At 57.2% G+C, this 57,671-nt stretch carries 48 protein-coding genes, 2 tRNA genes and 2 pseudogenes (2 of these 52 only partly in view); 28 read left to right on the plus strand and 24 right to left on the minus strand.

What is annotated here, in order from left to right; all coding sequences use genetic code 11:
- From tatB to N8E88_RS26210, 6 genes are all read left to right on the plus strand, one after another.
- Nucleotides 1-274, plus strand: the final stretch of a protein-coding gene (gene tatB, locus N8E88_RS26185) for a Sec-independent protein translocase protein TatB (protein WP_262293141.1). 335 nt of this gene lie to the left of the window's left edge; 274 of the gene's 609 nt are visible here — the last part of the coding sequence; its start codon lies beyond the left edge, outside the window; the stop codon is at nucleotides 272-274.
- Between the two features lie 41 nt (nucleotides 275-315).
- The gene (gene tatC, locus N8E88_RS26190) at nucleotides 316-1,095 is read left to right on the plus strand and encodes a twin-arginine translocase subunit TatC (protein WP_410010704.1); all 780 of its coding nucleotides are present in this window, start codon (nucleotides 316-318) and stop codon (nucleotides 1,093-1,095) included.
- A 243-nt stretch (nucleotides 1,096-1,338) separates the two neighbouring features.
- Nucleotides 1,339-2,622 (plus strand): serine--tRNA ligase, encoded by a 1,284-nt coding sequence (gene serS / locus N8E88_RS26195; protein WP_262293143.1) that lies wholly within the window; start codon nucleotides 1,339-1,341, stop codon nucleotides 2,620-2,622.
- A 15-nt stretch (nucleotides 2,623-2,637) separates the two neighbouring features.
- Nucleotides 2,638-3,396: a 5'/3'-nucleotidase SurE gene (gene surE / locus N8E88_RS26200; RefSeq protein WP_262293144.1), complete on the plus strand. Its 759-nt coding sequence runs from the start codon at nucleotides 2,638-2,640 to the stop codon at nucleotides 3,394-3,396.
- Nucleotides 3,393-4,046 carry a protein-L-isoaspartate(D-aspartate) O-methyltransferase gene (locus tag N8E88_RS26205; protein ID WP_262293145.1) on the plus strand — a complete coding sequence of 218 codons (654 nt, stop codon included), beginning with the start codon at nucleotides 3,393-3,395 and terminating at the stop codon, nucleotides 4,044-4,046. Before surE ends, N8E88_RS26205 begins: the two co-directional genes overlap by 4 nt.
- Before the next feature lie 402 nt (nucleotides 4,047-4,448).
- The gene (locus tag N8E88_RS26210; protein ID WP_262293146.1) at nucleotides 4,449-5,798 is read left to right on the plus strand and encodes a LysM peptidoglycan-binding domain-containing M23 family metallopeptidase; all 1,350 of its coding nucleotides are present in this window, start codon (nucleotides 4,449-4,451) and stop codon (nucleotides 5,796-5,798) included.
- Nucleotides 5,799-5,959: 161 nt separating this feature from the next.
- Here N8E88_RS26210 and N8E88_RS26215 read toward each other — a convergent pair whose 3' ends face one another.
- Complete coding sequence (locus N8E88_RS26215) at nucleotides 5,960-6,823, minus strand: ATP-binding protein (protein ID WP_262295633.1); 864 nt, start codon at nucleotides 6,821-6,823, stop codon at nucleotides 5,960-5,962.
- Nucleotides 6,824-6,984: 161 nt separating this feature from the next.
- Here N8E88_RS26215 and yajC point away from each other — a divergent pair, with 161 nt between their 5' ends.
- From yajC to N8E88_RS26235, 4 genes are all read left to right on the plus strand, one after another.
- Entirely contained in the window at nucleotides 6,985-7,326 is a 342-nt protein-coding gene (gene yajC / locus N8E88_RS26220; protein ID WP_112530327.1) for a preprotein translocase subunit YajC, read from the plus strand.
- A 61-nt stretch (nucleotides 7,327-7,387) separates the two neighbouring features.
- On the plus strand, nucleotides 7,388-9,655 hold the full coding sequence (gene secD, locus N8E88_RS26225) for a protein translocase subunit SecD (protein ID WP_262293147.1): 2,268 nt from the start codon (nucleotides 7,388-7,390) through the stop codon (nucleotides 9,653-9,655).
- A gap of 4 nt (nucleotides 9,656-9,659) precedes the next feature.
- A complete protein-coding gene (locus N8E88_RS26230; protein ID WP_262293148.1) occupies nucleotides 9,660-10,049 on the plus strand; it encodes an Mth938-like domain-containing protein in 390 nt (129 codons plus the stop codon).
- A gap of 128 nt (nucleotides 10,050-10,177) precedes the next feature.
- Nucleotides 10,178-11,014 (plus strand): phytoene/squalene synthase family protein, encoded by an 837-nt coding sequence (locus N8E88_RS26235; protein ID WP_262293149.1) that lies wholly within the window; start codon nucleotides 10,178-10,180, stop codon nucleotides 11,012-11,014.
- A gap of 142 nt (nucleotides 11,015-11,156) precedes the next feature.
- On the opposite strand, the gene trmFO is transcribed toward N8E88_RS26235, so the two are convergent.
- From trmFO to N8E88_RS26260, 5 genes are all read right to left on the minus strand, one after another.
- A complete protein-coding gene (trmFO, locus tag N8E88_RS26240) occupies nucleotides 11,157-12,566 on the minus strand; it encodes a methylenetetrahydrofolate--tRNA-(uracil(54)-C(5))-methyltransferase (FADH(2)-oxidizing) TrmFO (protein WP_262293150.1) in 1,410 nt (469 codons plus the stop codon).
- A gap of 85 nt (nucleotides 12,567-12,651) precedes the next feature.
- Nucleotides 12,652-13,599 (minus strand): aldo/keto reductase, encoded by a 948-nt coding sequence (locus tag N8E88_RS26245; protein WP_262293151.1) that lies wholly within the window; start codon nucleotides 13,597-13,599, stop codon nucleotides 12,652-12,654.
- Nucleotides 13,600-13,774: 175 nt separating this feature from the next.
- The gene (locus N8E88_RS26250; RefSeq protein WP_262293152.1) at nucleotides 13,775-14,059 is read right to left on the minus strand and encodes a hypothetical protein; all 285 of its coding nucleotides are present in this window, start codon (nucleotides 14,057-14,059) and stop codon (nucleotides 13,775-13,777) included.
- A 233-nt stretch (nucleotides 14,060-14,292) separates the two neighbouring features.
- Nucleotides 14,293-14,697: a DUF1801 domain-containing protein gene (locus N8E88_RS26255; RefSeq protein ID WP_262293153.1), complete on the minus strand. Its 405-nt coding sequence runs from the start codon at nucleotides 14,695-14,697 to the stop codon at nucleotides 14,293-14,295.
- Between the two features lie 44 nt (nucleotides 14,698-14,741).
- Nucleotides 14,742-15,206, minus strand: a complete 465-nt coding sequence (locus N8E88_RS26260; RefSeq protein ID WP_262293154.1) for a DUF1801 domain-containing protein — start codon at nucleotides 15,204-15,206, stop codon at nucleotides 14,742-14,744.
- A gap of 91 nt (nucleotides 15,207-15,297) precedes the next feature.
- Here N8E88_RS26260 and N8E88_RS26265 point away from each other — a divergent pair, with 91 nt between their 5' ends.
- Entirely contained in the window at nucleotides 15,298-15,852 is a 555-nt protein-coding gene (locus N8E88_RS26265) for a hypothetical protein (RefSeq protein ID WP_262293155.1), read from the plus strand.
- A gap of 425 nt (nucleotides 15,853-16,277) precedes the next feature.
- Here the strand turns inward: N8E88_RS26265 and N8E88_RS26270 are convergent, their stop codons facing one another.
- Nucleotides 16,278-16,424: a DUF1127 domain-containing protein gene (locus N8E88_RS26270; RefSeq protein WP_100001090.1), complete on the minus strand. Its 147-nt coding sequence runs from the start codon at nucleotides 16,422-16,424 to the stop codon at nucleotides 16,278-16,280.
- 253 nt (nucleotides 16,425-16,677) lie between these two features.
- On the opposite strand from N8E88_RS26270, the gene N8E88_RS26275 reads away from it, so the two are divergent.
- The 3 genes from N8E88_RS26275 to N8E88_RS26285 all read left to right on the plus strand — a co-directional run bounded on the left by N8E88_RS26275 (nucleotide 16,678) and on the right by N8E88_RS26285 (nucleotide 18,561).
- Nucleotides 16,678-17,793 carry a DUF2157 domain-containing protein gene (locus tag N8E88_RS26275; protein WP_262293156.1) on the plus strand — a complete coding sequence of 372 codons (1,116 nt, stop codon included), beginning with the start codon at nucleotides 16,678-16,680 and terminating at the stop codon, nucleotides 17,791-17,793.
- A complete protein-coding gene (locus N8E88_RS26280; protein WP_262293157.1) occupies nucleotides 17,790-18,365 on the plus strand; it encodes a GDYXXLXY domain-containing protein in 576 nt (191 codons plus the stop codon). The genes N8E88_RS26275 and N8E88_RS26280 overlap by 4 nt, the downstream gene beginning before the upstream one ends.
- 113 nt (nucleotides 18,366-18,478) lie before the next feature.
- A tRNA-Leu gene (locus N8E88_RS26285) sits at nucleotides 18,479-18,561 on the plus strand.
- 24 nt (nucleotides 18,562-18,585) lie between these two features.
- Here the strand turns inward: N8E88_RS26285 and rfbD are convergent.
- The 4 genes from rfbD to rfbA are packed head-to-tail and all read right to left on the minus strand — an operon-like array spanning nucleotide 18,586 to nucleotide 21,987.
- Nucleotides 18,586-19,473 carry a dTDP-4-dehydrorhamnose reductase gene (gene rfbD / locus N8E88_RS26290; protein WP_262293158.1) on the minus strand — a complete coding sequence of 296 codons (888 nt, stop codon included), beginning with the start codon at nucleotides 19,471-19,473 and terminating at the stop codon, nucleotides 18,586-18,588.
- Nucleotides 19,470-20,540, minus strand: coding sequence for a dTDP-glucose 4,6-dehydratase (gene rfbB / locus N8E88_RS26295; RefSeq protein ID WP_262293159.1), 1,071 nt, complete (start codon nucleotides 20,538-20,540; stop codon nucleotides 19,470-19,472). The genes rfbD and rfbB overlap by 4 nt, the downstream gene beginning before the upstream one ends.
- Before the next feature lie 15 nt (nucleotides 20,541-20,555).
- A complete protein-coding gene (gene rfbC / locus N8E88_RS26300; protein ID WP_262293160.1) occupies nucleotides 20,556-21,110 on the minus strand; it encodes a dTDP-4-dehydrorhamnose 3,5-epimerase in 555 nt (184 codons plus the stop codon).
- A complete protein-coding gene (gene rfbA / locus N8E88_RS26305) occupies nucleotides 21,103-21,987 on the minus strand; it encodes a glucose-1-phosphate thymidylyltransferase RfbA (protein ID WP_262293161.1) in 885 nt (294 codons plus the stop codon). Before rfbA ends, rfbC begins: the two co-directional genes overlap by 8 nt.
- Before the next feature lie 607 nt (nucleotides 21,988-22,594).
- On the opposite strand from rfbA, the gene N8E88_RS26310 reads away from it, so the two are divergent.
- On the plus strand, nucleotides 22,595-24,904 hold the full coding sequence (locus tag N8E88_RS26310) for a glycosyltransferase (protein ID WP_262293162.1): 2,310 nt from the start codon (nucleotides 22,595-22,597) through the stop codon (nucleotides 24,902-24,904).
- 114 nt (nucleotides 24,905-25,018) lie between these two features.
- Here N8E88_RS26310 and N8E88_RS26315 read toward each other — a convergent pair whose 3' ends face one another.
- The 4 genes from N8E88_RS26315 to N8E88_RS26330 form a co-directional block, all read right to left on the minus strand.
- Complete coding sequence (locus N8E88_RS26315; RefSeq protein ID WP_262293163.1) at nucleotides 25,019-26,248, minus strand: HlyD family secretion protein; 1,230 nt, start codon at nucleotides 26,246-26,248, stop codon at nucleotides 25,019-25,021.
- A 3-nt stretch (nucleotides 26,249-26,251) separates the two neighbouring features.
- Entirely contained in the window at nucleotides 26,252-26,674 is a 423-nt protein-coding gene (locus N8E88_RS26320) for a hypothetical protein (RefSeq protein WP_262293164.1), read from the minus strand.
- Between the two features lie 177 nt (nucleotides 26,675-26,851).
- A complete protein-coding gene (locus N8E88_RS26325; protein ID WP_262293165.1) occupies nucleotides 26,852-30,016 on the minus strand; it encodes an efflux RND transporter permease subunit in 3,165 nt (1,054 codons plus the stop codon).
- Complete coding sequence (locus N8E88_RS26330) at nucleotides 30,013-31,194, minus strand: efflux RND transporter periplasmic adaptor subunit (protein ID WP_262293166.1); 1,182 nt, start codon at nucleotides 31,192-31,194, stop codon at nucleotides 30,013-30,015. Before N8E88_RS26330 ends, N8E88_RS26325 begins: the two co-directional genes overlap by 4 nt.
- A 545-nt stretch (nucleotides 31,195-31,739) precedes the next feature.
- Here N8E88_RS26330 and tig point away from each other — a divergent pair.
- Nucleotides 31,740-33,164, plus strand: coding sequence for a trigger factor (gene tig, locus N8E88_RS26335; protein ID WP_262293167.1), 1,425 nt, complete (start codon nucleotides 31,740-31,742; stop codon nucleotides 33,162-33,164).
- A gap of 67 nt (nucleotides 33,165-33,231) precedes the next feature.
- Here tig and N8E88_RS26340 read toward each other — a convergent pair whose 3' ends face one another.
- The 4 genes from N8E88_RS26340 to sfsA form a co-directional block, all read right to left on the minus strand.
- Entirely contained in the window at nucleotides 33,232-33,951 is a 720-nt protein-coding gene (locus N8E88_RS26340; RefSeq protein WP_262293168.1) for a 3-keto-5-aminohexanoate cleavage protein, read from the minus strand.
- Between the two features lie 85 nt (nucleotides 33,952-34,036).
- A complete protein-coding gene (gene radC, locus N8E88_RS26345) occupies nucleotides 34,037-34,840 on the minus strand; it encodes a RadC family protein (RefSeq protein ID WP_315975262.1) in 804 nt (267 codons plus the stop codon).
- Between the two features lie 12 nt (nucleotides 34,841-34,852).
- Nucleotides 34,853-35,683 carry a type I methionyl aminopeptidase gene (gene map / locus N8E88_RS26350; RefSeq protein WP_262293169.1) on the minus strand — a complete coding sequence of 277 codons (831 nt, stop codon included), beginning with the start codon at nucleotides 35,681-35,683 and terminating at the stop codon, nucleotides 34,853-34,855.
- Nucleotides 35,684-35,695: 12 nt separating this feature from the next.
- Complete coding sequence (gene sfsA, locus N8E88_RS26355) at nucleotides 35,696-36,397, minus strand: DNA/RNA nuclease SfsA (RefSeq protein ID WP_262295634.1); 702 nt, start codon at nucleotides 36,395-36,397, stop codon at nucleotides 35,696-35,698.
- Between the two features lie 304 nt (nucleotides 36,398-36,701).
- Between sfsA and N8E88_RS26360 the strand changes: the two genes are divergently transcribed.
- Nucleotides 36,702-36,881 (plus strand): hypothetical protein, encoded by a 180-nt coding sequence (locus N8E88_RS26360; RefSeq protein WP_114429004.1) that lies wholly within the window; start codon nucleotides 36,702-36,704, stop codon nucleotides 36,879-36,881.
- 118 nt (nucleotides 36,882-36,999) lie between these two features.
- On the opposite strand, the gene N8E88_RS26365 is transcribed toward N8E88_RS26360, so the two are convergent.
- The 3 genes from N8E88_RS26365 to phaC form a co-directional block, all read right to left on the minus strand.
- Nucleotides 37,000-37,074: transfer RNA gene (locus tag N8E88_RS26365), tRNA-Glu, on the minus strand.
- A gap of 147 nt (nucleotides 37,075-37,221) precedes the next feature.
- Nucleotides 37,222-38,532: a YcbK family protein gene (locus tag N8E88_RS26370; RefSeq protein WP_262293170.1), complete on the minus strand. Its 1,311-nt coding sequence runs from the start codon at nucleotides 38,530-38,532 to the stop codon at nucleotides 37,222-37,224.
- 249 nt (nucleotides 38,533-38,781) lie between these two features.
- On the minus strand, nucleotides 38,782-40,602 hold the full coding sequence (gene phaC, locus N8E88_RS26375) for a class I poly(R)-hydroxyalkanoic acid synthase (RefSeq protein WP_262293171.1): 1,821 nt from the start codon (nucleotides 40,600-40,602) through the stop codon (nucleotides 38,782-38,784).
- Between the two features lie 118 nt (nucleotides 40,603-40,720).
- Here phaC and N8E88_RS26380 point away from each other — a divergent pair, with 118 nt between their 5' ends.
- From N8E88_RS26380 to N8E88_RS26415, 8 genes and pseudogenes are all read left to right on the plus strand, one after another.
- Nucleotides 40,721-41,080, plus strand: a complete 360-nt coding sequence (locus tag N8E88_RS26380) for a hypothetical protein (RefSeq protein ID WP_262293172.1) — start codon at nucleotides 40,721-40,723, stop codon at nucleotides 41,078-41,080.
- 378 nt (nucleotides 41,081-41,458) lie between these two features.
- Entirely contained in the window at nucleotides 41,459-42,676 is a 1,218-nt protein-coding gene (locus tag N8E88_RS26385; protein WP_262293173.1) for an LL-diaminopimelate aminotransferase, read from the plus strand.
- Nucleotides 42,677-42,892: 216 nt separating this feature from the next.
- A pseudogene (locus tag N8E88_RS26390) lies at nucleotides 42,893-44,210 on the plus strand (homoserine dehydrogenase).
- 177 nt (nucleotides 44,211-44,387) lie between these two features.
- Nucleotides 44,388-45,377 (plus strand): class II fructose-bisphosphatase, encoded by a 990-nt coding sequence (gene glpX / locus N8E88_RS26395; RefSeq protein ID WP_262293174.1) that lies wholly within the window; start codon nucleotides 44,388-44,390, stop codon nucleotides 45,375-45,377.
- 149 nt (nucleotides 45,378-45,526) lie between these two features.
- The gene (locus tag N8E88_RS26400; protein WP_262293175.1) at nucleotides 45,527-46,135 is read left to right on the plus strand and encodes a hypothetical protein; all 609 of its coding nucleotides are present in this window, start codon (nucleotides 45,527-45,529) and stop codon (nucleotides 46,133-46,135) included.
- Nucleotides 46,136-46,211: 76 nt separating this feature from the next.
- Complete coding sequence (gene recJ, locus N8E88_RS26405; protein ID WP_262293176.1) at nucleotides 46,212-48,002, plus strand: single-stranded-DNA-specific exonuclease RecJ; 1,791 nt, start codon at nucleotides 46,212-46,214, stop codon at nucleotides 48,000-48,002.
- A gap of 153 nt (nucleotides 48,003-48,155) precedes the next feature.
- A complete protein-coding gene (locus tag N8E88_RS26410; protein ID WP_262293177.1) occupies nucleotides 48,156-49,400 on the plus strand; it encodes a Y-family DNA polymerase in 1,245 nt (414 codons plus the stop codon).
- Between the two features lie 517 nt (nucleotides 49,401-49,917).
- A complete protein-coding gene (locus N8E88_RS26415; protein WP_262293178.1) occupies nucleotides 49,918-50,121 on the plus strand; it encodes a hypothetical protein in 204 nt (67 codons plus the stop codon).
- 24 nt (nucleotides 50,122-50,145) lie between these two features.
- Here the strand turns inward: N8E88_RS26415 and N8E88_RS26420 are convergent, their stop codons facing one another.
- Together N8E88_RS26420 and N8E88_RS26425 are read right to left on the minus strand one after the other, a co-directional pair.
- Nucleotides 50,146-50,919 carry a bestrophin-like domain gene (locus tag N8E88_RS26420; protein WP_262293179.1) on the minus strand — a complete coding sequence of 258 codons (774 nt, stop codon included), beginning with the start codon at nucleotides 50,917-50,919 and terminating at the stop codon, nucleotides 50,146-50,148.
- Nucleotides 50,920-51,082: 163 nt separating this feature from the next.
- Entirely contained in the window at nucleotides 51,083-51,865 is a 783-nt protein-coding gene (locus tag N8E88_RS26425) for an alpha/beta fold hydrolase (RefSeq protein ID WP_262293180.1), read from the minus strand.
- 329 nt (nucleotides 51,866-52,194) lie between these two features.
- Between N8E88_RS26425 and N8E88_RS26430 the strand changes: the two genes are divergently transcribed.
- The 3 genes and pseudogenes from N8E88_RS26430 to N8E88_RS26440 all read left to right on the plus strand — a co-directional run.
- The gene (locus tag N8E88_RS26430; RefSeq protein WP_262293181.1) at nucleotides 52,195-55,083 is read left to right on the plus strand and encodes an autotransporter family protein; all 2,889 of its coding nucleotides are present in this window, start codon (nucleotides 52,195-52,197) and stop codon (nucleotides 55,081-55,083) included.
- 289 nt (nucleotides 55,084-55,372) lie between these two features.
- Nucleotides 55,373-56,561 (plus strand): annotated as a pseudogene (locus tag N8E88_RS26435) (succinylglutamate desuccinylase/aspartoacylase family protein).
- Between the two features lie 26 nt (nucleotides 56,562-56,587).
- A protein-coding gene (locus tag N8E88_RS26440) for an epoxide hydrolase family protein (RefSeq protein WP_262293182.1) crosses the window boundary here: on the plus strand, nucleotides 56,588-57,671 show its 5' portion. It continues 215 nt past the right edge of the window; only the first 1,084 of its 1,299 coding nucleotides appear in the window; its start codon is at nucleotides 56,588-56,590; its stop codon lies beyond the right edge, outside the window.

Consider the following 57,671-nt stretch of genomic DNA (forward strand, 5'->3'; position numbering starts at 1 on the left):
AGCCGCGCCGGGGGCAACGCCGTTGCAGCCGCAGGTGATGGAACCCTTGGCCACGCCAGCCGCTGAAACAGCGGTAAAGAGGCCCGCAAGGTCAAGACAGAAGCCGGTTGCGGCTGCCGCTGAAACCAAAGCCGAGGCAGCACCAGCCAAGACTGTGTCGAAGAAGGGCGCTGCGCCTGCGGTAGAAGTCGCCACGGCTACACCGATCAAAACACCAGCAAAAAGAACAGCGAAGCCGAAGGCCAAGGCTGTCGATACGGGGACAAAGAGTTGAGCAGCGCTGACGACGAAATCGATAAAAGCTCGGCCCCCTTGATGGAGCACCTGATCGAGCTACGCCGGCGCCTGATCTGGGCACTTTTGGCGTTCTTCCTAGCGTTCCTTGTATGCTTTCATTTCGGCAAGCAGTTGTTCAACCTTTTGGTCATCCCGTATCAGTGGGCGACCGTGTGGGCGGGGCTCGATCCTGCCAAGGCACAACTCATCTATACGGCCCCACAGGAATTCTTTTTCACGCAGGTGAAGGTCGCCATGTTCGGTGGTATCGTCATCGCGTTCCCGGTCATCGCATCGCAAATCTACAAGTTCGTAGCGCCCGGTCTTTATCGCAATGAGAGAATGGCGTTTCTGCCATTCCTGATTGCATCGCCAATCCTTTTTCTCATGGGCGGCGCGCTGGTTTATTTCTTCTTCACGCCAATGGTCATGTGGTTCTTCCTGGCCATGCAGCAGACTGGCGGAGCGGGCGAAGTCCAAATCTCGCTTTTGCCGAAGGTTTCCGAATATCTCAGCCTCATCATGACGTTGATCTTCGCGTTCGGGCTGGTGTTCCAGCTCCCGGTCGTGACGACCCTCCTGGCGCGGGTCGGCCTCGTTGGCTCCGAGGGACTGAGGTCGAAGCGCAAATACGCCATCATCATTGCGTTTATCGTGGCCGCCGTAATCACGCCGCCCGATCCGATCAGCCAGATCGGTCTTGCACTCCCGACGATCCTTCTCTACGAGGTTTCGATCTGGATGGCGCGTCTGGTCGAGAAGAAGCGTGCGGCAGATGAGGCTGAAGCAAAATCAGAGTCCAGCGAAGTCTCGTCCTGACGTTCTCCAGTGAAAAAAGAGCTTGCGTCACCATTGTGCGTGGTTCGACAAGCTCACCATGAGGGATGGGGTGATGGCAGGGATACGTGGGTGATGGCAGGGAGACACAGAGCTGCAGCGCTGGCGATTAGCCTTGCAATCACCTCTCTCCCTCATGGTGAGCTTGTCGAACCACGCACCATAGAAATGCAAGTTCCTTATTCAACAGAACCCGGTATTTAACTCCAACACGGCTTTATTCCCATGCTCGATATCAAATGGATCCGAGAGAATCCGCAAGCGCTTGATGCAGCTCTGGCCAAACGAGGCAACGAGCCGGCGTCGTCCCGCTTGATCGAGCTCGACGAAAAGCGCCGCCAGCACATAGCCAAATTGCAGGAAGCGCAGGAACGCCGCAACGCCGCCTCGAAAGAGATCGGCAAGGCGATGGGAGCCAAGGATCAGGCGACCGCCGATCGTTTGAAGGCCGAAGTTGCAGAGATCAAGGTGTTCCTGACCTCAGCCGAAGAGGAAGAGCGCCAGCTCGATCGCGCGCTGAGCGATGCATTGTCAGTGCTTCCAAACATACCGCTTGCGGACGTTCCGGTCGGCAAAGACGAGGCCAGCAATGTTGAGACGCGCCGTGTCGGAACCCTCAAGAATTTCTCCTTCGAGCCGAAGGAGCATTTCGAGATCGGCGAAAAGCTGGGCTACATGGATTTCGAGCGAGCGGCCAAGCTTTCGGGCAGCCGTTTTACGGTCCTCAAGAGTCAGTTGGCGCGGCTGGAGCGTGCACTTGGCCAGTTCATGCTTGACCTGCACACGACCGAACATGGATACACCGAAGTCAGTCCGCCTCTGCTGGTCAATGACGAAGTGCTCTATGGCACGGGCCAGCTGCCGAAGTTCGCTGAAGATCTGTTCCAGACCACGGACGGCCGCTATCTGATCCCGACTGCCGAGGTACCGCTCACCAATCTGGTGCGCGAAGAGATTCTAGATATTCGCGATCTGCCGATCCGCATGACGGCGCTGACGGCGTGCTTCCGTTCGGAAGCAGGTTCTGCGGGGCGGGACACGCGCGGCATGCTGCGCCAGCACCAGTTCATGAAGGTTGAGCTGGTATCGATCACCGACGTCGGGCATTCCATCGAGGAACATGAGCGGATGACCTCATGTGCCGAGGAAGTTTTGAAGCGGCTCGACCTGTCGTTCCGAACCATGACGCTGTGCACCGGCGACATGGGCTTTGGCGCGCAGAAGACATATGATCTCGAAGTCTGGTTGCCGGGACAGAAGGCGTATCGCGAGATCTCCAGCTGCTCGGTATGCGGTGATTTCCAGGCGCGCCGCATGAATGCCCGCTACCGGCCGGAAGGCGAGAAGTCGACGCGTTTCGTCCATACGTTGAACGGTTCAGGCACCGCCGTGGGGCGAGCGCTGATTGCCGTTGTCGAAAATTATCAGAATGAGGACGGCAGCGTAACAATTCCTGAAGCCCTTGTGCCCTATATGGGCGGACTGAAACGGATCGAAAAAGCAGCATAAGAGGGACTGGGGCAAATGCGCATTCTTCTGACCAACGATGATGGTATTCATGCGGAAGGTCTGAGCGTGCTTGAACGCATTGCCGGCCAGCTCTCCGACGATATCTGGGTGGTCGCGCCCGAGACCGACCAGAGCGGCCTTGCGCATTCGCTGACGCTTTCCAACCCGTTGCGTCTGCGCAAGATCGATGACCGGCATTTTGCCGTGCGCGGCACCCCGACCGATTGCGTCATCATGGGCGTCAAGCACCTGATGCCGGACGCGCCTGATCTGATACTGTCCGGTGTCAATTCCGGCTCGAACATGGCCGATGACGTTACCTATTCGGGGACCGTGGCTGGCGCCATCGAGGGCACGCTGCTCGGTATCAAGTCCATTGCCTTGTCGCAGGAATACAATCTCGATGGCGGCGCGCGCGTGCTGCCTTGGGAGGTCGTGGAGGAGCGGGCGCCCGCGATCCTGAAAAAGGTGCTTGATGTCGAACTGCCAAAGACCGTTCTCATCAATATCAATTTCCCGAGTTGCAGCGCTGCGGAGATCGCCGGAACCCGGGTTACGGCGCAAGGCAAGCTTTCGCACGGCCTTACCATTGAAGAGCGCCATGATGGTCGCGGCTTGCCCTATTACTGGCTGCGCTATGGCCGCGGCAAGGATGTACCGGCTGAAAACAGCGATGTGGCTGCGCTCGCCAAGAACTTCATTTCAATCACGCCGCTGCAACTCGACCTGACAGCGCATGACACGCTAGCAACCCTTGCGAGTGCCATTGCATGAAGGTTGCGATGTCTGAACGTGAAGGATTTGCGGCTTTCGTCCTGCGCATGCGCGCCTTGGGCCTGTCCGATCAACGTCTGATCAGCGCTTTTGAAGCGACGCCGCGCACGGCATTCGTCAACGGCAATCTCGGTAACCTTGCCTACGGTGCGGGAACGCTGCCGATCGAATGCGGTGAGTTCATCGAAGCGCTCGATCTGCAGGCGCAGCTGATTAATTCCCTCGATCTTGAGCCTACGCACCGTGTGCTGGAAATCGGTACCGGTTCCGGCTTTACGGCGGCCGTGATGGCGCGGTTAGCGGGCCGTGTCCTGTCGCTGGAGCGTTATCGCACGCTGGTTGAACTGGCGCATCAGCGGCTCCAGGCCCTGAAGATCGAGAATACCTTCGTCAAACATGCGGATGGCAGGCATGGCCTCGTGCATGATGGCCCGTTCGACCGCATCATCGTCTGGGGGGCTTTCGAAAGCATGCCGCGCCAGTTCGTCGATCTCCTGTCGTCAAACGGCGTGATGATCGCACCGATCGGCCCGCTCGATGGCCGGCAAGTGATGGCGCGGCTATCAAAAATCGGCAGCCGTTTTGAGCGCCACGATTTGATGTCGGTGCGCCTGTTGCCCCTGATGGAGGGTGTCGCCTCGGCGCTTTAGCCGACGTTCGCTTGTTATTACGTCTCTTCCTTTAAAAAGCGTCCACCTCACCCGTCATCCTCGGGCTTGACCCGAGGACCCAAGACAAAGGAGGTCTAATCCTCTCCATGAACTCAACACCAATCCAGCGAAGAACAGTACAGCCCTCATTGAAGCTTGCATTTTGCTGGAATGCCTTGTGCATCGTATAGCAGAACGCTTCTCAGCTGTGGGTCCTCGGGTCAAGCCCGAGGATGACGGAGAGGTGGTGCATTGTGACGTTGGAGGGTGACGTACGGAGCCCTGACCCTTTACGAATTTGGTGAATTTTTCACAAATTTTACTCGCTCTTTAACGGTCGAGTAACATTAACGCGATCTAATGAGTCCAATATTCTTGTATTGAGTACGGGCGGGATATGCGATGCGTTTGAGTACACTAGACAAAGCGTCACGGCGGCTGGCTCTGAATGCCGCCATTCTCTCGATAGCCGGTATCGCGGCAGGCTGCAGCTCGGGCGTGCAGCGTTTCACCAGCGCGGATTTCAGTTCCGGCTATAGCGACAATCAACGATCAGTCATGCAAGCGTCCAACAACACGCCACAACCTTATACACCTCCCGTCGATTCAACGCAGACCGCTTCTGTCGGCAGCGGCGGAGGTGTCCAGCGCAGCAGCCTGCCGCCCGTCGGCGCTGCAAGCACTTCGGCGCTGCCGCCAGTCTCCTCGCAGCCAACGCGCCCGACACTCGCACCCGTTGCCAGCGCGGCGCCACTGCGTCAGCAACAGACGGCCTCAGTGCAGCCAATGCAGGCCGCACCGTTGGGGTCTGCTTCGGGTACGCTGAAAACTCCGGACGGCCGTGAAGCAAAGATGCCTGCAAAGCCGGCTCCGGTGCATTCGAACAACGTCGCCGTCATACAGACACCGCCGGTGAACAAGCAGGTAGCTGCTGCGACCACTGCTGCGAAGCCAACCAGCCAGGGCTCATACACAGTCCAGAGCGGTGACACGCTGCATGCGATTTCGCGCAAGACCGGCAGCAATGTCGAGGCGATCAAGCAAGCGAACAACATGAAGGACGGGACCGTCCGTGTTGGTCAGACGCTCATCATTCCGCCGTCCAATTCTGCGCTTGCACAGAATGTCGCCAACACCATGAAGCCGAAGGGCGCATCGGTCGATCAGGTCAAGACAGCTTCGACACCGCCTGCAGAGCAGCCGAAGGTGGTCGCAAGCGCCGCGACGCAGGCTGCTGCGGCTCCGCAGGCCGACACTTCGGCAAAGCCTTACACACCGCCACAGGCGAGCGAGAAGGTGATCGAGAACGCGGATAAGGACAAGGATGTTGCCGCTGCGCCGTCGGCTACCGGCGTCTCGGGGATGCGCTGGCCGGTTCGCGGCCGGGTTGTCGCCAATTATGGCAAGGGCAGCGACGGCATCAACATCTCCGTGCCTGAGGGTACGCCGATCAAGGCTGCTGAAAACGGCGTGGTCATCTACTCCGGCGATGGCCTGAAGGAATTCGGCAACACGGTGTTGGTGCGCCATGACAATGGTCTTGTGACCGTATATGGCAATGCCAGCAAGCTCGATGTTCAGCGCGGCCAGAAGGTCAAGCGCGGCGACCAGCTCGGAGTGTCGGGCATGACCGGCAACGCAACGACGCCGATGCTTCACTTCGAGGTTCGCAAGAACTCGACGCCTGTCGACCCGACGAAATATCTCGAGATCCTGATGCTCCACTATCTCCCCCTTGTGGGGAGAAGGTGATTTCAGCATCTTGAGCTATTTGCTCAAGTGCTGGAAATCGCAAGAGAGGGGATTTGCTTTATTAAACTACCCCCTCACTTGGATTTTCCAAGGATTTAGCAGGGAGGCTAAATCCAGGAAAATCCTTTCTCTCCCACAAGGGGAGAGATAGACGGCGGCAACTACAGTTTCTTGCCGAGACGTCCGGCAAGGTCCTGGGTAAATTGCCAGGCGACACGGCCGGAACGTGCCCCGCGTGTCGTGGACCATTCCAGCGCCTGCGCATGAAGTTCCGGTTGCTTTATCGGCAGGTCGAAATGCGCCGCATAGCCATCGATCATCGACAGATAATCGTCCTGGCTGCATTTGTGGAACCCGAGCCAAAGTCCGAAGCGATCCGAAAGCGACACCTTTTCTTCGACCGCTTCGGAAGGGTTGATAGCCGTGGAACGTTCGTTCTCGATCATGTCGCGCGGCAGAAGATGACGCCGGTTCGACGTGGCATAGAAGATGACATTGTCCGGCCGGCCTTCGACGCCGCCTTCCAGTGCCGCCTTCAATGATTTGTACGATGTGTCGTCGTGATCAAAGGACAGGTCGTCGCAAAACAGGATGAAGCGGTAGTCAGTGTCCTTGATGGCCGCCATCAGGGCAGGGAGGCTGTCGATGTCCTCGCGGTGAATTTCCACAAGTTTGAGCGGGTGGCCGCCGGCCGAAGCGGCAGTGTTGACCGAGGCATGCACTGCCTTGACCAGCGACGACTTGCCCATGCCTCGCGCGCCCCACAAGAGAACATTGTTTGCCTGCAAACCATCGGCAAAGCGTTTCGTATTGTCGAACAGGATATCGCGAACGTTGTCGACGCCGCGGATCAATGAAATGTCCACGCGGTTGACCTTGCTAACCGGGTCAAAGGCGAGTTTGTCGGGATTCCACACGAAGCAATCCGCCACATCGAGATCGGCCGGTTGAGCCTTTGGCGGTGCCATGCGCTCCAGCACCGCAATCAGCCGGTCAAGTTTATCTGTCAGCAATTCATCGGACATTCTCATCGAGCCTTCATTTTCATGCATATATGCGACTATCATGTTGAAGATAATTCGAAAAGCAGGACACACAGTTTTGTACGGTTGCTTTTGACGCCCCAAACATTGTATTGCGCTGGCTCAAGTTCTTTCAAATCTGGTTCTCTCTGGAGGTTGTCTCAATGTTCGTAACTCCCGCATATGCACAGGCAACGGGTGTCGGCGGCGCACCGGAAATGCTGATGAGCATCCTGCCGTTCATTCTGATCTTCGTGATCATGTACTTTTTGATCATTCGCCCACAGCGTACCGCTGCCAAGAAGCGCGAAGAGCAGCTGAAGAATATCCGCCGCGGTGACACGATCATTACCGGTGGTGGTTTCATCGCCAAGGTTACCAAGGTCTATGAGGACACCGGCGAGCTGGATGTCGAAATCGGTGAAGGCGTCAAGGCCCGTGTCCTGCGGGGCATGGTAGCCGACGTCCGGGTCAAGGGCGAACCGGTTGCCGACAACAAGAAATAAGGCATAGTGAGGGGCGGCCATTGAGCCGCCCTTCTGATTCTAGTTCCAAGGTTGCGACTGCATGCTCTATTTTAGCCGCTGGAAGACTGTACTCATCTGGGCTGTTGTTCTAGCAGGCGTTATTCTGGCGCTGCCAAATCTCTTCACACAGGATCAACTGGTAACCTTGCCGGACTGGTTGCCGAAGAAGCAGCTGGCGCTGGGTCTCGACCTCGAAGGTGGTTCGCGACTGCGCTTGCAGGTCGACCGGGAACATCTGCCGGACACCGACGCAACGATTGCAATCCTGAACCGCCGTCTCAGCGAGCTTGGCTATACCAATCCCAATGTCGAAGGCCAGCGCAATGGCCGTGTGCTTGTCGAAGTCCCCGGACTTTACGATTCGCAACTGCTCAAGGACATATTGAGCCTCACCGGCGAACTGCATTTCCAGATGGTCGACGATTCCGTGCCGGTTCAGCAGGCGATCGACGGCACGCCACCGGAAGGCGATGAGGTGGTGTATTCGTTCGACGATCCGCCCGTTGCCTATCTGGTGAAAAAAGAGCCGCTCGTCTCGAACAAGAATTTCGTCGATGCGCAGGCCGGGATCGACACGACCACCCAAGAGCCGGTGATCACCTTCAGACTGGACAGCATCGGCGCTGACCGATTCTCGAAGGCGACCAAGGCGAATGTCGGCAAATCTTTCGCTATCGTTCTCGACAACCAGGTGCTTTCAGCTCCGGTCATCAGTGAGGAAATACCCGGCAATACAGGTCAGATTTCCGGAAATTTCGACCTTTCGGGCGCAAGTAACCTTGCGCTTGTGATGCGGGCAGGCGCGCTGCCAGCGAGTGTCACCGTGCTTGAAGAGAGAACGATCGGCACTGATCTCGGAGCGGCTGCTGTAGCCTCCGGCAAGATCGCTGCTCTTATCGGCGCAGTTCTCGTCATCGTTTTCATGCTTTTGACCTATGGCCTTCTCGGCGTCATCGCCAACATTGCCCTTGTCGTCAATGTGATCCTGATACTGGCAGTGCTGACGCTCTTCGGCGCGCCGCTGACGCTCGCGGGTGTTGCCGGTATCGTGCTTACAATCGGCATGGCGGTCGATTCCAACGTGCTCATCTATGAACGCATTCGCGAGGACAGGCGCGCTGGCTTTTCCGTTATCCAGGCTATCGATTCCGGATTTTCACGGGCGCTTGCGACGATCGTCGATGCCAATGTCACCACGCTGATCGCGGCACTCGTGCTTTTCATTCTGGGCTCCGGGCCGGTGCACGGTTTCGCGCTGACCGTGACCATCGGTATCGTCACCACGCTGTTCACGACCTTCACGCTGACACGCTGGCTGGTATCCGTGTGGGTTCAATGGGCGCGTCCCAAGGAAGTTCCGGGCGCGCTCCTGAAGCTCGTTCCCAATGATACGAAAATCCCGTTCATGAAGCTGCGTTTTTTGACGCTTGGCTTTTCGGCGCTGTCGAGCATTGCGGCGATCGTGCTTTTCGCCATTGTCGGCATGAATTTCGGTATCGATTTCAAGGGCGGCACGATGGTCGAGATTCAATCGCACGAAGGTGCGATCGATCTCGATGATGTCTATAGCCGACTTGAAGATTTGAACATTGGTGACATCAAGATCGAACCATTCAAATCGGATGATCGCGCGCTGATTACCGTGGGCAGCCAAGGTGAGGGCGAGGACGCCGAGCAGACTGTCGGTGTCAAGATCCGGGGTGAATTGCAGGATGATTTCGATTTCCGCCGCATTGACGTTATCGGGCCATCCGTATCAAGTGAACTGTCACACGCCGGAATGCTCGCTGTCGGCCTCTCATTGGCGGTGATTTTCGCCTATGTGTGGTTGCGCTTCGAATGGCATTTCGCGCTTGGCGCCATTCTCGCGACAATCCACGACGTACTGCTACTGCTCGGTATGTTCATCGTCTTCCAGATGGAGTTCAATCTCTGGAGTATCGCCGCTTTGCTCGCGATAGTCGGCTACTCGCTCAATGATACGGTCGTCATCTACGACCGCGTGCGCGAAAATTTGCGACGATACGGCAACAGCATGTCGCTGTCGGCGCTTCTCGATGCATCGATCAACCAGACCCTGTCGCGCACGATTCTGACATCGCTTGCAACGTTTCTGGCGTTGATCGTTCTCTATCTCTATGGTGGCGAGGACGTGAAATCATTCTCGCTGGTCCTCGGTGTCGGCATTATCGTCGCAACCTACTCGTCGATCTTCGTGGCTGGCCCGTTGCTGATGCTGTTTGGCCTCAAAGGCAGGGATGTCACGGACAACGGAACGTCGGCGGTGTCCGGCCAGAGTGGAGCGTAATTAATTGGTCAAAGGCATTGAAATTCGGGATGCGCACTTTCCGGGGCGTGCACCCATCGATGCCTATGGCAATGGCGGCTTTCGCTTCGCGGACATGTCGCATCGCGGTTCCATACTCTGTCTCCCATCCGGCATTCATGGCTGGGAGCCGAAAACCCTGCCACTGCTGACGATCGCCGATTTCTCGCTTGTACTAGAACAGGCCGCCGATATCGAAATTTTACTGGTGGGGACGGGGACTGATTTGCGGCGGCTGCCGCAGGAGCTTCGCGATGAAATGCGCAAGCACCGTATATCGTCCGATCCTATGAGCACCGGTGCAGCAGTGCGGACCTACAATGTGTTGTTGGCGGAGGATCGCGCAGTGGCCGCGGCGTTGATTGCAGTGGATTGAAGCTCTGTCGATATTTCGCGTCAAGGCGGCCTGCAAACGGCGCTTTTCTCCGCTCCGGTGCTCGGAAACCACTGTTTTCGTCTCGCCCTGACGCAGAATCTCGCCAGACCCAAATCGAGAGCGGCCTTATGAACGCCAATGAAACCCACTGCTTGCAATTGTTGCGGGATGCCGATGCGGACCGCTATCTTTCAGTGCTGTATGCGCCGGAAGACAAGCGCGGGGCATTGGCAGCGCTCTTTGCTTTCAACACCGAAATTGCCCGTATTCGTGATCTGATTCATGATCCGTTGCCGGGTGAAATCCGGCTGCAATGGTGGCGCGATCTCATCAACGGAACAGCGCTTGGTGAGACGTCGGGAAATCCCGTCGCCGCAGCGCTATTGGATGCGATCAAAACGTATGAATTGCCCCGTGCTGCCTTCGACAATTATTGTGAGGCGCGGATATTCGACCTCTACAATGACCCGATGCCAAGCCGCAACGACCTGGAGGGATATTGCGGCGAGACAGCTTCGGCGCTTATCCAACTCGCCTCCTTGATCCTGGATGCCGCCAAGGCACCTGAACACGCCAACGTGGCTGGCCATGCCGGTGTAGCGCAGGCGATCACCGGCCTGCTGCGTCTGTTGCCACTGCACCGCCGCCGTGGTCAGATATACATCCCCGCCGATATTCTGGCGACCGTTGGCTGCAGTGGGACTATGTTGCTGGACGGCTCCGATCAATCAGCGGTCACACGTGCGATCGACGCGATGATCGCGCTCGCCGGGGATCATCTCGCAAAATTCGAAACGGCTATGAAGACGTTGCCGGCGACACTTCGCCCGGCCTATCTGCCAGCAGCGATGGCTCCGGTATATCTGAAGAAGCTGAAAGCCAGTGGCTTGAATGCCGCCACAGAAATTGCCGACATCTCGCCGCTTCGCCGCCAATGGGCGATGTTCAGGGCTTCAACGCGCTAGTATCTTGAGTTTGCTGTGTTCAGTGCGTGGTTCGACAGGCTCACCAAGAGGGATGTAGTGCGCTTCAGAACCCAGCGTTGGCGATCCTGGCACTCTGGCAATTCACCACGCCCTCATGGTGAGCCTGTCGAACCACGCACAACTATTCCGCCGCTTCTGCAATTGCCGGCAGGCCGAGCCAAATCCGGCAGTCGGCCAGCGCACGCGCGCTCATGGCGCGCTTCTTGGCATTCGACTTCTCCTTGCCGCGCAGACGCTTGCCTTCAATCTTCGGCGTCTCCATTGGCGGAAACAGGCCGTAATTGACATTCATCGGCTGGAACGAGCGCTTGCCCGGTTCTTCATCTGTCACGAGATGCCCGCCGGTGATATGACCGAGGAGAGCGCCAAAAGCCGTCGTCAGGGGTGGAGGCGTATAGGCCTGGCCCAGCCTTTCAGCCGCGGTAAACCGGCCCGCCAGCAGACCGATGGCGGCGGATTCAACATAGCCCTCGCACCCGGTGATCTGGCCGGCAAAACGCAAGCCCGGCCGGGTTTTGAGCTGCAGGGTCGGATCGAGCAGAAGCGGCGAATTCAGATATGTATTGCGATGCAGCCCACCGAGACGTGCAAACTCGGCGTTCTCCAGCCCCGGGATCATTCTGAAGATGTCGGTTTGGGCGCCGTATTTCAATTTTGTCTGGAATCCAACCATATTATAGAGCGTCCCGAGTGCATTGTCCTGCCGCAACTGAACCACAGCATAGGCCTTGACGGTCGGGTTGTGTGCATTGGTCAGCCCCATCGGCTTCATCGGGCCATGGCGCAATGTTTCGGGCCCGCGCTCGGCCATTACCTCGATCGGCAGGCAGCCGTCGAAGTAGGGCGTGCCTTCCCATTCCTTGAACTCGGTCTTGTCGCCTGTGACAAGCGCTTGAATGAACGCCTCGTACTGCTCCTTGGTCATCGGGCAGTTGATATAGTCCTTGCCATTGCCGCCCGGTCCAACCTTGTCATAGCGCGACTGGAACCAGCAGGTATCCATATCGATGGAATCGAAATGGACAATTGGTGCAATAGCGTCGAAAAAGGCCAGGGCGTCCGCGCTGGTTTCCTTGCCGATGGCTTCGGCAAGCGATGGCGCAGTCAGCGGGCCCGTGGCGATGATGACCTTGTCCCAGTCAGCGGGCGGCAGGCCGGTGATTTCCTCGCGCTGGATGGTGATCAGGGGATGCGCTTCAATGCGGGCGGTGACGGCCGCAGCGAAGCCATCGCGATCGACAGCCAAAGCACTACCGGCCGGCACTTGGTTCGCATCTGCAGCGGCCATGATGAGTGAATTGGCGAGGCGCATCTCCGCATGCAGCACGCCGACCGCATTGGTTTCGGCGTCATCCGAGCGGAAAGAATTGGAACAAACGAGCTCGGCCAAATCTTTTGTCTTGTGCGCGTCGGTGCCGCGAACCGGGCGCATCTCATGCAGGATGACGGGAATACCCGCCTCGGCAAGCTGCCATGATGCTTCGGAACCGGCGAGACCGCCGCCAACAATATGAACTGGTTTGTGTGACATGCGCCTCCAATAGACTTTTTGGCGCCGCGCTTCAATGCAAAAGCCGCCGCGAGTTACTCGAGCGGGGCTTTGATAATTTGAACGATCAGGCGCTGGCCTGGTCGAGTTCCGCCACGTCGTTGCTGTCGAGCTTCAGTGCTGCGGCACGGATAAGGCTTTCCAGCTGTTCGAGGGAGGTGGCGCTGGCAATTGGTGCCGTGACGCCCTTGCGCTGGATGATCCACGCAATTGCAACTTCGGCCGGCCTGGCGTTGTGTTTCGCAGACACCTTGTCCAATGCAGCGAGAATGCGATGCCCGCGAGGGTTGAGATACTGCTTGATGCCGTCGCCGCGCTGGCTTTTACCCAAATCGGCTTCGCTGCGGTATTTGCCAGAAAGAAAACCTTTGGCGAGCCCAAAATACGTGATCACGCCGATATTCTCGGAGATGCAGAGGTCGCGTAATTTGCCTTCGAACTCGCTGCGATCGTAGAGGTTGTAGCCGGGCTGCAGCACATTGTAACGCGGCAGATCCTTTGTTTCCGAGACATCGATCGCCGCCCGAAGCTGGTCCGCATCGAGATTGGAAGCGCCGATTGATTTGATCTTTCCCTCTCTCAGCAGCTTCTGGTAGGCGCCGAGTGTTTCCTCGTAAGGCGTATCAGGATCAGGCCAATGCGACAGGTAAAGATCGATCGCATCGATCTGCAGCCGTTTTAGCGATGCCTCGACTGCCTTGGCGATATAAGCGGCAGACAGATCCTTCTTGCCTTGGCCCATGTCGGAGCCGACTTTGGTAATGATAACGACCTTGTCGCGGGCATTGCGCGATTTGACCCATTCGCCGATGATTGTTTCGGACTCACCGCCTTCATGTCCGGGCACCCAGCGAGAATAGCCATCCGCCGTGTCGATCGCGTTGAAACCGGCATCGACGAAACGGTCAAGCAGATCGAAGGAGGTCCTTTTGTCGGCCGTCCAGCCGAAGACGTTACCGCCCAAAACCAATGGCGCAATGGACAGGCCCTTGCGGCCAAGACGACGTTTTTCCATGTATTTTCTACTCCGGGAGACTACCGCTGAATCGCGACTGTAGGCCTGATTTCCAGATGTTTCCAGCCTGACGTAAATCACTATCAGGCGAGTTACGAGGGACTGGCAGCGGTCGCACTACTTCGTTTGCCGCCATGCTCGATGGGAGTCTGAAAAAGGTCAGATGCCTAGCGTGCTATTGCTTATAGCCCTTTGCCCGCATGCATGCATTGACAAGATTGGCCTCTTCTTTGCTCCTGGCAGCAGTGTCGGCGGCTAGGGCGGCGGTCGAACCGGCGGCCTGGTATTTGCATTGCACCATGTCCTTGTCTGCAGGTGTGACAGGTTCTTCACTATGCACCCACTTCTTTTCGGGAGAGGCGCATGCCGCGAGCGCAACCACTGGAATTATAAACAGTAGAATTCGGGTCTTGGAGAGATTTTTGGAAGTATTGAATGAACCTGAAACGGCGTTGGACATTGTGAGAATCCCCTTAATTTATTAGCCTAATGACCAAAATCAAACATCACTCTGTTTTAAATGCTCCAATGAAAGTAAGACCATACCAAGGCGGCAAATTACATTGCCTCTGGGGCCCGACACAACCCCGAATAGGATATTTGACCGAGGAAATCTATAGACGTAAGCAAATGGCTTCGCACGGGTGGAGAAGCTATTCGCACACCAATATCAAGCTGGACCCTGCATTCAGGCTAACGGGCCTTTGACTTGTTCAACGTGATTGCGGCGCCTACGAGTGCCTTGAATGCGTTCTCATCGATTTCCTCAGCCTCACGTAAATCGATAGCGCGCCTCGTGTTGCCTTCAAGGCTGGAGTTGAATAACCCGGAAGGATCGTCAAGCGAAGCGCCCTTGGCAAAAGTCAGCTTCACCACGCTCTTATAGGTCTCGCCGGTGCAGATTATGCCGTTGTGAGACCAGACCGGAACGCCTCGCCACTTCCATTCCTCGACCACTTCCGGGTCGGCCTGGTGGATGAGCGCGCGGACATGGGAGAGCATCTTGCCCCTCCAGTCGCTCAGTTCCTTGATTCTCGCATCGATCAGCTGAGAGGGTGAGTGCCCTCCTTCTCCGTCTTTCAAATCACTCTTCTTCATTGGTATCCCTCCCTCTTGGTGGTTGTCACGCACGCAGCTCGCGCTCACATTCTTTCGCCGGGCAGTTGGCTCGCCTGCTTTACCCAGTCGACGAACTGCGCTTCATCGAACTGGCCTTCATAAATATCGAGATACCGCACTTCCTTGTGCTTGGATGCGCCGGGCGGGACAGGACTGAGTGACGTGCCGCGAAAGAAGGTGACCTTGACGTATTTCGTGAAACAATGAAAGCTGAGGAACCAGGTCTTCTCCTCCAACCCATACAAGGGCGAGTTCCATTTGACCGCCTTTTGCACGCCGGGAACGGTGCGCACGATAAGCGCGTCGAGACAGCGACCGAGGTCGCTTTTCCAGCCCGGCATGGCGGCGATGTAGGCCTGCACCGGGGCGTCGCCGTAGCCCTTCGCGATCTGAGGATTGCCGCCTGAGAGGAGGACCGGCTGTGTGGATGCCGCCGGGCTCTTGGTTTTGGCATGCAAGGAAGAATTTTCGCTCTCTCTTGTTTTCATGTTGATTCCTCCACTTTTGGTGCGGCAACCATAAACAGCGAATCCTGTAGGTTTCAAGGACAGGTCCCGCTACAGTCGCACAATGCGTATCATGCTCCGGTGTTTAGCCCTTTTTCTGTTCGCCGCTTTATGCGGGCATGCCGAGGCGCAAAGTTTCCGTGTCTGCCACGGCTATGGCTGTACCTTTCAGACGCGGGTGGCATTGACACCGGCGGATCGCTCGCGGATTGCTTCCATCATGGCGGGAGGACGCGCTTCGCCTGCGGCCGAGCGCGCTGCCGTTCGCCGTGCGGTGCAAGTATTCGAGCGGCGCAGCGTTGCTGTGATCGGGGTGATTGACCGGCCGAAGATGGATTTCGGCAAGGGCCGCGAGAAAGGTCAGATGGATTGTGTCGATGAGTCGACCAATACGGATCATTTTCTCCGCTACCTGCAAGGCGCTGGATTATTGCACCATCATCGCGTTGCAAGAAGAGATTCGCGCGGAAGCTTCATCGACGGCCGCTATCCGCATTTTACCTCCGTTCTCAAGGATGATTCTGGAACGTCGTGGGCCGTCGACTCCTGGTATGAACCGGGAGGCGGACCGCCTGATGTGATGCTTTTGTCGGAATGGCACCGCCGGGGGTATGGCGGGCAGAGATAGAACAAATTTCGTCTAAACAGAGCCAGAAACAACAACACCCACCGCGGGAGGAGGTGCGGTGGGTGTCGTTTTGTAAAGACCGGCCGGGAGGAGGAGTGCCGGTCTTCGATCGCGGGAACTTTGGGAGGAGGTAAAGCCCGGCGATATTCTAGGTCGTGAAGTCATAAATCTGGTAGAAATGGCGTCTGAAACGGCAAGAAGATGCGAGGAGAGATGTGAAGGGCGGGGTCTTCCCCCGGCCGAGCGGTTCGACACTGCAGCTTGCAGCCGTTTCGGCGTCCGCAGGATAGGGTCCATTTGCCCGACTACTTTGTCGTAAAAGCTCGACAATGGATAAACATTGCCATCGCCTTTTCTCCTCGTATCCGAACAAATGGCCTCCTACCATTTCCATCAGATTTATGAGTTCACGACCTAGTATTCGATTAGCGTACTGCAGACTTCTTGGCGACGAACGGGATGTCCGAACGGGCAATGCCCAGATCGCTGAGTTCGCGGGTCGACAGACGGTTCAGCTCGGAAACCGTGTCACGATAACGGCGCCAGTTGCTGTAAGAGCGGATAAGGTTCATTTCATTCACCACTTCGGTTTTTTTGTTTGATTGATCACTCTTGATCGTTGAGTGGAAGATAGTGGATGACGTCCTGAAGTTGCAGAGCCAAGTTTGCAGGTCAGCTATGCAATTGCTGCATTGCAACATTAATTCGTATTAATTGTTGCGGCGCACCAGAGGCGATTTTGAGTTGAATTTGCGCATCGCAGTGCAATTGCGTTTTTGCAGCCAGTCGCGCTACCTTCACCTGACAAGACTCAAGGGAGCATCCGTGGCACTTACCATTGGATTGAGGAAACATATCGCGCGCTGGCAGCGGGACGGGGTGATCGACGAGATCATCGCTGAACGGCTTCGCAAAGACCTCGACGATCATCGCTCCGGCTTTGGCCTTGGAGGGATCCTTGCGGTGCTCGGTGCGGTTCTTCTCGGAGCGGCGATCATCTCGCTCGTCGCGGCCAATTGGGAGGCAATGCCGCGGCTGTTTCGCGTTGGCCTGATCATATCGGTGCTTTGGCTCGGTTATGTGGGCGGCGCGTGGCGGGAAAGTCTCGGCGACAGGCGCTTCGGTCAGGCGCTGTACCTGATCGCCGCGATCACGTTTGGCGCCGGAATCGGGCTGATTGGCCAAATGTACCATTTGTCCGGCGATGTATCGGATGCTGTGCTCCTCTGGGTCGCCGGGACGATGGTTGCGGCATTGTTTCTGCGCTCGCCGGTGCTTGTCTCAGCGGGCGTCGCCATTACAGGCATTTATCTGTTCACTTCGCTTGATCGGTCCACGGGCGAGCCTGTCAATTATGTGTGGCTGGTGCCGGTCCTGCTGTTCATCAGTGCGGGGCTGATCTGGTACACGAAGGGCAGGGCCGCCCAGCATCTTATCGCCCTGTTGCTTATCACTTACGTGCTTGTTGTCCGAATTGATCTCGACGAGGTTGCGGTCTTGTGGGTGGCCGGGCTGATCGGCGCCATATGTTTCATGATGGACGCCGTGCGTCCCGGCCTCCTGGACCGGATGACCGGCTGGACAGAGCCGTTGGGCGCCTATGGCTTCTTCATGGTGCTTGTAGCGCTGTTGTTCTTCCAGTTCGACATCGCCAGCAATGACTATGCCGATGAAGCGATTCCCGGTCAGGTCCTGATCGGATTTGCCATCCTCGGCTGCTCGATTGCGGGTCTCGTGCTTTCGGGCCACCGTAATCTGGCGGTGCGGTGGATTGCCTATACGGTTTTCTCACTGGAAGTTCTCTATCTGGCTTTCGAGACTATCGGCACGATGATCGGGACCGCGAGCTTCTTCCTGAGCGCCGGCGTGCTGGTTTTGCTTCTCGCCGCCTTTGTCATTCGCATGGAGCGACGCCTTCAGAAAAGGCAGATAACGCCATGACGATAAAGATCAATCGTCTCCTCTGGCTTGGTGCTGCGGTGGCGCTTATGCAGTCGGGCGTGCTCTACGCCATGGTCCAGCAGCATGTTTCGATTTTGCGCGATGGCACCGATATCACATTGCAAAGCGAACCTGTCGATCCGCATGATTTTCTGCGCGGCGACTATGTCACCCTTCGCTATGCCATCTCCAATATCGAAGTCGGCAAGATCAGCGGAATGATCCCCGCAACCGATGGACCTGCCGATGTCTACGTAACTGTGAAAGAGGGTGACGGGGGCGTGTGGACCTTCGCTGGCGCCTCTTGGCAGGAGATCAAGGACGTGCCGTCTGGCGAAGTTCAGCTGCATGGCCGCACGTCCAGCTTTGCCAAAGCGGCGGCCTATAGCCCCCTCCGCATCACCTATGGCATCGAGCGCTATTACGTGCCGGAAGGTCAGGGACGGGCGATCGAAGCTCAACAACAGGAACGAAAGATCGAGGCGGTGATCGCCGTATCGAGCACGGGAGAAGCGCAGATCCGCGCATTGAAGGACAATGGCACGGTGCTCTACGAAGAGCCGATTTACTGAGCGCGTGAACTGAACGTTGTATTCAATATATTCTGCGACCAGCCGGGCTTTTTCCTTTGACCTGAGAAGAGAGGGTGATATAGGGACCGGCGCTTGAGGCTTATGCTTCATCTGCGGATATGGCGAAATTGGTAGACGCACCAGATTTAGGTTCTGGCGGGAGACCGTGGGGGTTCGAGTCCCTCTATCCGCACCACCTTACCCCGACGTCGTATTCAACTCAATTTTGTTCGATCAACTTGTCTATCACCGGCGCAAGGGAGACGTTCCATTCTGGCGCGCGCCAATCGAAAACGTCAAAGAACTTGTCCGTCGACAATCTGGAATTAAGCGGGCGAGCCGCCTTTGTCGGATAGTCGGCGGTAAGAATGTCCCTGACCTCGGCATGAGGACCGCCTTTTTTGCTGCTCTCGGCAAAGATTTCCCTGGCGAACGAACTCCAGTTGGCATTGCCTGTGCCTGCAAGATGGTAGATGCCGAATGCTTCGAATGCTGCGTCCGTTCGCAGCCGATCCGCAACTCGCAAAATACCGTCTGCTATGTCGAGCGCCGATGTGGGATTGCCCCATTGGTCCGAAACCACCGACACGGTGTCGCGGCTTTCCGCCAGCCTCAGCATCGTCTTGACAAAATTCTTGCCGAACGGGCTGTAGACCCACGCTGTCCGCAAGATCAGATGGCGGGAGTTGGCGGCGGCGACGGCCAACTCGCCCTCGAGTTTCGACCGGCCATAAACGCCGCGGGGTCCGGTCGGATCAGTTTCCGTATATGGCCTATCGCCCTCTCCAGAAAATACATAATCCGTGGAAAGGTGAATTACCGGGGCGCCGATCGCTGCAGCAGCTTGCGCCACAATTCCCGCGCCGACTGCATTGATGGCATGTGCCAGCTCGGGTTCGTCCTCGGCAAGATCAACTGCCGTATATGCTGCCGCAGAGACGAGCAGATCTGGCTTGGCGGCATAGATTGTTTCGGAGACGGTTTCGGCCCGCGTCAGATCGAACTCCGGGCGCCCGAGAGCAATGAGTTCGATTGAAGGCTGATGTGCTGCCCGTTCGATGAGGCTACGTACGACTTGTCCATCTCGTCCCGTAACGACAATCCTCATGACGCTCCTTTGTTCGCTGCGCCAAGCCGCTCGCCAGCATAACGCTCGCCGCGAATCGGCTGCCACCACCACTCATTGTCGAGATACCACTGGACCGTGCGCTCCAGGCCGGTCTCGAACGTTTCCGCAGGTGCCCACCCGAGCTCCCGCTCTATCTTGGAGGCATCTATGGCGTAACGGCGATCATGGCCCGGCCGGTCGGTGACGAAAGTAATCAGATCACGATAACGTCGGCTACCGCTCCGAGGACGTTTCTTGTCGAGAATATCACAGATCGTTTCGACGACGCTGAGATTGGTCCGTTCCGCGCGACCGCCGATATTGTAGCTTTCGCCGGGTTTGCCCTTGGTGACGACGAGTTCCAATGCGCGGGCGTGATCTTCCACGTACAGCCAGTCGCGTATATTGGCACCGGCGCCGTAGACCGGCAGGGGCTTGCCATCGAGGGCATTGAGGATGACCAGCGGGATCAGTTTTTCCGGAAAATGGAAGGGGCCGTAATTGTTCGAGCAATTCGACAGCACCACAGGCAGGCCATAGGTCTCATGCCAGGCCCGGACCAGATGATCGGACGCAGCCTTGGAAGCGGAATAAGGCGACGACGGCGCGTAAGGCGTTTCTTCGGTGAAGATACCGCTGTCGAAGGGCAGGTCGCCGAACACTTCATCGGTAGAAATGTGATGGAAGCGGAACACAGATCTCTCTGGCTCCGGAAGTTCCCGCCAATAGGTCAGCGCCGCATTGAGCATACGGAATGTGCCAATGATGTTGGTTTCGATGAATGCCGCCGGGCCGTCGATAGAGCGATCGACATGGCTCTCGGCTGCCAGATGCATGATCGCATCGATCTTCTCGCTGCGGAGGATGCCGAGGATCGTCGTATCGTCGCAAATATCGGCCTTGATAAAGCTGTAATTCGGAAAGTTTTCGAGCTGGCGCAACGAAGCGAGATTGCCCGCATAGGTGAGCTTGTCGACATTTACGACATGGTTCTTCGGGTTGGCAGCGAGATGACGGCAGACCGCTGATCCAATGAAGCCGGCGCCGCCGGTAACAAGTATCTTCATGAAACTGATTGCTCCTCAGGGAAAAATATCGGCACCATCGAGCAAGGGGGCTTTCCGGTCCTTGTCAGACAGCTGAATAGCAGCGGCCTCGAAGGGCCATTCGATACCAATGGAAGGGTCGTCGAAACGGATATTGCGATCGTGTTCGGGTGAATAATAATCCGTCACCTTATATATGACTTCGGTGTTTTCCTCCAAAGTCAGAAACCCGTGTGCGAAGCCTTTTGGAACAAGGATCTGGTTCCATTTCGTCGCCGATACCTCAAGTGCGAGCCATTTCCCGAACGTAGGCGATGATTTCCGGATGTCGACGACAACATCGAGTATCGAGCCGCTTACCACGCGCACCAGTTTATCCTGCGCGCGTGGCGGCAACTGGTAATGCAACCCGCGAAGAACACCCTTGGCAGCCGAAAGAGAGTGATTGTCCTGAACAAACTGCAGATCGATCCCGGCTTTGGCCAAGGCTTGCGCATTATAGGTTTCGGAGAAGAAACCTCTGTCATCGCCGAATTTGGGCGGCTTGATCTCGAACACGCCTGTGAGGGCGAGAGGCGTGATTTCAATCATCGTTTCCGACCTCAGCTGCGCGGCGGCGCAAATATGCAGCATATTCCGTCTTGCCCATTTTCGCGGCTCGCTCCAGAACCTGTCCGGCGTCCAGCCAACCCCATTCCAGGCCGATTTCCTCCGGGCAGGCTATCTTGATGCCTTGGCGGTGTTCGATGGTGCGCACGAAAGAAGCGGCCTCGTGCAGACTATCGTGCGTCCCCGTATCGAGCCAGGCATAGCCGCGTCCCAATCGCTGGACCCGCAAATCGCCGCGCTCAAGATAGATATTGTTAACGCTGGTAATCTCCAGCTCGCCGCGGTGGGAAGGCTTGATGGATCTCGCGATATCGACAACTTCATTGTCATAGAAATACAGGCCGGTGACAGCCCAGCTGGATTTCGGTTTGGCGGGCTTTTCCTCGATGGAAAGCGCCCGGCCCGTTGCCTTGTCAAACTCGACGACACCGTACCGTTGCGGGTCCTCGACGTGATAGGCGAAAACCGTTCCACCCTTTTCGCCGGATGACGCCAGTTGACAGAGCTTGGAGAGACCATCGCCGAAATAGATATTGTCGCCAAGGATCATCGCGACGCTATCATCTCCGATGAAATCCCGACCGATAATGAACGCCTCCGCGAGGCCATTTGGATTTGGTTGTTCAGCATAGGAAAAATTCACGCCGAAATCGCGGCCATCCCCCAAAAGCTTCTGGAACAGCGGCAAATCATGCGGTGTCGAAATCACCAGGATGTCGCGTATCCCCGCCAGCATCAGCACGCTCAGCGGATAATAGATCATCGGTTTGTCGTAGATAGGAAGCATTTGCTTCGACACGGCGATGGTCAATGGATACAGACGCGTACCGCTTCCACCTGCGAGAATTATTCCCTTCATCTAATCGAAAATCCTAATCCATGGAAAATACCGTCGAACCGTTAGCCTATTCGTACGTGTTGGACAACCTCTGTGTCGTTGAACACTCAATGGAAGTTTGCTGATGGTTCTCCGCTAAATTGACATCCGTCAGGCGGTCGCATATCGACCAACGGAAAATGCACGTCTCTGATCCTCGGGGAAATGATGCAGTAGCGACCGACAGGGAAAACATTGGAAGCCGCGGCCAAAGTGAACGAGCGTATATTTTGGCCGCTAGTGGCGCCCGACAGATAGTTCGAATATCCTTCCACCGAACAGTAGACGGATTGGTAAAGGCATGAGTTTCAAGCGCGCCGTGAGCGCATTTGTTCGTATTACGCACATTCTCGTTGAGACGCTGCCTTTTGCCACCAGAAAGCTGGTCGAATCCGTTCGGGTATTCGGCGTGAAAAAAACGACATCGCGAATTCTCAGTTTCACACGAAGTGGCAAGCTACGAGCGCTCATCGGAAACCGCCGCACTTCCTTGCTGTCTACGGTGAATGACAAAAACAGAGACGCGCATTCCACTTTCTATCCCAAAAGTCAAAGCCGACCAGCCGCAAATTTCATGATACCGCGCGTTTTGATCGTCGCAGAAATGTCGATCCCCCAGTGCAAAAAATATCGAGTCGATCAGAAAGCGGAACTGTTTGGCAAAATAGGTGTCGCGACCAAGATAATTGACTGGACGCATCTGGACGAGGTTCGGACGCTTCTGCAGACTTATCCGGTGGTAATATTCTACAGGGTTCCGGCAACGCCTGAGGTGATCTTGATAATTCAAGAGGCCAGGCGCCTTGGCGTTCATACTTTCTGGGAAGTAGACGACCTCGTATTCGACCCGGACGGCTACCTTTCCAATAAAAACCTCGACCGTCTCGACCCTGGAATGCGAGCCGGCGTTATTGCCGGCATGAAACTTTATCGCGACGCCCTCGTGCTGTGCGATGAAGGCATAGGCTCTACACCCATACTTGCAAAATGGATGACGGAAACCACGGGAAGACCTGCACACGTCATAGAAAATGCGCTCGACGACGAGACACTCGAAACAGCACACAGAATCCGGGACGCAAACAAGCGATATACCAAGTCACAAGAAGATGTGATCATAGTCTACGGCTCCGGCACGAAGACCCACGATATCGACTTTTTGTCGGCGAGTGAGGCGATCTATAACGTACTTTCCAAACGGCCCAACGTCAGGCTTCGGATCATCGGCGAATTGAACATTGAACCGCGGTTCGACGACCTTGCAAACCGAATCGAGCGGTTGCCATTTACAACTTTCGACGGTTATCTGGAAAAAGTCGCCAACGCAGACATCTCGATAGCTCCGCTCGAACAGACTGTTTTCAACGATGCAAAAAGCAACATCAAGTTCCTTGAAGCATCGATTCTGGGCCTGCCTTCAGTGTGTTCACCTGTAGATGCATTTAAATCCGCTATCGTCGACGGTGAGACAGGCTTTCTCGCAGCAAGTCCTGACGAATGGGAGCACAAGCTGCTCGCGCTGGTGGACGATCAGGCGCTCCGCGCCGAGATGGCCGGGAAAGCTCTCGAAAGCGTGTTTCGGGCCTATAGTCCAGACTATATAGCACAGCAGCAGCTGGGCCCGCTGATCAGAAGGTTCAATAACCGAAAATCAAACGTCACACGCATACTTTTTGCCAATGTCTACTTTGCTCCGCAATCGTTTGGTGGAGCAACGATAGTGGCCGAGGAGATGGCGCAACGACTGGCACAGAAGGAAAATGTCGAAGTCTACGTCTTCACTTCCTGGTCAAATGACGGTGCGCCTGACTATGGAGTGGTTCGCTACGAGGCCAAAGGTGCCACCGTTTTCGCCGTAAAGGTGCCGGTGATCCGGACGCGCCTTATGGATGTCGAAGACGAGGCCATGGGCCAGGTTTTCGAAGAGGTTCTTAGCGCGATAAAACCGGATGTAGTCCAGTTGCATTCGATTCAAACCTTGGGTGTGGCGTTGGGTTCGGTTTGCAAGGCGGCAGGCATTCCTTATGCAATAACCCTTCACGATGCGTGGTGGCTGTGCGAGCGCCAGTTCATGGTCACAGGCGAGGGTAAATATTGTTTCCAGACGCGGATCGATCCGGACGTGTGCGCGCGTTGTGTGTTGGACAAGAGCTTTAACAAACAGCGCACGGCAATCGTTCTACGAGGCTTGTTCCAGGCAGATGGACTTATCTCTCCGAGCCACTTTTTCAAGCAGCTTCACCTGTATAACGGGTTACGTGACGAACAGATATTTGTGAACAAAAACGGCATAAAGCTTCCCTCTGCTGAGCATAAGCGCATTCCGTCCAAACCTATCCGGTTCGGGTATGTAGGTGGATCCACTCCTATCAAAGGATATGAACTGGTTCGTCAAGCTTTCTCCGCGCTTCCCGAATGCGGGATCGAATTGGTACTGGTCGACAACACTCTCAATCACGGATACAGCAGCATCGACGCCAACGGAATGAACGCCAACAATCCCGTCCATATAGTGCCGGCCTATACACAAGACACCATTGATGAGTTCTTTTCCGGAATTGATGTTCTCCTCTTTCCCTCACAATGGAAAGAAAGCTTCGGTCTGACGGTAAGGGAAGCGCTCATCCGCGATGTTTGGGTTATTGCTACCGACGCCGGAGGAGCCGTCGAAGATGTCGTTCCCGGGGAAAACGGAGACGTAATCCCGATTTCGAACGACAGTGTCCATTTAAGAAAGGCCATGGAAAGGATCATTGAAAATGGAAATTTTCTCAAGAATTATTCCAATCCGTACAAAGATCGTATTCGAACTTTCGATGAGCAGGCCGATGAACTACTCCTCTACTTGATGTCTCTTATAAAACGTGAGCCGGCTGTCGTTGTCGATGCAGATCGCTGAATGTTTCAATATCTTCGTTATTCCCATTCTCGCGATGCGATCGGCAAAGCATAAATGCAGCGCTGGGGCATGACGGCGTGCTGAGCGAACCACCTAGGTTCGGCTCCTTCATCGCTAATGGCCACCCAACACCAAGGTCTGGACGGGGAGCATCAGAGCCTGCATTCTAAGGATCATCGCGTGCACGACAGCGACTGTGTCGACCATGTGCAGGAACAACCATTTCCCCGTGCCGATATCCTTCGCTGCAAGCGCGTCGTGATTGTTGGTATAGGCATTGGCGATGCAACTGCTGCCTGGCGGAATGCCCGCCAGTTGCCCCGGATATAGCGCCTCCAGGAAGACCGTGAGCGTGCCGGGCCGCGCAAGTTGCTGCACATCGATCAGCTGGTCCGTCGGCCGAAGCTGTCCCGCCGCAATCACGTCCTGAACTTCGGTCACCACCATTGGAATGATCGTAAAGGGCTTCCCGATACACGTTGCTTCGGCAATCATGCCCTTTTTCATCACCTGCGCCTCGATCTGACCAAAACCGGCAATCAGCGCGACGCGTCCGGCCTCCTGCGGGACGAGGATCCCGGCGGGGCGGATCATTGTGTTAACAACATCGCCGGGCCGCAATGTAAACTGTTGGACCGTTCCGGCCACACCGGCCCGGACCACGGTTTTATCCAGTTCCACCTGTGCCTGCTTAAGGGCCGCTTCTGCACTCGCCTTCTGGGCAGGCAACAGCGTTGAAAGTTTTGTCTCTATTGTCCGCTTGTTGGCGATAGCGGCGTCGAGCGCTCCCTTTCGGGTGTCAGCGGTGATCTGCAATCGCTCCACCTCCCGAACCGAAACGTCCGCCCTGCGCCGCAAAAGCTCTTGCCTGGTCGCGAGTTCATCCAGAGCTTGCTGGTATGCACCTTGCGCCTGCTGAATGAGGCCATCTGCCCCCGCCAATTCCGTTTGTGCCACCGCAGTCTCGGCAACGGTCTCATCGATTTGGCGTTGTGCCGTTTCGTGTGCCGCTTCCTGTTCCGAACTGTCGAGCCGGAAAAGCGGTGCTCCGGCTTCGACCTTTGTATTGATTCCGACGAACACTTCGGCAACACGGCCGGTGGTTTCGGGGAGAATGGTTACTGTCCGGAATACCGCGGTGACGTTTTTCGTCGAAGGATGAAAATAAAAAATGACTGTAATCAACGCAACGGTCAATAAAAGGCAGGCAGTGATACCCCAGCGCAGCTCATACCATACCGTATAGAGAGTAATCTCCCGGCCGAGACGTCTTCCCTGCACATAGCGGCGGTAAAGATAGTCCGGAAAGACTGTGAGCATTGAACAGAGAATGAGCTCAAACATAACTCAGATACCCCCGCCTGCGGTGTCGGATTTCGGTTCCGGTTCTGGCGGGGAGACTATTGCCTCATCCTCCCTGGTTCTATCGCGTCCAGAGAGTTTCTCGAGCGACTGCGCAATTGAGACCATCGGCGAGGAGAAATCCGGAAAATCAATCAACGCCAGCAACAGGCCGGCGATCCAGAAGATATGGTTATGGGTAAACAGGGAAATGAGCGCCAGGACGGCCACAATCTCCATTTGCACCTTTTTCCCCCGATGCGCCATTTGCTCCGGCAGGGCATGCAGTCGGAAATAGAAATTGCCGACGATGAGGATCATTGCCAACAGGAACACGACCACCCCACTGAACAGCCAGTCGGATTGACCGGGGGCGGTGATAAAAACCGGCAGATGTTCTATCGCTGCCGGGTGTACTGCGTCGGCCATTTATCCCATTCCCCCACTGCTCAATGGTTCGCGATCGACCAATCATCCCGCGCGGCCAATACTGTCCGTGCAAGCGCAGCATGCATGTTGACGAATTTCGAAGAAAGTACGTAACAGTAACTATGGCGGGCGTAGCTGTTTGCGGCGCGAGGCTTTCGAGGCCTCGCGCCATTTTTGCTACTGGGCGGGGGCTTCTTCCACCGCCACTTTACGTTTGCGGCCAAACGACCGGAGTGCGACATAGAACACCGGTGTCAGGAACAGGCCAAAGAACGTCACGCCGAGCATGCCAGAAAACACCGCCGTACCGAGCGACTGGCGCATTTCGGCACCCGGTCCCTGTGCGATCATCAGCGGGACAACGCCGAAGATGAAGGCGAAGGCGGTCATCAGAATTGGACGCAGACGCAGGCGGCTCGCCTCGATGGCCGCTTCGACCGGCGTCGCACCATCCTCCTGGTGCTGCCGGGCGAATTCGACGATGAGAATCGCGTTCTTCGCCGCCAGACCAATCAGGACGACGAGCCCGATCTGCGTCAGGATATTGTTGTCCATACCTCGCAGATCCACCCCGATCAGCGCCGCCAGCACAGCCAACGGAACGATCAGAATGATCGCCAGCGGCAGGATCCAGCTTTCATATTGGGCGGACAGTGCAAGAAAGACGAATACCACGGAAAGGCCGAAAATCAGTATCGCCGTGTTTCCCGTGCTTCTCTCCTGCAATGCAAGCTCGGTCCAATTGAAGGTTGTACCCGGCGGCAAGGTTTTCGCCGCAAGCTCCTCCATCTTGTCGAGCCCTGTACCGGTAGAAACCCCGGGCGCAGAATTGCCCTGGAGCGGCACCGACACGTACATATTATAGCGCTGCACGAGCGATGGACCGGTTGTATCCCTGATTTCGACAAGTGTACCCAGCGGAACCAGCGCACCGGTCGCCGAGCGAACCTTCAGCGCGAGAATGTCCGCGCGATCCATGCGGAATTGCTGATCGGCCTGCGCGCGCACTTGATAAACACGGCCGTAAGCATTGAAATCATTCACATAAGACGTGCCGAGATTGATCGACAGCGCTTCAAAAATGTTGGGAATAGGCACGTTCAATGCCCGAGCCTTGTCGCGGTCGATATCAAGGAAATATTGCGGGCTCGATGCAGAGAACGTCGTATAGACGCCGGTAAGACCAGGTGTCTGGTTGGCTTCTCCCATCATCTGCTGGGCCAGGCCAAGAACGCGGCGCATATCCGAACTGTCGCGATCGAGGAGCTGCATCTTGAAACCACCGGCGTTGCCGACACCGCGAATGGAAGGCGGTGGCACCGCGATGATGAAAGCTTCCTGAATGCTCTGCAGACTTCCATAAATCTGGCCAATGATCGACGTTGCCGTCTGGCCATTCTTGATCCGTTCGTCAAATGACTCGAACGGCGCGAAAACAACGCCGGCATTCGAAGCATTGGTGAAAGTCGCGCCACTGAAGCCGGCGAAGGCGACCGAGTTTCTGACACCGGGGATATCGCGGATAATCTTCGAGGCTTGCTGGACCACGGCGTCGGTGCGGGCGAGGGATGCTCCGTCCGGCAGCTGGACAACCACGATGGCGTACCCTTGGTCCATCTGAGGAATGAAGCCGCGCGGTACCAGATTCGAGATGTACCATGTGGCTCCAAGCAGGCCGACGAACACGAGAAGCGAGGCAAGGAGGCCGATCGTCGATCCCACCAGCCGTCTTACGATCCAGGAATAGCCCGATGCCATTTTATCGAAGCCTCTGTTGAAACCGTTTGCGAGGCCTCGCCCGAAGCGCGCGAGAGGATTTTTCGAAACCGCGTGATCGTGCGGGCGCAGGATAATTGCTGCCAGGGCAGGAGATAACGTCAGCGAGTTGAGAGCTGAAATCGCTGTTGCCGCAGAAATCGTTACGGCAAATTGCAGGTAGAACTGGCCGGAAATGCCGGGAATGAAAGCCGTAGGTGCGAACACTGCGATGAGCACCAGCGAGATGGCGATAACAGCGGTGCCCACTTCATCCATGGTGGTATGTGCCGCCTGCTTTGGCGTCATGCCAGATGCCAGGTTTCGTTCCACGTTTTCGACCACGACAATCGCATCGTCGACGACAATGCCAATGGCGAGAACGAGGCCGAACAAGGTCAGCATATTCAGCGAAAAGCCGAATGCCAGAAGAATGGCGAACGTGCCGATCAACGAGACCGGGATAGCGACGATAGGAATGATTGCGGTACGCCACGATTGCAGGAAGACGAGCACGACCAACGCGACGAGGATCACAGCTTCAAAGATCGTCGTGTAAACATCGTTGATCGACTCAGCGATGAATTCCGTCGGATCATAGACGATGTCGTATTTGAGCCCTGGAGGGAAATCCTTGGCAAGCTCCTGCATTGTGGACTTGATGGTCGCAGCAGCTGCAAGCGCATTGGTGCCGGGCCGGCTGAAGATACCGAGCGCTACGGCGGGACTGCCATCGAGGTAGCTGTTGGTCACATAGTCTTTCGCACCAAGCTCAATACGGGCGACATCCTGCAACTGGACCAGCCGGCCGTCTGCACCCGTCTTGACGATCACATAGCGAAATTGCCTCGCATCTTCGAACCGGCCCTGCATCGTGACGGTATACTGAAAGGCGCCTGTGCCAGACGTTGGCGGGCCGCCGATTTCACCGCCATTGACCTGTACGTTCTGGTCACGCAACGCCTGCACGACGTCGCCCGACGTCATGCTGTAGGCGGCCAGTTTCTGCGGATCGAGCCAGACGCGCATCGAATACTGACGCTCACCGAAAATAGTGATGTCGCCGACGCCGTCGAGCCGCAGCAGCACATCGCGGATGCGGGTGTTGGCATAGTTCGACGCGTAGAGCTGATCATAGCGGTTATCCGGCGAAAGCACGTGCACGACCATCATCAGGTCAGGCGAGCTTTTCGTCGTGGTTATGCCGTTGCGCTGGACGTCTTCCGGCAGCTGCGGCACAGCAATCGCGACACGGTTCTGCACAAGAACCTGTGCCTTGTCGAGATCGGTGCCGAGTTTGAAGGTGATGGTCAGCGACATCGAACCGTCAGCCGTCGAATAGGATGACATGTAAAGCATGTCCTCGACGCCATTGATCTGCTGCTCGATCGGCGTCGCCACAGTATTCGCAATGGTTTCCGCATCGGCGCCCGGATAGGACGTGCGCACCACGATGGTCGGCGGAGCGATTTCAGGATATTGGGCGACGGGGAGCTGTGTGTAGGCAATGCTGCCGACAAGCAGCAGTACTATCGAAAGGACGGATGCGAAGATCGGCCGATCGATGAAGAAATGCGCAAACCTCATTGACTGGCCTCCGCCGTCTTTGCCTCTGGCGGAAGCTGGACGAGTTCGGGCTTAACCTTGCCGCCGGGGCGAACGCGCATCAACCCATTGATGACGACTGTTTCGTCGCCAGTCAGCCCCTCGCGAATGACGCGGTAGCCATAAAGTGTGGGACCCGGGCGAACTGGCTTGCTTGTGACAGTGCCGTCCTCAGCGACGACAAAGACAACGCGTTCATTCTGGTCCGAACCGACAGCTTCGTCAGGAACCAGGATACCTTTGTAGGTGTTCGAAGCAGCCACTTCGACGCGGCCAAAAAGTCCTGGCTGCAGGATGAAATTGGGGTTGGCGAAGCGTGCGCGAACCCGCATGGTTCCCGTTGCGTCATCGATCCGATTTTCGGCAAAGTCGAGTTTGCCCTTGACCGGCGGTTCGTTGGAATCTGTGAGTTTGACGGTGACGTCGAGGCCGCCTCCGCCTTCTTGCAAATTGCTTCCGCGCTCACGCGCCGTGCGTGCGTAGTTGAGCAGATTGCGCTCATCGACGTCGAAATAGAAATCGATCGGGTCAAGCGAGACGATGGTGGTCAGGATCGTGTCATTGGCATTGACCAGATTACCCACGGAAATCAGACGGCGGTCGATGCGGCCATCCTGCGGCGCGGTTATCTGCGTATAGTTAAGGTTGAGCTCTGCGCCGTCGACCGCTGCCTGAGCGCCAGCCACACTGGCCTGGCCCGCCAGGAAAGCGCGCCGCTGGTCATCGAGCGTCGATACTGACAGGGTGCCGCTCCCGGTCAGCGACTCCGTCCGCTTGTACTGTGCCTCGGCGTAAGTCAGCGTCGTCTTGGCAACTTCGAGCGACGATTTTGCCTGCGCAAGCGCGGTGACATAGGGCCGCTGGTCAATGGTGAAAAGCGGATCGCCCTTTTTTACCAACGCGCCGTCGGTGAAGTGAACTGTATCGAGATAGCCATCGATACGTGAACGGACGGCGACCTGATCGACGGCTTCAAATCGTCCGATAAACTCATCGCTGTCAACCACGTCGCGCACGACAGGCTTTGCAACCGTCACAGTCGGGGGAGGAGGCGGAGCTGCGGCTTCCTGGGCGAGGGCTGCCGATGCCGACAAGGTAGCGGCGGTAAAACCAAATTTTAAGGCTGTAAACAACGCGCGTGACAAGGGATAGGCCTCCATGGCAACGAGACTTCCAGTGTGTCGTACGGGGAAAAATACCAATCTGCTCAATCGATTGAAGATAGGTTTCCACAGACGACCAATCTAATATTGCAAATCAGTTCATAGGGCTTCGATCCGATTTATATACGACGACTATCGGGGAGGGCGTGGGCATAATCGATCTGTCTCAAAACCCCGTGGGGGCAGATTTGCACAGTTCGATTTCGTTGTCACCCTGCAATCGCGGGTAGCAATCGGCTGGTGACAAGCAATTTCGTCAACTGCAAATGCTCTACCATTGATTTTTAGACGTAAGGCAAGTAAAGGGAGCGACCAGTCGGTAAGGGTACTGTTTCTTCCGTAACTTTGTGCCGGATTGTGTGGTACAATCAATGCTACAAAACGAAGTTGAGTTAGAAATAAACCAATAAAATCAACGCGGATGGTAGAGCTTGGCTCACTCCATCCGAACCAGAAGCCACGACGGCATGAGTTTTTCTCCCGCAATTTGGCGAAAGAGCCGGTGACGGCGGGACGAATGTTAAAAAAGTGAAGGTTTGGACATGCAGGTTACTGAAACGCTCAATGAAGGGCTGAAGCGCGAGATCAAGGTCGTTGTTCCGGCCAAGGATCTGGAAGCAAAGCTTTCCGAACGCCTACAAGGCGCCAGCGCAAAAGCGCGCATCAATGGTTTCCGTCCAGGCAAAGTGCCGATGGCGCACCTGCGCAAGATGTACGGCAAGTCATTCATGGCTGAAGTCGTCAACGAGATTTTGAGCGATTCTTCACGCACGATCCTTGCCGAGCGCAATGAAAAGTCGGCTACCCAGCCTGAGGTCGTCATGACCGAGGATGAAAAGGAAGCGGACGAGGTATTGAGCGGTCAGGCCGATTTCGAATTCTCTTTGAATTATGAAGTTCTGCCTGCCATCGAGATCAAGGATACTTCCAAGATCAATGTCACGCGCGAAGTCGTCGATGTCTCCGATGAGGAAGTCGAAGAGCAGGTCAAGCGCGTTGCGAGTTCTGCCCAGACCTTCGAGACGAAGAAGGGCAAAGCTGAAAGCGGCGACCGCATCACCATGGATTACCTCGGCAAGGTCGACGATGTTCCTTTCGATGGTGGCGCGGACAGCGATGCGACGCTGGTTCTCGGTTCCGGCCAGTTCATTCCGGGCTTCGAAGATCAGTTGATCGGCACCAAGGCCGGCGATGAAAAGCAGATCAAGGTTACGTTCCCGGCCGAATACCAGGCAGCTCATCTTGCCGGCAAGGATGCAACCTTCGACGTAACCGTCAAGGAAGTTGCCAAGCCGGGCGAACTCGAAATCAATGACGAGACTGCCAAGAAGCTTGGCATCGAGAGCGCCGACCGCCTGCGTCAGGTAATCCGCGAGCAGATCGAAAGCCAGTACGGCAAGTTCACGCGTCAAAAGGTGAAGCGCCAGATACTCGATGCGCTCGACAGCGAATATCAGTTCGAGTCGCCAGAACGTCTGGTCAATGCCGAGTTCAACAATATCTGGGCACAGATCGGCCACGACCTGCAGGAAGCCGGCAAGACCTTCGAAGACGAAGACACGACGGAAGAAGAAGCTCGCGACGAGTATCGCAAGCTGGCTGAACGCCGCGTTCGTCTCGGTCTCGTACTCTCCGAAATTGGCAACAAGGCTGGTATCGAAGTCACTGAAGATGAGTTGCAGCGCGCTGTTTATGATCAGGTTCGCCAGTATCCCGGTCAGGAACAGCAGATCTATGAATTCTTCCGCAAGACGCCGGAAGCAGTCAACAATCTGCGTGCTCCGATCTTCGAGGAAAAGGTTGTCGACCACCTTTTGTCGAACATCAATGTCACTGACAAGAAGGTGACCAAGGAAGCTTTGATGGCCGATGACGAGGCTGACGCCAAGTCGGATGAAGCCAAGAAGCCAGCCAAGAAAGCAGCGCCGAAAAAGGCCGCCAAGAAGAAGACAGACGACGAGGCATAAGCTTCAGTTTGATTAAGGAAAAGGCCGCTTCGAGCGGCCTTTTTGTTAGTGTGGTTACGCCGACAGTTCAATAGACCCGTGCCAGCAAAACAGCTGCGCGGACAATATCAGCGTTATCGGCTGCCTTCGTCCCCGAAGGCAGTAGCCTGCCGTCCTCGAGGCCAATGCGGCTGTCATAGCCGCGCGCCATTGCTTCCCTGAACATCGGCCATACACTGGCTTCATCGCCATGCAACAGAATTGGAAGCGTAAAATCGGCGTGCTCGAGAACGGATATAATTCCGGTCGCGGCGGCGAGACTTTCTTGAGCCTCCTGTTCATTGATTTCGATCAAAATGCGCAGGCATTTCGCAGCGTCTGGCAGCCCGATAAAGCGTTCCGCGTCGCTCACAGACCACAGGCCCGCTTCGACGCCCATGCCTTTACCCAGGACGAGCGAGATCATCTCCGCTGCGTCCTCCTCAACGAGATTGATGGAAACGTAATCCGGCAGCACAGTCCATTGCTCGATCGGACTTTGCCGGGCCTTGCCACCAGGCGGAATGCGCCAGTGGGTGGATAGTCCGACGGGAACACCGGGGACGATGGTACGGATTGCCAGAATTGCCTCTGCGACATCATCGGGCTCTAGGCTCTCGGCACCATCCGCACCGCGCGGGTGTACATGAAGTTCCTGTGCGCCAGCAGCAACACTTTGCGCCGCATCCTGGGCGAGTTCTGCCGCGGTAAAAGGGACTGCAGCATGAAAGTCCCGGGTTCGTCCGCCGTTCAAACAGGCTTGCAGCATGATTTGCACTCCGATGAGATCTCGCCGGGATTATCATAGCGGAATTCGTACTGACCGCACATTTTTGATCGCGTTTGCGGTTGTCTCAGAAAAGTTTGAGGCCCTTCAGGCTGGCATGACCGTTCTTGCCGATGATGATGTGATCATGCACGACAATACCCATCTGTGCTCCGATATTGGCGATCGTCCTCGTCATTTCGATATCGGCTTTTGAGGGGGTAGGGTCACCGGAAGGGTGGTTGTGCGCGAGGATGATGCCACTGGCAGCCAGTTGCAGCGCCCGCGCAATCACCTCGCGCGGATAGACCGGGGTATGGTCCACCGTCCCGACTTGTTGGACTTCATCGGCGATCAACGCATTTTTCTTGTCCAGAAACAGGATGCGAAATTGTTCGCGCGACTCAAATGCCATCGCCGCGACGCAATAATCCATGACCTTGCTCCATGAGCTCAACACCGTCTTTTCGCGAATGTCGCTGCGGATCACGCGGTGGGTTAGCGCGGCGACGAGCTTGAGGTCGAAGGTAACGGCAGGACCGCACCCCTTCACCTCGCGCAAAAGATGTTCTGGAGCGCCAAGAACCTCTGCCAGTGATCCGAAGCGGGCAAGGAGGGCCTTGGCCAAGGGCTTCGTATCGCCTTGCTTGATCGAGCGGTACAGCAATATTTCCAGCATCTCATAGTCGGCAAATCCCGCATGCCCGACTTTTTGAAACCGCTGCCTTATCCGCTCGCGGTGCCCATGGTAATGCGGAAGCTCCTCGTCAGCATCGCTCTTCTGCTCGGCGTTGCGGACGACGCTACCGGCTGCAACGGGTGGTTGTTTGGGGGAGAGTTTTGCGGAGGGCTCGTTGAAGAAGAAAGTCTGTTCCGGCTTTTCTTCGCTCATTGAGCTACCATCCTATTCGAGCTTGAGGCCCGGCGCGAACAGGCCGGCAGGAGACAGGGTGAAAACCTCGCAGCCGTCCTTGGTGACACCGACCGTATGCTCATATTGCGCGGTAAGCGAGCGATCGCGCGTAACGGCTGTCCAGCCATCGGCGAGCACTTTCACATGCGGACGGCCGAGATTGATCATCGGCTCGATGGTGAAGATCATGCCCTCGCGCAGTTCGACGCCTTCATTCGGCGTGCCGTAATGCAGAATGTTCGGCGCATCGTGGAAAAGCCGACCAACGCCATGGCCACAGAAATCCCGCACGACCGAGCAACGTTCTGATTCCGCATAGGCCTGGATAGCTGCGCCAATAGCGCCGGTTCGCGCACCGGGACGCACGGCTGCAATGCCGCGCATCAAGCTCTCATGCGTGACTTCCATCAGGCGCTCGGCCGCGCGCTTGATTTCACCAACCGGGTACATGCGGCTGGAATCGCCGTGCCAGCCATCGAGTATATAGGTCACGTCGATATTGACGATATCGCCTTCCCGCAGCGGCTTGTCGTCGGGGATGCCATGGCAGACGACGTGATTGATCGAGGTGCAGCTCGACTTCGTATAACCGCGATAATTGAGCGTGGCAGGCAGAGCGCCATGATCCGCACCGAAATCGAAGACAAAACGATCGATGGTGTTGGTCGTGACACCCGGCGCAACGATGGACGCGAGCTCATCCAGGCAGCGTGCGGTCAACAGGCAAGCCTTGCGCATGGCCTCAAACCCTTCCGGGCCGTGAAGCCGGATCTGCCCGGTATTTTTCAAGGGCGCGCTCTGTGCGTCGAGATAGGTAACCATATTCGTTCCGCGTCAATCGATAATTGGCATCGTGCTGATAGCAGCGATGCCCGTGGGTGTGATGTGGCATTTTACTGCGTAAGCTTCAACCCCGCGCCGCATCGCCCGTTCAAACGCCGCCGCATAAACTGGATCAAGATCGCCGCAAATTTTCAAACGTTCGCAGTCTCCGCGCTGGATGACGTAGAGCATGACACCACGATGACCGTTTTCAACCATGTTGCCAAGCTCATCCAGATGTTTTGCGCCTCGTGCGGTTGGGGAATCGGGAAATTCTGCAAGTCCGGCGGACCTTGAAAAATGCACGTTCTTGACCTCGACATAAGCGTCAGGCCGATCCGGGTCACGCAAGAGGATATCGATGCGCGAATTCGAGCCATATTTTTGCTCGCGTCGGAGCTCCGCATAGCTGCTCAATGAGGGCAGGAGGCCCGACAGAATCGCTTCTTCGGCAATGCGGTTTGGCAGGCCCGTATTGATGCCAACCATGATGCCTTGCGTCTCGACCAGCTGCAAAGTGTGTGGATATTTGCGTTTCAGCCCGTCCGAAATCGACAACCACACCCTGATGCCCGGGTCCGTCAGGCCCAACATGGAGCCGGTATTGGGCACGGAACTGGTGACCGGATTGCCGTCGTCCAGAATAATGTCAGCGAGAAAACGCTTGTAGCGTTGTACCAGCCGGCCGGTGACGAGAGGGGAAGAAAATATCATGCCAAGGATGTAACCGAGATGATGGACCGCGACAACATGCTGGCACAGCATATAAAAAAACCTGCCTCTGAAAGGCAGGTTGAGTTTGCTCTGGGGTGGGAGAATCGGGCCAGCTTGGAGGTTGAACTGGACCCTGCTGCCGCAAATCAATGTGGCAGTACCAAGATAATAGGTCAGACTCCTGATTCGGGTCTCATAACTTTGTCTAACAGGCGGTGACAAAGCTTGAAATTACCGGGCTGTTCTAATCCGCAAGAGTGTCACATGCTACGCGGAGGGACGAAACTCATCAGGAGGAGACGTGATGAAACTCAAGTTTTTCCTACCGTTTGTTGCTCTCGCTGCATTCACATTGGCGGGTTGTAACGACAAGCCGGCTGAAACCACAACGACCCCGCCGGCAACGACAACCGAACCCACAACACCAGCTCCAGCACCGACAACTCCCGCCCCGGATCCGGCAAAGCCAGCACCCGCCAACTAGCGCGGTCCGCAACAAATCAGACGGCCAGCTCACCCGGAGTTGGCCGTTTTCTGTTGCAAGCAAACATCGCGGGATGAGAGCTTTTGCAAGCAAGCAATTGAATTTTCGAGAAAAAACCTGGTACGCCCAAGGGGAATCGAACCCCTGTTTGCGCCGTGAAAGGGCGCCGTCCTAACCGCTAGACGATGGGCGCCGCTCGGTTAAGCGGCTTATAGTGAAACAGTTTTTGCGCCGCAAGCCCATAAAGCGTTCTTTTTTCGAAAAAGTGCAGTTTGTGGCCATCGATCAACCAGCGTTGGTGCCCTGCGACCCTGCGGGGACAGCATTTTGTGCTGAATGCTCAGCCAGCCCTGCGTGTACAGCGCCAGTTCCAATCCCGGGTTGGTCCAATATCGACGTGAACTGATTCGGTGTGACAATAGGTACCGACACCGCCTCGTCCGGCCATCGAGCGGGCGAAATTGGCCAATTCCCACTTGGAAACCCCGGGGACTTGTATGTCTGCTGCAGCGCAAGACATGTGCAGCGACGCCTTCGCGCCGTTAACAAGCCGGTTGTAGGGCGGGCTACGATAGCCCGACGTCACAATCACGGACTTGCCGTATCTGCGTTCGATTGATTTGAGCATGCCGACGAGTTGCGGCTTCAGGCAGGCAACCTGGACATTTTCGCGCTGAACCTTGAGACCGTTGGGCGCGAGACGAGCGAGGCCCGCGGCCGAAGCAAGGATCACTGGAGCTGCCGCGGCTTCAACATCGTCATCGTCATAAAGACTGTCGCGCTGCATGATCTGGATGCCCGCATTGGGCCGCACGCCCGGGAGTGAGGATGACACATATTGGGTCTGGTTGGCGAAAGAGCTGGCAGCGGGCAGTGCTGATGCTGTCTCGACCGGCGTATCGACTGCTCGCAGTTTCGGTCGCGATTTTGGTTCAATGACGGCGACCAGGCGCTTTCCGGCCGGCTTCGAAAGATTATTGGAGAACAGCCGCATGAGCGCGCCATTGTTCTTTGCGGCCGTCGCCGGACGCGTCGTTTCAGGTGCAATGCCTTGCTCCGGGGATGCGGGAGCATCAGTCTTGGCTGCGGTCTTGTCTGCATCAGCTGCCGGAACCTCTGCAGCTTGCTGCTGGGTTTTTTTCGGCTGAATGTCGCCTTCGCCCCGCATCGGATTTCCAAACAGCGACGTCTTGACGGGCGCTGCAGCTGTTGCCGCGCTTGCAACCTGCGTCTCTCCAGTATTGGCAGGAGTGCTCGAACCGAAAAGTGATGTTTTGACGGGCGCCGCCTGTGTCGGAGCAGCTGTGGCCGCGGTTTGCTGTTCTGCGTTTTTCTGGGCTTCTGTAGCAGCCGTAACTGGCAACGCCTTGCCATTTGTAGGTTTGGCGGTTTGACTTATGGCCTGAAGAGCATTTGGCTCAGCGCTCCCGGCCAGAGCCAATGCTTCGGGGGTTATCGCTTGGGTGCCGCCGGACGGCATCGCGCTCTCGGTCGTGTGTGTTGTGGCATCGCTGGAGGGAGCCAGGGCAGCAGTAGCACCGGGGCTTGAGACCGTCGAGGTGCACGATGTAGCAGTCATGGCGGAAAGCACAATGACGCATGCAACCGTACTCGCCCGAAGGCCATAAACTGAAGCTGGCAGTAATTTCAACGATTCCCCCGTCTCGTCTTTTCCGGCCGTGTAGTGTTCAGTCCGGTCCGCTTTTATAAGAGCAGAAAGCTCGCGAAGTTCTATTGAAGTGCAAATAACACCGGCAGAGAGTCGCCAGAGTTAATGAACTTTTGTCATATGCACAAGGTATCAAGTATAGGTAGAATGAGGCGAAAACGTGATTGGCCACTTTCTCGCCATTGTCCTTACGTGTTCTTTAGGGTTTTCCACGGTCACAAATCGACTGCTTTAAACACGCACGCGGACATATGTTCCGGGCGCTTCGGCGAGAATCTCCATATGATTTTCGCCCGGTTTGCGTGCGGGAACGCGTGCACCATCCTGCGCTTCGATCCATTTCTCCCAATGATTCCACCAGGAACCGGGATGTTCTTTCGCCTTTGCCAGCCATTCATCGAATGCGCCGATTGGCTTGCCGCCGGTCCAATATTGATACTTGTTCTTGGCAGGCGGATTGACGACGCCCGCTATATGACCTGAACCCGACATGACATAGGTGATATCCCCGCCGAAATAGCGACAGCCCGTGAACACGGAAAGTGCGGGGGCGATATGATCTTCCTTGGCCGCGAGATTATAGATCGGGATTTTGACATCGGCGAGCGAGAGATTCTCTCCAGCGAGCTGCATCATGCCACGCACGAGATTGTTGTCGAGATAGCAATTGCGCAGATAGTAAGAATGGTTTGCCGCGCTCATCCTTGTGGCATCGGCGTTCCAGTAGAGCAGGTCAAACGGCACGGGATCACGGCCGCGCATATAATTGTTGACCACATAGGGCCATATCAGGTCGCCGGAGCGGAGCATGTTGAAGGCCGTCGCCATGCGCGTTCCGTCCAGGTAGCCTTCCGCCGACATTGCTTTTTCCAGCGCCTGGATTTGATCTTCGTCGACGAAGACCTTGAGATCGCCGGCATGAGTGAAATCCACCTGCGTCGTAAAAAGGGTGGCACTCTTGATTCGCTCTTCGCCTTCCTTGGCAAAGAGGGCGAGGGCAGCGCTCAAGAGTGTTCCGCCAACGCAGTAGCCGATGGCATTCACGGCTTTTTCACCCGTGGCTTTCTCGACCGTATCGAGCCCAAAACGCAAGCCTTCATTGATATAGGCTGTCCAGTCCTTCATGGCGTGGCGATGGTCGGGATTGACCCACGAAATCACGAACACCGTGTGGCCGTGTTCCACCGCCCATTTGATAAAGGATTTCTCGGGGTTCAGATCGAGAATGTAGAATTTGTTGATCCATGGCGGGCAAATCAGGAGAGGGCGCTTGAACACCTCTTTTGTGGCTGGCTCGTACTGGATGATCTCCGCGACTTCGCTGCGGGCGATAACCTTGCCCGGAGTGGTGGCGACATTGTCGCCGAGTGCAAACTTCGTAAGGTCGGACTGACGCAGGCGAAGGTCGCCGCCTCCGGCGACGATGTCTTCGGCCAGCATCTTCATGCCGCGAACGAGATTTTCGCCATTACTGGCGACGGTTTCCTTGTAAAGCTCCGGGTTGGTCAGGAGAAAGTTGCTCGGCGACGCCGCCGTGGTGATTTGCTTGACGTAAAATGCCGCCTTGTGCCGCGTATGATCGTCGAGTCCTTCGGCGTTTTCGACAAGATCCCCCGCCCAACGCGCTGTAACGAGATAGGCCTGCTTGAGAAAATCGAAAAAGGCATTCTTGCCCCAGTCTTCATCGGCGAAACGCTTGTCACCCTTGTCTGGTGTGACAATGTCCTCCACCTCTTCCCCGCTCATGCGGCGAATGGAATTCGACCAGATCACCATATAGCTTGAAAAAAGTTTGGTCTGCGCTTCAAGGGCGCGGGCCGGCTCGGACAGCCAATATTCCGAGACTTTTGAAAGTGTCTTCACCACGTCCGTGATGGGATCGGCGAGCGTGTCACGCTTCAGGCCTTTTTCGCGCGGTTCGACCCAGGCGGAAGCCGCCTTTCCAGCCTGCTCGATCATATGGGCGACATTGCGCGCAAAAGCTTCCGGATCCTTGACGACATAGTTATCAAGGTTCGGGGTCTTGCCGCTCTTATCGCCTTGATTATCCATGCAGTCGCTTCCTCCCGTCGATGCGCGATATTGACATCATATCACAAATCGGTGCTATCCCTCTAAAGTGCAATTGTTACGACAATGATGAAATCGTTTTTCGCAGTCAGGACACATAATGAACATTTCGCTCAAAAACATTATGCGCTTTTCTGTTGGCGCCATTCTCATTGCCGGCCTTGGTGCCTGCGCCAGTCCGGCCCCGGCGCCCATGTCCAATTCGCCTCTGACCGGGCCTGTGAATACCGGTGCCTATCCCCATTTCACACCTGATCCAAAAGGCGAGACCACTCAGTTCACGCCGGAAGAAAAGAATGCGCTGCGATCAAGGCTTTCGGTCGCCAAGTCTGGACAAGCCGGCCCGTCCTCGGATCCCGCTGTCGCAGCCCGCAGGCAAGCCGACATGCAACTGCTGAAAAAACAGCAGGAAGCTGATCTGAAGGAGATTGAGGGCAAGTCGTCGTCCACGCCCCAGTGATCTCGTTTCACTTGCACGCTGGATCATGCGGAAATCGCGGATAAGTTGGCCTTCTTTTCCGGATGGCATTGCCGCTGTGCGTGGTTCGACAAGCTCACCATGAGGGACGTGGGTTGATTGCAGCGAGCCAGAAGCAGCAACGTTGATGCCTGTCTCGACGCCGCCGGTTGTCGTGCAGCCCACCCAACTCCCTCATGGTGAGCCTCATCCTGAGCTTGTCGAAGGGCGAACCACGCACAGCAGCATTGCCATCCGGCAAAATCCACGCCCTCAAAACCTGAGCTATAGACCAGATACCCGCAATGATTGCTCGACCCTCGTGTTGTTTCGGTGTATAGCGCACGCCCATAACGAACCCTTTTAACCGGACCCAACCCTATGGAAGAATTTCATAAAGTTCGCCGCCTGCCACCTTACGTTTTCGAACAGGTCAATCGCCTGAAGGCAAGCGCGCGAGCGGCGGGTGCGGACATTATCGATCTCGGCATGGGCAATCCGGATCTGCCGACACCACAGAGTATCGTCGACAAGCTGTGCGAAGCTGTCCAGGATCCGCGCACGCATCGTTATTCGTCGTCAAAGGGTATCCCGGGTTTGCGCCGCGCGCAGGCGGCCTATTACGACCGCCGGTTCGGCGTCAAGCTCAATCCCGACACGCAAGTCGTTGCGACGCTGGGCTCGAAGGAGGGCTTTGCCAATATGGCGCAGGCCATCACCGCTCCCGGCGATGTGGTGCTTTGCCCGGACCCGACTTATCCCATTCATGCTTTCGGCTTCATCATGTCGGGCGGTGTCGTCCGCTCGATCCCCGCACTGCCCGATGACCAATTCATTCCGGCACTGGAGCGCGGTGTCCGCCATTCCATTCCGAAGCCTTTGGCGCTGATTCTGAACTATCCGTCCAATCCGACCGCGCATGTTGCGTCGCTGGATTTCTACAAGGATGTGGTGGCATTTGCCCGCAAGAATGAGATCATCATTCTGTCGGATCTGGCCTATTCGGAAATCTATTTCGACGGTGTGCCACCTCCCTCCATCTTGCAGGTTCCCGGCGCGATCGACGTCGCGGTTGAATTCACCTCCATGTCCAAGACCTTCTCCATGCCCGGTTGGCGCATGGGATTTGCGGTCGGCAACGAGCGGCTGATTTCGGCGCTGACCCGCGTCAAATCCTATCTCGACTATGGCGCGTTCACGCCTATCCAGGTTGCAGCTGCCTCGGCATTGAATGGCGACGGCTCGGATATCGCGGAGGTGCGCAATGTTTACAGGCATCGCCGCGACGTGCTGGTGGAGAGCTTTGGCCGTGCCGGCTGGGATATACCCGCACCAGCTGCGACCATGTTCGCCTGGGCACCTATCCCGGAGAAGTTCCGCAGCCTCGGTTCGCTGGAGTTCTCCAAGCTCCTGATCGAACATGCCGATGTCGCCGTCGCGCCTGGCATCGGCTTCGGTGAGCACGGCGATGATTATATCCGCGTTGCGCTTGTCGAGAATGAGCATCGCATTCGTCAGGCCGCCCGCAATCTCAAGCGGTTTCTTTCAACCGCGGAAGAGAAATTGCATAACGTTATTTCGTTGAATGCGCATCGCTAAGAGCCCGTGTTGAAACTCTACTGCGGCGGCCATCTGACGCGATTTTCTGCGCTTCCGGTGCTCACGTACTTTATGTACGCTGCGCTCCGGTTCTCGAAAACCACGCCATCTGACTCGCCGCAGCGACTTTCAAAACGAGCTCCCAGCGGGTTGCTGGCACTGAAATTTTCGGCGCCTTTCGGCGCCGTCTCAATGAAAATTCAGGGAATTTGAATAATGAGTGAAGCGCTGCGCGTGGGAATCGCCGGACTGGGTACTGTTGGTGCCTCGGTTTTGAAAATATTGCGTGACAAGGGTGAAATGCTCACTCGTCAGTGCGGCAAGGAAATCATCGTCACTGCCGTATCGGCGCGCGATCCAAAGCGCGATCGCGGCGTCGATTTCTCGTCAGCGACCTGGTTCGATGATCCCGTTGCGCTGGCCAAGTCCAACAATATCGACGTTTTCATAGAACTGATCGGCGGCGACGAAGGACCAGCGCGCGCCTCGGTCGAAGCCGCGCTGCGGTCCGGTCGGCACGTCGTCACCGCCAACAAAGCCCTTCTCGCCAAGCACGGCGTTTCGCTTGCGAAGATTGCGGAAGACAAGGGTGTGCTCCTGAATTTCGAAGCGGCGGTTGCCGGCGGTATCCCGGTGATCAAGGCTTTGCGCGAATCCCTGACAGGCAATACGGTTTCACGCGTTTATGGCATCATGAACGGCACCTGCAATTATATCCTGACGAGGATGTGGGACGAGGGAATTTCCTTCGAGGATTGCCTCGCCGATGCGCAGCGCCTCGGCTATGCGGAGGCTGATCCGACCTTCGACATCGAAGGCAACGACACGGCGCACAAGCTTGCGATCCTGACCAGTCTCGCTTTCGGTACGCAAATTGCGGCCGACGATATCTATCTCGAAGGTATCAGCAATATTTCGCTGGCCGATATCAAGGCGGCCGACGAACTCGGCTATCGCATCAAGCTTTTGGGCGTAGCGCTCATGACCGAGAGCGGTATCGAACAGCGGGTGCATCCAACGATGGTGCCGGTCGAGATCGGTCATCGCGCAGGTGCACGGCGTCACCAATGCGGTCGCGATCGAGACCGATCTTCTGGGCGAATTGCTTCTATCCGGGCCTGGGGCGGGTGGTGCGGCAACGGCGTCCGCCGTCATCGGTGATCTCGCTGATATTGCGAAAAGCCGGCCGGGCTTCCAGCATGGGCCGGTGTTTGGAACGCCGGCCAAAGCGCTTGCGCCGTATAAACGCGCCAAGATGCGTGCGCATGAAGGTGGTTACTTTATCCGCCTGACCGTACACGACCGGGCCGGTGTGTTCGCCGCCATCGCCAAACGCATGGCCGACAATGACATTTCGCTTGAATCGATTGTTCAGCGGCAGAGCGCCACCGACCAGCCGGAAGCGACGAAAACAGTTATTCTCGTGACGCACGAGACGACCGAGGCTGCGGTGAAAAAGGCGCTCGAAGGTATAGTCAAGGATGGGCATGCGACCGACAAACCTCAGATGATCCGCATCGAGCGGGCGGGCTGAAGCTGGTAAAAACTTCAGCTACAGCGTTTAATCGATTAGCTTTTTCGGCAATGCCGTTTTCTTGTCGCGCAGGTCTTGCCGCTGCGTTTCGACTTTGACAAAAGGTTTGCATAGCAATGCTATGGAAGGCCGTATTCGTCCGGAGTATGGCAGGTCCACACCAACGCAGGGATTACTATGCTGAAAACCACCGACCAGAATGAAGCGGGTCTCGACCGCATCTTGACGCTCGAACTCGTGCGCGTAACCGAACGGGCGGCAGTTGCTGCAGCACGTCTGCGCGGACGTGGCGACGAGATGGCGGCGGATCAGGCGGCCGTTGATGCGATGCGCCAGGAACTCAATCGCCTGCCGATATCAGGCACAGTCGTAATCGGCGAGGGCGAGCGCGACGAAGCGCCGATGCTTTACATTGGCGAGGAAGTCGGTACGCGCAATGGACCGGAAGTCGATATCGCGCTCGATCCACTGGAAGGCACGACAATCTGCGCCAAGAACCTGCCCAACTCGCTCGCCGTTATTGCCATTGCCGAAAAGGGTAACCTTCTCTACGCACCCGACGTCTACATGGAAAAGATCGCCGTCGGACCCGGCTATCCCGCCGGTATCATCAATCTCGACGCGCCTGCTATCGAAAACATCATGGCTGTGGCCAAGGCCAAGGGCGTGCCGATCAATGAAATCACAGCATGCATCATGGATCGGCCGCGTCATGCGCGGCTGATCGAGGAAGTGCGTGCGACCGGTGCAGCCATCCGCCTGATCGGCGATGGCGACGTGGCTGGCGTCATCCACACGACCGATCCCGACGAAACCGGCATCGATATCTATATCGGCATCGGTGGTGCGCCGGAGGGGGTGCTCGCGGCTGCTGCCTTGCGTTGCATCGGTGGTCAGATGCAGGGGCGCCTGCAGCTGAATAGCGACGACAAGATCGCCCGTGCCGCCAAGATGGGCATCAGCGATCCCAAGAAGGTCTACACAATGGAAGAGATGGCCAAGGGTGACGTACTGTTTGCCGCAACGGGTGTTACCGATGGCAATATGTTGTCCGGCGTGAAATTTGCCCGAAACTACATTGAGACCCACACTGTAGTCATGCGTTCCCATTCGCAAACGGTGCGCGAAATCAAGGCGAAGCATCAGGATATGGCGAAGTTCCTGTAGAACCATCGTTCGATGGGCTCGGCTGCCGGTTCGAAAGAGCCGGCAGTTTTATTTTAAGGCTGTTTACTGACAAATATCTCTGTACCCTGTTGGAACGACAGGATTTTTGCTATTTTGCTCTTAGAGGAATTCATTCGGGCGGGACAACCATGAATATCCAGCACAGAATAGCCGGTTGCGCCTTGTTGATCGCCGTGGGTTCGACAGAGTTCTCGGCACTCCATGCGCAGGAAGCCGATCCTGACCTTATTCAAGGTTATCGTTCCGGGGATATTCTGATCAGTCTGCCCGACACATCCGGTCCATTCACCGTAATCAGCCGCACCAGCGATCCGCAGAATTTCAGTGCGACAATCGAATATGGCGGGCTGGATGCTCGTGCCATCGTATCGATCAATGGTGTAAGGGCCAGCAATGTGCCTGGCATCTATCCGGTCAGGGACGGACCGGACGATCCCGTGGTGCGCAGCCTTCTCGATCAGGCTTTTCAATACCATAGCACCCAGCCAGGTCAGATCGCGCAGCGGACGAACGTCAGCTACGGCAACCGGGCCATGGCCTGTGTCAGTTCCGACGATCCACAGAAAAAGGATGATTTTTTGGTCTGCGCTACGGGGGTTCTTGGCCGCTATCTGCTTATCCAACCCGTCATCAACTACAGGCTGAGTTCCAAGGAACTCGTCGACCGCCAGCTCACGGACTTTGCGTCGTCTGTCGCTTCCACCGTGAGTTCCCTCGCACTGCCACCCGGGAATTGAGTAAGCACCAGTAAAAGCCGTTGGATAGGCCTTTCGAAGCATTGCATTCATTGCCGCCGAGTGATTAACCGGAGCGATGGTTCCTGAACGGCTTTTCCTCGGCGTTGAACAATCGGCAACCGGTCTGAAATGGATCGACCGGCTGCAGCAACGCGAAGCCAATATCGCGCTGGCGATGGCGCAAAACCACGGTTTTCCGGACTTGGTGACGCGGGTTTTGGCAGGCCGGGGTGTCGGGCTGGACGAGGCGGTTGCCTTCATGGAGCCGACTATCAAGAGCCTCATGCCTGATCCGGCTTCGCTGACCGACATGAACAAGGCTGCCGAGCGCATCGCCAGAGCGATCGCGGCCCGCGAGAAGGTCGCTATTTTCGGCGATTATGACGTGGATGGCGCCTGTTCTTCAGCGATTATGTCGCGTTTTCTCACCCATTATGGCATTGCCAACCGGATTTACATCCCGGACCGGATTTTCGAAGGTTATGGCCCCAATGCTGCTGCCATGCAGGAACTGGCGGGACAGGCGTCACTGATCGTCACCGTGGATTGTGGCACCAACAGTGCGGCGGCGATCGCGGCGGCCAAGGATGCCGGTGCGGATGTGGTGGTGCTCGATCACCATCAGGTCGGCGGCGAACTGCCAGCCGCGGCCCATGCGGTTGTCAATCCCAATCGCGAGGATGATCTGTCCGGGCAGGGCCATCTTTGCGCCGCTGGCGTCGTGTTCCTGACGTTGGTGCAGACGTCGCGGGTGCTGCGCGAGCAGCACGTCAACCTGGGCGTTCTCGGCCCCGATCTTCTGTCGCTGCTCGACCTCGTGGCACTTGCCACCGTGTGCGATGTGGTACCGCTAAAAGACCTAAACCGCGCTTTCGTGGTCAAAGGTATGCTCGTTGCGCGGGCCCAGCAGAATGCCGGCCTCGCCGCGCTGGCACGGGTGTCGCGCATTGGCGAGCCGTTAAATGCCTTTCATTTCGCGTACTTAGTCGGTCCGCGCATAAATGCCGGCGGACGTATCGGCGATGCGGGGCTCGGTGCAAGGCTGCTGACCCTCGACGATCCCAATGAAGCGATGCGTATCGCCGAGGAACTCGACCGCCTGAACCAGGAACGCCAGGCCATGGAAACCATCATGCTGGAACAGGCAGAGGCCGAGGCGATGGTCGAGCTCTCCGCGGGGTCCGGACCGGCGGTTCTGGTCACCGCCAGCGATGATTGGCACCCCGGCATCGTCGGTCTGATCGCGGCGCGGCTGAAGGAACGGACGCGGCGACCGACCTTCGCGATCGCGTTCAACGCCAACGGTACAGGGAGCGGTTCGGGCCGTTCGATCAACGGTTTCGACCTCGGGAAACTGGTACGGAACGCCGTCGAACAGGGGCTTCTGGTCAAGGGCGGTGGTCATGCGATGGCGGCTGGAATCACCGTGGAACGCAGCAAAATGGCAGCTTTACGGGCGTTTTTCGAGGAAAGCGCCAGCGAGATGGTCGGTCACCTGCGTGGCAACGCGTCGCTTGCCATCGATGGCGCGCTGAGTGCTGCCGGGGCGACCGTGCCGCTCTACGAGACCATGGAAAGGGCGGGGCCCTTTGGCTCCGGACACCCCCAGCCAGTGCTGGTTTTGCCGCATCACAGGCTGGTAGATGCGAGGACGGTCGGCACGAGCCATGTCAAGGCGACACTGGAAGGGGCGGACGGCAAACGCATCAACGCGATAGCGTTTCGGGCGGTTGGAAGCGCGCTCGGAGACTTTCTTTTCAAGGAGTTAGGCCAGTCGCTGCATGTGGCGGGGAACCTTGCGCTCAATCACTGGAACGGCTCGACCACAACGCAATTTCGCATCCTCGACGCTGCAAAAGCCGTGTGAGATCCGAAAATTCTTGTGTGAGTTTCAAAATTTTTGCGTGAGAATCGAAGGTTCTTGAGAATCGGCGAAACTTATCCTCATTTTTCGCAGATTCCTGTTCCATTTTTTTGCGATCCATGTTCTAGTTTTGTTCTCAGCTGAGAACTTGTGACCATGCGCAAACCGACCCATGCCGAAAAGCTTTATCTGGATTTCGACAGCTTCTTTGCCAGCGCCGAGCAACAGCTCGATCCGGCGCTGCAAGGACGCCCGGTTGCAGTGGTGCCGCTGGACTCGCCTCATACGAGTGTCATCGCCGCCAGCCGCCAGGCGAAGCCGTTCGGCATCAAGACAGGGACGAGCGTTGCAGAGGCGAAGCAGAAATGTCCGGACATCGTCTTCATCGAGGCACGACCTGACATATACGTAAAGTTGCATAATCGCATCCTCGAGACGATCGAGCGCTGTGTGCCGATCGCCGCCGTCCGCTCGATCGACGAGGTCGCTTGCAACCTCTTGCAATCGGAGGCCCGTGACGCTTCGGGACTGGCGGCGCGGATCAAGCGCGCCTTGCATGACGAGATCGGCCCGATCCTCACCTGTTCGATCGGCATTTCCGTCAACGAGCTTCTGGCCAAGATCGCGGCGGAAATGGACAAGCCGGACGGCTTCGTGCTGCTCGACCATGCCGATCTGCCCGAGCGCCTGTTCGATCTGGAGTTGCGCGACCTGCCGGGCATCTCCAAAGGCATGACGGCGCGCCTCGGCGAGGCGGGCGTCGGCGACATCAGGGGGCTGTGGAACCTCGCGCCGAAGCACGCCCGCGCCATCTGGGGCAGCGTCGAAGGCGAGCGCTTCGTTGCGGCGCTGCATGGCTATGCGGTGGAGAAGCCGGAGACGATCAAGCGCATGTTCGGACACGGCCGCAACCTGCCGCCGGACTGGCGCGCGCCGGAAAAGGTGCTGCAATGCGCAAGGCTGCTCAGCTTGAGCGCCGCGCGCCGCCTGCGCCGCTCGCACTACCGCGCGGGAGCGATGAGCTATACGGTCGGCGTCAGGCGCGACAGCCGCGTGACGCTGGAAGGCCAGTTTCGCCCGGCGCGCGATGATCATACTTTCTTGAATTGTCTCAATGATTTGCACGCGAAAATGATTGCAGCGGGTGAGATGCGCCATATCAGCTCGGTCACGGTGGTGCTGCATGATCTGTCGGCCGAGGAGGAGGCGAGCCGCGACCTCTTTGACACCGGCGCAAGTGTAAAGCAGCGCGGCCAGTGGGAACGCGTGTCGGACGTGCTCGACAAGATACGCGGGCGGCATGGGTCGAAGGCGCTCAACCTTGGCCCGAACAACGGCCCGGGGAATTATATCGGCTCCAAGATCGCATTCGGGCGCATACCGGAAGCAGAGGATTTTTGAGGGGCGTGGTTGTTCTCCTTGCCATCCAAAGCGCTCTCCTCTCCGTTGCCCTAAAGCCCCTGCCTCTCCGTCATCTTGAAGCACTCGCTCTCCGTCATCCTCGGGCTTGACCCGAGGACCCACGGCTAAAGGAGCGCTGCGAGAGAACCTCGTGCAACGGATTCCAGATGACCTCATTCTCAAGGAGAATAAATATCGCTATCTATTCCACAGGATGCAGTCGAATTGGATGAAATGGCGGTGCCTCTCTGCCGTGGGTCCTCGGGTCAAGCCCGAGGATGACGGAGAGGAGAGTGCTCTACGATGACGGAGAGGCAGGTGCTACAGGATGACCGGGAGAGGGGCGATTGACCCACGCACAGCCGTTTTTGCGTGGTTCGCCCTTCGACAAGCTCAGGATAGATCTCACCATGAGGGAGGTCAGTGGATGGCAGATACACGGCAAAGCGGATGTCAAAGCGCGGCCACCATGCTAAAGCGGGTGCAGGTATCCGAATCCGCACAAGAGGAGACAGATATGGGTATCGTGAAACTGGCTGCCGCCCTTGTGGCCTTATCCATGCTTGCCGGCTGCAATGGTACAAGCACGCGCAACAGTTGGCAGACCCGTTTGGAGGACTATTTCATGAACCCGGCCCGGTCCTGTGCATCCGGCTACTATGATTGCACGCTTCGCAGCAGCAACAGTGCGCGCGACCAGAGCCGCGGCATCCGGCACTGACATCATACGCGATGCAGCGCGGGCTCAACCCGCCGGTGGCGGCAAGGCGGCAATCTGTTCTTGCAGCCGCAGGAACGGGCCGGGGCTCAGTTCCGCCGGCTGGGTGTAGGGGTTGGAGAAGGCATAGATGAGAAACAGGATAACGCCGGTATAGGCGCCGAAAAGCGAGATCAGGATGACATTGCGGCGCGTCGGCGGATAGGAATAATAGGCGACGGCGATGAAGATCACCCCGGAAATCGCGGCGAACCAGAATATGCCGCTGAGGGAATCGGCAACGGTGCTCTCGCGCTTGGTGCGGCTTTCCGAGACGAGATAGATTCGGTCGAGCATGTGGCCGCGCAGGCTTTGCTGGCGCGGATTGGCGGGCACGAGATCGAGTATCGCGCGGTAGGCTTCATCCCATTGTGTCCAGGCTTCCGGCGAAAGCCGGTTATTCTTGCCAAGTCCCGGCCATTCCCTGTCGATGACGACGCGGATATATTCGGAAAGCTCCTTCTGGATATTCACCTTCTCGGTGTCGCCATAGCGCCCGGCGTCGAAATAGATGTCGGCGATGGCATTGGCCTCGGTGGCGGTCTGAAGTCTGAGTTGCTGGTAGCTGAACATTTCCTGCGCAAAAACCAGTGCCAGGATCAGCCCATGCAGGGCGGAGACACGGAAGACGACCGAACTTGCCAGGTCCCTTTCATGGTTCTCGTGCTCATTGCCACTCATCCACCGCATGAGGAAATAGCAGGCGAGGGTCAGCGCAATCGTTCCGCCGACGAATATGGACCCTATAAAAATCCCCAACACCCTGCATGTCTCCCGCCAGACGGTTTGGTTCAGTCTCTGATCGCGCGCATCGAAAGGGCGCAAACGCAACGAACCGATACAACCGATGGTATTCCCCAGGGAGCAATGTACGGAGTTTTGGCGGAAAGGCTACCGGGGACTCATCTGAGCGTGTAGCGCCTGATCAACCCTTCGAGCCTATGCCTGCCGCTTCGAGGATGAGTGGTGCCACGGCCTCCGGTTGCGAGATCATGGAAACGTGGCTGGATTCAAGCTCGATCGTCTTCGCGCCCATGCGTTTTGCCATGAAGCGTTCGAGATCGGGATTGATCGTGCGATCGTTCTTGGAGACTGCATAAAAGCTCGGCTTCGATCGCCATGCGGCTTGTGTGGTCTTGCCGGCCAGTAAAGCCTTGTCGAAAGGCGCCTGTACCGCAAAGAGAACTTTTGCCTGCTTCTCCGGCACGTCGCCCGCGAAGTCGTGGAGGAACGCCTGCTCGCTCAGCCGGCCCTCATCGCCATCGAAAACGATGCCGGCGGTGGCCGGGGGTGTCGGATAAGTCTTGGCCAGAGCGGTATAGTCTTCGCCGGCATCCGGAGCGCGGGCGGCGATATAGACCAGCGCGGAGACGTTCGGATGCACCCCGACGTCCGTGACGATCATTCCGGAAAAAGAATGCCCGACAAGAACGGTCGGCCCGTCCTGGCGGTCGAGCACCCGCTGGGCCGCGGCAACGGCCTCCGGAAGCGTCGTCAACGGATTTTGCACCGAGGTCACGTTCAACCCCGCCTCCTGAAGGCGGCCTATGACGTCAACCCAGCAGGAACCGTCAGCGAAGAGCCCATGGACGAGTACGACGTTCTTTGCCTTGACGATGTCTTTGGCGAGAACCCGTTTTGGAAGAACGCCAAAAGCGGCACTTGATGCAAGTGCCGCGGTAAACACACGGCGGGTAATAAGCTTCATAACGATTTCCTTTCCTGGATTCGCGGCTACGGGAAATTTTTTAGTATGGCTGCGTTCGGTGGAAGGGCTATAGCAGCGATGTTCCGTTGGCGAACATGGCACGTTTACAGGCGCGCACGTTGTGCCAACCGCGTTCGCCGCCCGGTTGCAGATTTGTCATGCTTCTCGCGTATTCATGGTAGCGCAGCGACAAGTGTTTGTTGCTGCACAGCAACAAAAGAAGAAACAATTAATCACACTATTCTGTGATCTCAACCAAAGGTTGCGGATGCGTTCGAATCGCGTGTAGTGCTTTTGGACTATTTTGGGGCAGATCACGCGGGGCGACCATGAACGGCAGTGCTTTTGGAATTCTCTTGACCAGCAGGGAAAAATTGCTGGCGGGAGCCTGCTCGGTCGCTTTGGCGATAGGTTGCTTGGCTTCGTCAACGGCTTCGGCTGCCACCTATCTTGTCGCCAACGATGCGCAGCTGCGGGCAGCGATCACCGCCGCAAATGGAGACGGCGATCCAAATGCTCTAATCCGCATGACGGCTGCGTTCAGTGTCGGCGCGACAGCGCTGCCAACGCCAACCAAGCCCATGACCATCGACACACAGGGGTTTGCGAGCGCGCCATTATCTTTCAGTGGACTTGGCAGCCAGGTGACCCTCGTAGGTGCTTTCCAGGGAGCAGCGGGTGCCCCTGGACAACGCGGTCTGGCCCTCGCGAACCAGGCATTCGTCATTAACAGTGGCTCCATCACCGGCGGCGACGGTGGCGGCAGCAGTACCAGCGGTGCCGGCGCTACCCTTCTCAATGCATCAACGCTGGTCAATAACGGTACCATTCGCGGCGGCGGCTCGGGTGGCGGGAGTGCGGGAGGATACGGCATACAGCTCAGCAGCGGTTCGACGCTGATTAACAACGGCCTCGTGCAGGCGGGGGACGGCCAAGGCGTTATTGGCGGCGTTGGTGTCTTCATGATCGCCAGTCCTCTGCAAGCCGCGAGTACCTTGGTCAACACGGGTACTATCCGGGGCGGCAACGATGTTACTGGGGTCAATGCAGGCACCGTGGGCATACAAGCGCAAGGAAAACGCCACACGATCGTCAATTCGGGCATTATTGAAGGCGGGGATCGGGCCGCCGGCGTTCAATCGACAAACGGCGGGTTGCAACTGACGAACAGCGGAACGATCCGCGCTGGCGCTGGCGGAACGACGGCGATCTCAGTGAGCGGCGCAGCGACGACTGACTTGACACTGGAGCTACAGGCCGGTTCGGCGATCGAAGGCAATGTCATTGCCAATGCCACTTCAACCACTGACACGCTACGCCTTGGTGGCACGGCCAACGACACCTTCGACGTTTCGGCAATCGGGCTGCAATACCAGAACTTCGACACCTACGAAAAGACCGGCACCAGCACCTGGGCGCTGACCGGTACGGGCACGGCCACCACGAACTGGAATATCCAGGACGGCACCCTGCAGCTCGGCAATGGCGGCACCAGCGGCAGTGTCATTGGCGATATCACCACTGCCAGTGCCGGGACGCTCGCCTTCAACCGCTCAAACACGTTCACCTTCGATAATCTTGTTCTCGGCACCGGCACGATAAGCCAGATCGGCACCGGCACGACGATCATGACCGCGGACAATTCCGCCTTCGCAGGCAGCACCACGATCGAGGCGGGCACGCTGTCGGTGAACGGCATCCTTGGCGGGACGGTGAATGTGCAGACGGGCGGGCGGCTGCAAGGCACTGGCGATGTCGGCACAACGACGAGCGACGGAACGATTGCGCCCGGCAACTCGATCGGCACATTGACGGTCAACGGCAACTACACCGGCAATGGTGGCACGTTGGTCATCGAGACCGAGCTTGGCGACGATGCCTCGCCCACAGACCGTCTCGTCGTCACCGGCGACACCGCAGGCACGACCAATGTGCGGGTGACCAATGTTGGTGGCACCGGCGCGGAGACGGTCGAAGGCATCAAGGTCGTTGACGTGGGCGGCGCTTCGAACGGTGCCTTTTCGCTGCTGGGCGACTATGTGATCGCTGGCCAGCAGGCTGTGGTGGCGGGTGCCTATGGCTATACCCTGAACAAGAACGGGGTGAGCACCCCTGGCGATGGCGACTGGTATCTGCGATCCGAGCTGACGCCGACCACGCAACCGCCAGCGACCGGCCCGCTCTATCAGCCGGGTGCGCCGCTTTACGAGACCTACGCCCAGAGCCTGCAGGTGCTCAATGGCGTCGGCTCGATGCAGCAGCGTATCGGCAACCGCTATTGGGCCGGCGCAGGCAGCGCGATGATTGCGGAAGGCGACGGGCCGGGAACGCCCGAGGCTGCGCCTTTGCCTTCCGAAGGCGGCACGGCCACCATTGATGCGGGAGCCATATGGGCACGCATCGATGGCGCGCATTCGCGGGTTGATCCTGACCGCTCGACCACGCAGGCAGAATATGATTACAACATTTGGAGGTTGCAGTCGGGCCTTGATGGCAAGCTCTACGAAAACCAGTCCGGTACGCTGATGGGCGGCGTGACATTCCAATACGGGGAGATTTCAACCGACGTCTCGTCCATATTCGGCAAGGGCTCCATCGACACTGACGGCTACGGTTTTGGCGGCACGCTGACCTGGCTTGCCCAGAACGGCTTCTATGTCGACGGGCAGGCACAACTCAACTGGTACGACAGCGATATTACCTCCGACACGCTGGGCCAGAGCCTGACCAATGGCAATGACGGTTTCGGCTACGCGTTGAGCCTTGAAACCGGCAAGCGGATCATCATCAGCGAGAGCTGGTCAATCACGCCGCAAGCACAGCTGGCCTATTCCAATGTCGATTTCGATGATTTTACCGATCCATTCGGCGCGGACGTTTCGCTGGACAAAAGCGATAGTCTGAAGGGACGCCTTGGCGTCTCCGCCGATTACCAGAATGCCTGGCAGGACGCTTCGGGCAGGATGGCACGCAGCAATATCTACGGGCTCGCCAACCTCTATCACGAATTCCTCGATGGTTCGGAGGTTGACCTCGTCGGCGTCAATTTCGCCAATGAGAGCGATCGTACCTGGGGCGGGATCGGCGCTGGCGGGTCATACAGCTGGGCCGATGATAAATACGCGCTCTATGGCGAGGTTTCGCTGAATACCAGCCTGAGCAACTTTGCCGACAGTTACAGCGTCAATGGAACGACGGGCTTCAAGGTGAAGTTCTGATCCCCGTATCGTCCGAGCGGTTATGGCTGACCTTCGATTTGCCGTCGATCCCATCATAGCCACCGCAACTTAACTGTTACGTACTTGCCGTTTCCTCCGGACGCGGGTTCAAATTGTTTCAAGCATTTTTCCGGGCGTCCCGATTGTCATGCCTTGCAGTGTCGCAGCTGAACCGGCGAGGATGAGCGCCACAAGAAGCGGCCACGGCTAACGTGGTAGCAGTCTGTGCCTCGGTTCGAGGATGTGCTTGCCGTTGTTTCCAACCCAGCTTTCACGAAGGACCTGCATCATGTCGGACAAGTCTAAAGAAGGTCTCGATCGCCGCGACTTCATGATCGCATCCATTGCCACAGTCGGTGTGTCGGCTGCCCTTGCTGTCAACGCTGGCGCCGCGAACGCCCAAGACGCAGCGGCAACTTCTCCCGCGTCAGGAACGGTCTATACCGGTGATGTGGTGCAGGGGAAAAAGGTCGTCAGTACGCTCGACGTCAACGACCTTGGGCCCGGCAAGAAGCATTTCCTGTATTTTCAGGGTGTGCAGATGCCGACCGGTCAGCAGCGGTATGCGTCCGTGATTGTCGCCAGGGGCGCAAAGCCGGGCAAGCGCGTCGTTCTGGTCAGCGGCGTACATGGCGACGAGATGAGTTCAGTGCATACGGTCCAGACCGTGTTGAACCAACTCGACCCGGGAGAGATGTCCGGTACGGTGATGGCGGTCACGGACGTGTCGGGCCCGGCCATCGAAGCCATGCAGCGGCGATGGCCCGATTCTGGGCAGGGGCCCCGATCTCGTCGACATGAACCGGGTGTGGCCCGGAAACGAGAACGGTGTCACCCCGACCAGCCGGCACGCCGGGCTGCTGTTCAACCGGCTTCTCCGGCCCAACGCCGACGTCGCGATCGACTTCCACACCGGGACAACCGGTTTCGAGGTCTCCGCATTCAATATTGCCAGCATGGATGTGCCCGAGATCAAGGCAATCGTCGATCTTTATCCCGTCGGGCAGATTTTCGACAATCATACCTATCCCGGCGTCCTGCATAACGCGTTCATCGACGCGGGCATCCCGTCGTTTTGCCCGGAGGTCGGCGCGGCGCGTGTCCTCGACCTCGAAATGATCGCCTTGTTCGTGGAAGGCACGATGAACGTTCTCAAACATCTCGGCATCCTTGCCGGGCCTATGGGACGCACCGGCAAGGACGCGGATGTCTTTGTCGGCAACAGCGCATTCCCGATTCTCGCAACGGAGGGCGGGTTCGTCGAGCATCTCGTCAAGCTCAACGAAAAGGTCGAAGCCGGACAGAAGGTCGCCATCCAGCGCAACAGCTTCGGCGAGGTCGTGGCGGAATACACCAGCGGCGTGGCCGGAGAGGTGGCGGGCTTGCGCAGCGATGTATCGTCCGAGCCCGGCAATCCCCTGGCATTCATCCTGTACCAGAAGGCGCCGCCGGAGGCTGTCGAGTCTTATCCCGAGTAGTTCACCGATCAAAAGGGGGAATGCAGATGACAAGACTTATCAAGACGCTTGCGGCAGTCACGCTTTGGTTCTTTGTTATCGCCGTTGGCGGTGCGCCGGCTGTTACGGCGGCAAATGCGCAGGCAGCCGACGACACATCGATAAAGCCGTTCACTATCAGCGTGCCCGAGGAGGAACTCACCCGGCTTAAACGCCGGATCCAGGAGACGCGCTGGCCTGACGCGGAGACGGTGACCGATCAATCCCAGGGCATACAGCTCGCGAAGCTCAAGCCGCTGGTCGAATATTGGGGCAGCGACTACGACTGGCGCAAGGTGGAGGCGAGGGTGAATGCCCTGCCGCAATTCGTTACCAATATAGATGGGATCGATATCTACTTCATCCACGTCCGCTCGAAGCATCCAAACGCCTTGCCTGTGATCATCACGCATGGCTGGCCGGGATCGGTGTTCGAGCAGCTCAAGATCATCGATCCCCTGACGAATCCGACCGCCCATGGCGGAAAGCCGGAGGATGCGTTCGATGTGATCATTCCGTCGATGCCCGGCTATGGCTTTTCCGGCAAGCCGACGGATACGGGTTGGGGGCCCGATCGCACCGCCAAGGTCTGGGCAGAACTGATGAAGCGCCTCGGCTACACGCGCTATGTCGCCCAGGGCGGCGACTGGGGCTCGCCAGTCTCGAGCGCGATGGCGCGCCAGGCTCCGGAAGGCCTGCTCGGCATCCACATCAACTTGCCGGCGATCGTTCCGCCCGAGATCGCGGCAGTGCTTGCCGTCGGCGGGCCTGCGCCTGAGGGATTGACCGAGAAGGAACGCGAGACATTCGACGTGCTCGCTGCGGCCGGCAAAATGGGGAACCGGTCCTATGCGACGATGATGGGCACGCGGCCGCAGACGATCGGCTACGCCATAACCGACTCGCCAGCCGGCCTGGCGGCATGGATGCTCGGGCATCCGGGCTTTTCCAGATGGACATACAGCAACGACGATCCCGAAAAATCCGTCGACGAAGTGCTGGACGACGTCACACTGTACTGGCTGACGAACAGCGCAACCTCCTCGGGCCGGCTCTACTGGGAATATGGCGGTGGACGCAGTCCCGCACTAT

It is taken from the genome of Phyllobacterium zundukense (genome assembly GCF_025452195.1).
Lineage (GTDB): Bacteria > Pseudomonadota > Alphaproteobacteria > Rhizobiales > Rhizobiaceae > Phyllobacterium > Phyllobacterium zundukense_A.

Bases quoted from the DNA above. Each gene is read 5' to 3' on its own strand.
- tatC (WP_410010704.1), top strand. From the start codon at position 316: ATGGAGCACCTGATCGAGCTACGCCGGCGCCTGATCTGGGCACTTTTG.
- serS (WP_262293143.1), top strand. From the start codon at position 1,339: ATGCTCGATATCAAATGGATCCGAGAGAATCCGCAAGCGCTTGATGCA.
- surE (WP_262293144.1), top strand. From the start codon at position 2,638: ATGCGCATTCTTCTGACCAACGATGATGGTATTCATGCGGAAGGTCTG.
- N8E88_RS26205 (WP_262293145.1), top strand. From the start codon at position 3,393: ATGAAGGTTGCGATGTCTGAACGTGAAGGATTTGCGGCTTTCGTCCTG.
- N8E88_RS26210 (WP_262293146.1), top strand. From the start codon at position 4,449: ATGCGTTTGAGTACACTAGACAAAGCGTCACGGCGGCTGGCTCTGAAT.
- N8E88_RS26215 (WP_262295633.1), bottom strand. From the start codon at position 6,823: ATGTCCGATGAATTGCTGACAGATAAACTTGACCGGCTGATTGCGGTG.
- yajC (WP_112530327.1), top strand. From the start codon at position 6,985: ATGTTCGTAACTCCCGCATATGCACAGGCAACGGGTGTCGGCGGCGCA.
- secD (WP_262293147.1), top strand. From the start codon at position 7,388: ATGCTCTATTTTAGCCGCTGGAAGACTGTACTCATCTGGGCTGTTGTT.
- N8E88_RS26235 (WP_262293149.1), top strand. From the start codon at position 10,178: ATGAACGCCAATGAAACCCACTGCTTGCAATTGTTGCGGGATGCCGAT.
- trmFO (WP_262293150.1), bottom strand. From the start codon at position 12,566: ATGTCACACAAACCAGTTCATATTGTTGGCGGCGGTCTCGCCGGTTCC.
- N8E88_RS26245 (WP_262293151.1), bottom strand. From the start codon at position 13,599: ATGGAAAAACGTCGTCTTGGCCGCAAGGGCCTGTCCATTGCGCCATTG.
- N8E88_RS26250 (WP_262293152.1), bottom strand. From the start codon at position 14,059: ATGTCCAACGCCGTTTCAGGTTCATTCAATACTTCCAAAAATCTCTCC.
- N8E88_RS26255 (WP_262293153.1), bottom strand. From the start codon at position 14,697: ATGAAGAAGAGTGATTTGAAAGACGGAGAAGGAGGGCACTCACCCTCT.
- N8E88_RS26260 (WP_262293154.1), bottom strand. From the start codon at position 15,206: ATGAAAACAAGAGAGAGCGAAAATTCTTCCTTGCATGCCAAAACCAAG.
- N8E88_RS26265 (WP_262293155.1), top strand. From the start codon at position 15,298: ATGCTCCGGTGTTTAGCCCTTTTTCTGTTCGCCGCTTTATGCGGGCAT.
- N8E88_RS26270 (WP_100001090.1), bottom strand. From the start codon at position 16,424: ATGAACCTTATCCGCTCTTACAGCAACTGGCGCCGTTATCGTGACACG.
- N8E88_RS26280 (WP_262293157.1), top strand. From the start codon at position 17,790: ATGACGATAAAGATCAATCGTCTCCTCTGGCTTGGTGCTGCGGTGGCG.
- rfbD (WP_262293158.1), bottom strand. From the start codon at position 19,473: ATGAGGATTGTCGTTACGGGACGAGATGGACAAGTCGTACGTAGCCTC.
- rfbB (WP_262293159.1), bottom strand. From the start codon at position 20,540: ATGAAGATACTTGTTACCGGCGGCGCCGGCTTCATTGGATCAGCGGTC.
- rfbC (WP_262293160.1), bottom strand. From the start codon at position 21,110: ATGATTGAAATCACGCCTCTCGCCCTCACAGGCGTGTTCGAGATCAAG.
- rfbA (WP_262293161.1), bottom strand. From the start codon at position 21,987: ATGAAGGGAATAATTCTCGCAGGTGGAAGCGGTACGCGTCTGTATCCA.
- N8E88_RS26315 (WP_262293163.1), bottom strand. From the start codon at position 26,248: ATGTTTGAGCTCATTCTCTGTTCAATGCTCACAGTCTTTCCGGACTAT.
- N8E88_RS26320 (WP_262293164.1), bottom strand. From the start codon at position 26,674: ATGGCCGACGCAGTACACCCGGCAGCGATAGAACATCTGCCGGTTTTT.
- N8E88_RS26325 (WP_262293165.1), bottom strand. From the start codon at position 30,016: ATGAGGTTTGCGCATTTCTTCATCGATCGGCCGATCTTCGCATCCGTC.
- N8E88_RS26330 (WP_262293166.1), bottom strand. From the start codon at position 31,194: ATGGAGGCCTATCCCTTGTCACGCGCGTTGTTTACAGCCTTAAAATTT.
- tig (WP_262293167.1), top strand. From the start codon at position 31,740: ATGCAGGTTACTGAAACGCTCAATGAAGGGCTGAAGCGCGAGATCAAG.
- N8E88_RS26340 (WP_262293168.1), bottom strand. From the start codon at position 33,951: ATGCTGCAAGCCTGTTTGAACGGCGGACGAACCCGGGACTTTCATGCT.
- radC (WP_315975262.1), bottom strand. From the start codon at position 34,840: ATGAGCGAAGAAAAGCCGGAACAGACTTTCTTCTTCAACGAGCCCTCC.
- map (WP_262293169.1), bottom strand. From the start codon at position 35,683: ATGGTTACCTATCTCGACGCACAGAGCGCGCCCTTGAAAAATACCGGG.
- sfsA (WP_262295634.1), bottom strand. From the start codon at position 36,397: ATGATATTTTCTTCCCCTCTCGTCACCGGCCGGCTGGTACAACGCTAC.
- N8E88_RS26360 (WP_114429004.1), top strand. From the start codon at position 36,702: ATGAAACTCAAGTTTTTCCTACCGTTTGTTGCTCTCGCTGCATTCACA.
- phaC (WP_262293171.1), bottom strand. From the start codon at position 40,602: ATGGATAATCAAGGCGATAAGAGCGGCAAGACCCCGAACCTTGATAAC.
- N8E88_RS26380 (WP_262293172.1), top strand. From the start codon at position 40,721: ATGAACATTTCGCTCAAAAACATTATGCGCTTTTCTGTTGGCGCCATT.
- N8E88_RS26385 (WP_262293173.1), top strand. From the start codon at position 41,459: ATGGAAGAATTTCATAAAGTTCGCCGCCTGCCACCTTACGTTTTCGAA.
- glpX (WP_262293174.1), top strand. From the start codon at position 44,388: ATGCTGAAAACCACCGACCAGAATGAAGCGGGTCTCGACCGCATCTTG.
- N8E88_RS26400 (WP_262293175.1), top strand. From the start codon at position 45,527: ATGAATATCCAGCACAGAATAGCCGGTTGCGCCTTGTTGATCGCCGTG.
- recJ (WP_262293176.1), top strand. From the start codon at position 46,212: ATGGTTCCTGAACGGCTTTTCCTCGGCGTTGAACAATCGGCAACCGGT.
- N8E88_RS26410 (WP_262293177.1), top strand. From the start codon at position 48,156: ATGCGCAAACCGACCCATGCCGAAAAGCTTTATCTGGATTTCGACAGC.
- N8E88_RS26415 (WP_262293178.1), top strand. From the start codon at position 49,918: ATGGGTATCGTGAAACTGGCTGCCGCCCTTGTGGCCTTATCCATGCTT.
- N8E88_RS26425 (WP_262293180.1), bottom strand. From the start codon at position 51,865: ATGAAGCTTATTACCCGCCGTGTGTTTACCGCGGCACTTGCATCAAGT.
- N8E88_RS26430 (WP_262293181.1), top strand. From the start codon at position 52,195: ATGAACGGCAGTGCTTTTGGAATTCTCTTGACCAGCAGGGAAAAATTG.